This window comes from Streptomyces sp. NPDC050121, from assembly GCF_044460385.1.
Classification (GTDB): domain Bacteria; phylum Actinomycetota; class Actinomycetes; order Streptomycetales; family Streptomycetaceae; genus Streptomyces; species Streptomyces soliscabiei.
The window spans coordinates 1-57,671 of the sequence record NZ_JBITJV010000020.1; the positions used below are offsets into that span (position 1 = coordinate 1).

Here is a 57,671-nt window from a genome sequence, read left to right on the forward strand (position 1 = left end):
TCCACCCCCCCCCACCCCCCCCCCCCACACCCACCCCCCCCTCCCCACCCCCCCCCCCCCCCCCCGCCGCCGCCGCGGGGGCGGCGCCCCCCCCCCCCCCCCCCCCCCCCCCCCCCCCCCCCCCCGACTTTCTGGTGTGGCCGCCATACGACGAGGGGGCGGCCAGTGTCTATGAGCGTGCGCTCACCGGCGCCTCACCTCACGCGTCCTTGGCGGCGAGGCTCATGAGGTGCTCGCCGGTCAGACGGAGCACCTCGCGGGTGTTCTCGCTGTTACGGTCGGCCAGCCAGCACAGCGTGACACCATCCAGCACCGCGTTCAGGTAGCGGGCCAGAACGGGAAGGGACACCGTCCACGTGATGCCCGCACTCTCGGCAGATTCCGCGAGGAGCTGCTCGTGGACTTCCAGGTAATGCTCGTACTGCCGGCGGGCCAGATCCTCAAGGCCCTCCTGGCGCAACGCGTAGTGGGCGAGCTCGTACCCCACCTGATGCTCTCCCGGGCTGAGCTCGACCCCCTCCCAGAAGGCGAAGAGGCTCCTGGCGATGCGTGCGCCGAGGTCGCCCTCTCCCTCGAACACGTTCCGGGCCTTGGCCACGCTGCTGTCCGTGATGCGGGTGATGACTTCCTGGAGGAGTTCCTCACGTGAGTTGAAGCAGTAGTGGAAAACGCCCAGCGGCATCTTCGCCTCGTTGACGACAGCACGTGTCGTGGTCTTGACGACTCCGTCGCGGACCATGACACGGAACGCCGCGGCGATGAGTTCTTCCCGTCGATCCTTCGCTGCCATGCGAGACATGCGGTCCACCGTTTCATCAAGAGTGAAAAGCTCACTCCATGCTAACCGGCGTCTTGGACAATCGACCAACTGTGATTCGGGCGTCAGGTGACCCAATACGGCGGCGATGTCTCGCTGACGGGCCCCACAGGCTCGGTACCCGCTGTAGAGGAGGCAGCGGTGCGCGGCGCAGAGCTCCGCGTGTGACGGCGCCGACTGTTCTTCGGCTCCGACAGGCATCCGCTCGATCGGCGGCCAGGGCCCACGCAACGTGATCGCCAACATGGAGTCCGGACGCTGCTGAAAGTTCGTCCACCGACGGCAAGGTAGAGATCAGTTTCCGCGGCCAAGCGACCATTCCAGCGGCGAGATCGTCCAGCTCTGCAGACCCGGGTGCCCAGCTCGCTTTACCGCGCCGTAGTGGAGCCTTGCCTGCGTCGCACGGCGTCCTCATGGGTCCGGATCGTGCGGTCGGACACGGACGCCTCCCGGACGGCGAGGTCAGGCACCGGCTGAACCCTCGCTTCCCGCACGCCTTCCGGTCCGTCCGGGAAGGGGCACAGCCAAGGGGCATGGTCAAGCGGTCGCAGTGGTGGACGGGGTGCCGACGAGGTTGAGTACGGCGCCGGCGAGGTGAGCGAGGCTGCGGTCGGCCTGGTCGGCGTCGGGGTCCACCAGGTGGTCGAGCAGTACGCCATCGATGGCGCAGTAGATGAGGTGGGCCAGGTCGCGAGGCGGAATGTGGCTCATCTGCCCGGTGTGCTCCAGGGTCCGGCGGATGATCTGCTCGATGGCGGTGAGGTGGTGGTCGCGCAGAGCGCGACCCAGATGGGCCGCCTCGGGGGTGCGCAGCGCATAGAGGGTGAGTTCGTAGTCCACGCGCTGGGTGACCAGATCGCCGCACACGAGGCCCCAGGCGGTGCGCACCAGACGGTGGATCACCTCCGAGAGGGCGGGCGGGCCGGCTCCGGGTGGAGTGACCAGGTGCGCGGCGATCGTGGAGTTGTCCTGGCTCGCGTGGTCGATGAGTGACTCCAGGACCGCCGCGAGGATGTCGTCCTTGGTCTTGAAGACATAGTGCAGCGTGGCCAGGGACAGCCTGGCTTCTGCGGCGATGCGTCGCGTCGTGGCGCCGGCAACGCCGTCGCGCGCGATGACTGCGGCGGCGGCCTCGATGATCTGCGTGCGGCGCACTGCGGCCGGCACATGAGCCATGCGGTGAACTCCCTTGGTTTTCTTGGCCGATCGACCGACTAGATCACATGACCACATTGGGCACAAGAGGTCGGCCACGGTGATCCACAACACGGGCTTGTTCGTTTGACTAAGACGGTCGACCAACTCCATGATGCTGTCACCGCAAGGCGCAACCGAAGGCCAGGCGGCACTGCACCGCCATCGTCTGGCGCTCACACCTGCGCCTTCGCACCCCTCCGCTCCGCCTGCCCCTGCACGCCTCTTGTCACGGAACGCACCAGGAGAGACACCATGACCGACATGATCGCCGTCGCCTACCCCAGCCAGGACGTCGCCCAGCAAGCGCTCACCGAACTGCGCACCCTGCACACCGAGCACACTGTGCAGGTAGCCGACGCAGTGCTGCTCACCCGTGACCTCAACGGCGAGGTGGCCATCCACGGCAGGCCCCACCCCGCCGCCTCCGGCGCCCTCGGCGGGGCACTGTGGGGCGGCGTCATCGGACTGCTGCTGTTGCAGCCGCTGCTCGGTGCGGCCATCGGCGCGGCCGCCGGCGGGGTGGCCGGCGCGACGGTCGAGGACGACGACCGGACCCAGTTCATCAAGAGCCTCGGCGAGCGCCTGGCACCCGGGCACGCCGCAGTGATCGCGGTGATCGGCGAAGCGACCGCGGACAAGGCCCTGCCGCGCATCGCCCGGTACGGCGGCGAGATTCTGCACACCTCACTCAGCCGGCAGGACGAGGACGAGATCCGCTTCGCCCTGCACGCCCACGAGCCCGCCGGCCAGTGGCCCTGGGCACACGACGCCACGTTCACGAAGGCGGCCCCCCAGGGGGCCGACGCATCCCCGTCCACCCCGGCGCATCCGGACACGGCCGCCGAACACGCCGGCGGTTCGGGCCTGCGGGCTGCGGCTCTGGGCGCGGCCGGGGGGCTGGCCGGCGGAATGCTGCTCGGCTCCCTGCTCTCCGACGACGACAGCAGCGATGACGAGGACACCGAAGACGACGACTAGAACCGCCCAAGCTCGGAAACCGGACCGTTCCGGAGCACCGTGCGCCCTGGTCGAGCGTGAACTGGCCGCGCTCGGGGAGTCGTAGAGCCGACGCCGTGGCCGGGGTGGGATACGCCCGTACCCGCGTACCACCCTCGCCAGGAACATCCCGCCGAGCACGCACGCCCGACGCGTACGCAGAATACGAACGAGCGCCGCGGTATCCCGTGACGGACGAGGAGACCTGAGATGCAGACGGGAGAGAGCGCCGCGGTCGTGACCCCGCGCAGCCGGCCGTCGCTGCGCATGCGGCTCGTGTGCGCGTGGCTCACCTCGGCGAGGACCAAGCGGATTCTCGCTGACGAGGCATCCACCGAGGCCGACCGCCGCCGTAACCGCGCCGAGGGGCCCGCCGTCGTACCGAGGCGGCTGCTGCGCACTCACGACGTCACCGTGCACCACCGCGACGGGCTGCGGTGCGCGGCACCCGATCCGCAGGCCACGGCCACATCCGCTCACGCACTGGCTCGAAAACGAAGCAGCGCCTGACCCGACCCAAGTCGACTCAGGCGCTGCGTAGCAGGTCAGAGGCCGTTTCCCTCCCCCGCCACCCGTAGGCCCTGTGGGACTCGAACCCACAACCAATGGATTAAAAGTCCACTGCTCTGCCAATTGAGCTAAGGGCCCAGGCGATGTTGCCTCCCCGAGCATAGCCGGACCCGGCCGTGTCTCCGATCGGGTATCGGTGACACGGCCGGGTCGAGGCGTACGGAAGGGCGAAGATCGGTCATCGGGCCTGCCGGCTACGGGGTCTTCCCCGCCCTCGCCGCCTCCCTGGCCGCGGTCCGTTCGTGGTCGGGGTTGAGGAACCAGTGGCGGGCCGAGACCTGCCACCACACGCCCGCGAAGCCGAGGACGACGAGGACGGCGACCGGGGCGTAGTTGAAGGTCTCCCAGGTGACCGGGGAGACCTGCGGCAGCATGAACAGGACGGTGATCACGGCCACCCACGCCACCGACACCACTCCGACGGCCTTCGACCAACGGCCCAGGTGCCACGGCCCGCGCTGGAAGGCCTCGCCCTTGCGGATGCGCAGCAGCGTCGGGATGACGTACGCGATGTAGAGGCCGATGACGGCGATGGAGGTGACGGCCGCGTACGCGGTCACGTTGATCAGGTACGGCAGGCCCAGCAGCAGCGCGCCGCCGGCCGCGAGCCAGACCGCCGCGACGGGCGTACGGGTGCGCGGGCTGACCGTGTGCCACAGACGGGAGTACGGCAGCGCACCGTCCCGCGAGAACGCGTAGATCATGCGGCTGTTGGCCGTCACCGACGCCATCCCGCAGAACAGCTGGGCGCCGATCACGACCAGCAACAGCAGCTTGCCGGCGGTCGCGCCGAGCGCGTCGAGCAGGATCTGGGCGGGCGGCGCGCCGGTCGGCGAGGTGAGCGCGGCGTCGTAGGACTGGATGGCGTACGTGAAGCCGAGCAGCAGGACGAAGCCGGCGATCCACGACGTCCAGATGGAGCGCACGATGCCCTTCGGGCCCGCCGTCGACGCGTCGTGGGTCTCCTCCGTCATATGGGCGGACGCGTCGTAGCCGGTGAAGGTGTACTGGGCCATCAGCAGGCCCAGCAGCACGACGTAGACCCCGCTGCCCCAGCCGGTGTTGTTGACGAACTCCCCGAACACGAAGGACGTCGACTGGTGGGTGTCGGGGACGAACGCCAGCGCCCCGACGATGACGCCCACGCCCAGCACGTGCCACCACACGCTCACGCTGTTCAGCAACGCGACGATCCGCACCCCGAAGGTGTTGAGCAGGCCGTGCAGGACGAGGATCCCGGCGAAGAGCAGGACAGTCCGGCCCGGGGTCACCTCGAAGTCGAACTGGAGGTTGAGGTACGCGCCGAGGAAGGACGCCGCGCCGAAGTCGATGCCGGCGGTCACCGCGACCTGCCCCAGCACGTTGAACCAGCCCGTGAACCAGGCCCAGGCCGCCGCCGATCGCGGAGGCGCCAGCCGGTGCGCCCAGAAGTACAGGCCCGCCGAGGTCGGATACGCCGAGCAGATCTCGGCCATCGACAGACCCACGAACAGCGTCATCAGGCCGACGGCCACCCAGCCCCAGGTGATCACCGCCGGTCCGCCCGTGTTCATGCCGAACAGATACAGCGTCAGGCAGCCCGACAGGACCGAGATGATCGTGAAGGAGACCGCGTAGTTGGAGAACGCCGACATGCGGCGGGCAAGAACCTGTGTGTAACCGAGCTGGGCCAGCCGCTCTTCGTCCGACAGCCCACTCACCATGGCGTCATCTGTCATGCCCCCAGCAATTCCCTCACCGGGGGCGTGACACACGTCACAACTTGGCCGAAACCCGACCGTGATCCGGGCGACCCGTCCTCATTCGGCCTGACCCCTGATGGGCGGGAGATGCCCGTCCGAGACCGCACCTTCGTATACCCGCACGTCATCGACGGCGCCGCGCAGATGTCCGCCCCAGCCGCCGTCCGCCGTCAGCTCGCGGCCCACCTGCAGACCACCCGTGGCCGACCAGGTGGAGGTGTAAGGCACCCGGGCCGCCATCTCGCCGTCCGCATACAGCCTGACCTCGTTCGCCGCGTTGTCGTAGGCCAGGGCCAGATAGTGGTCGTTGCCAGGGAGGACGGGCAGCCGCTCCGCCGTCAGCGTCGTCGTCTCCGCGCCCACCGCGTCCCCGTGCGCGAGCACCGCCTGCCAGCGCTGCAGCTCGCCCGAATAGCGCAGGGACACCACCGAATTGTGCTCGCCGGGCAAGGACAACGCGGTCATGTTCCGGCCTTGGGCCGCCTCGTCGATCCGTACCCGCACACCGACCGTGAAGCTGTCCGTCGTGTCCGCCACGGCACCGCCAGTAGCCGCGAAGTCGCCGTCGCCGTCCAGCTGAAGGTGGCCGGCGCCTGCCATCGGCGGCTCGGCCGGCAGGCAGTTCGGGTCCAGGTCGTCGCAGCCGGGCTCCGCGTGGAAGATCGTCGCGTCACCGCCGAGCATCAGCGGACTCCCACCGCCGTCCTCAGGGCTGCTGTCGCCGGTCGCCTCGTCGAGCGCCCAGTACCCCTTCTTCACGAGCCGCCTGGCAGCAGCCTCCAGGGCTTCGTCGGCGACGACGATCCGGTCCCACAGACGCACCTCGGCGAGAGCGCCCCGCCAGTTGTCGCCGGTCGCTGCAGCCGCCCGGCCGATCTGCAGGTCCCCGGTGCCGGAGCCCACAGGCGTGGCCACGTCCTCGGCGGTCGCGGCAAGCCGCCCGTTCACGTACAGGCTCGCGGTTCTCCGGACCGGGTCGTGCACACCGACCAGATGTGTCCACTCCCCTGTGTCAGCCGCCCCGCCCGTCACCCGCGCCGCACCCAGCCCGAACGACCAGTTGCCCTCTGAGTCCGTACCGAGCCGGGCTGCGCCCTGGCTCACCGCCGTCCTGGCCACAGTCGGCCCATCCGTCGCCTCGGGCCGCACCCACGCGCTCACCGAAAAGGCCGCATCGATGTCCACAGCAGGTGCGCCGCTCGTCAGATAGGCCGCTGCCGAGCCGTCCAGCTCGGCGGCGCCCGCCACTGCCGTCCGCTCAGGTCCCGACGCACCGAATCCGACACCGGCGCCGGCGGTCGCGGGTCTGCCGCCTGCAGAGGGAGCGGCCTCCGTTGCACCTGCCACATCGGCCAGCGTCCAGGCGGCCGCAGGCGTACGGCCGCGCGCCACGCGGAATGTGTACGACTCCTCGCCACTCGATCGGCCCGCCCGGTCGGCCGCCCGTACGGTCAGCGTCACCGGCCCGGACCTCGTCGGCATCCAGCGCAGGGTGGCGGGCCCGCCGGGCTCGTCCGGCCGAACGGTTCCTTGTACGCCGTAGGAGGTCTCGTAGACGTACGACACCACGTCGTCGGACGGCGAGTCGAACGTGAACGCGCCGTACACACCCACCCCGCCATGCGCATTGTCGTCGGCCGGATAGTCCGCCGAACCGACCGACGGCTTCTCGGGCGATACGGCGTCGTACACGAACTCACACGCCGTGCCGGTGCCGTCGGAACTCCAAGGTCCCCATCCGGTCCCGTCCGAGGCGCGCACGCGCCAAGTCACCGCGGTGGCCGACGGCACGTCGCCCGGGACGGTCCACATGAAAGGAGAGCCACTGAGCTTCGCGCCAGTGGTGCCTGTCCGTATCTGCGCAGCACCAGAAGCGTCCGTCCACGATGCCTCGAACTCCGCGCTCACCTGGCCACCGTCCGGGTCGCGGAGCACCGCGGACAGCCTCGGCCGGGTGTCGACATACGGCCGGTCCACCCCTGCTGCGCACGCGTCGTTCCCCGTCTTCAGCTCGGACAGCCGCGGCTGGGACGGTAACCGGTTCTCGGCCGCCGCAGCCGTCCACGGCACGACAGCCACAGCCGACGACGCGAGCACGGCCGCAAGCACGGCGCACCTCCACACATGACGAGTCAACGGATCCCCTCCCCCTCGGCCCGGCTCCCCACCGGGCTGGTCCACTGTCCCGAAGGTAACAGCGGTCACTGACAACGCGTCACCTCAATACACGCCGAAGGGCCCGTACGACCGAGTCGTACGGGCCCTTCTTGCTACCTCAGTCCTGCTGGATCAGTCGGTGTCAGCCGTTGCGCTTCCAGCGCGGCTTGTCGTCGCGGCGGCCGGTCGTGCCGGAGCCGGTGCCGCGGTGGTCGTCACGGCGGCCGAACGGGCGGTCGTGGCCGCCGGAGCGGAAGCCCGGGCGGTCGTCGCGACGGTCACGGTTGAACGGACGGTCGCTGCCCCGGTGGGTGGACGGACGGTCGCCCTGACGGTCGCGGTTGAAGCCGCCCGACTGACGGTCGTCGCGGTTGAAACCGCTCGAGGGACGGTCGTCGCGGCGGAAGCCACCGGAGGGACGCTCGTCACGGCGGTCGCGGTTGAAACCGCCCGTGGGGCGCTCGTCACGGCGGAAGCCACCGGAGGGACGCTCGTCACGGCGGTCGTCACGGCGGTCGTCGCGACGGTCGCGGTTGAAGCCGCCCGCGGGGCGCTCGTCACGACGCTCGAAGGAACGGCCACCACGGTCGTCACGGCGGTCGCGGTTGAAGCCGCCACGGTCGTCACGGTTGAAACCGCCACGGTCGTTGTCGCGGCGCTCGAACGAACGGCCACCACGGTCGTCGCGACGGTCGTCACGACGGAACCCGCCGCGGTCGCCGTCACGGCGGTCGCGGTTGAAGCCGCCACGGTCGTCACGGTTGAAACCACCGCGGTCGTTGTCGCGGCGCTCGAACGAACGGCCACCACGGTCGTCGCGACGGTCGTCACGACGCTCGTAGTTGCCCCGCTCGTCACGACGCTGACGCGGCTGCTCGTACGCGGGACGCTCGACGGGCTGCTCGGAGACCACGGTCTCGACCGGCGCCTCCGCCACGGTGTTCTGCTCCACGGTGTTCTGCTCCACGACCGCCTCGGCGGCCGCGACGACAGCCGCCTCGGGGTCCTCGCCGCGCTCACGCGCCACGCGGGCCACCAGACGGTCGGCCTCCTCGCGCAGCTCGGTCGCCCGGCGCTGCGCGCGCTCCAGCTCCTTGGTGAGCTGGGAGACCTCACGCTCGGCCTGCTGCGCCGCGTTGCCCGCGGACTCGGCCTGGACCTCCGTCATCGACCGGGCGCCGGTGATCTCGGCGACCTCCGGGTCGAAGGCGGCGCCGCCCTGGATGATGTGACGCCCGGCGTCGACGCCCGCGTCCTCCATCAGCCGGAAGATCTGACGGCGCTGGTGCGGCAGCGAGAGCGACACGACCGTGCCGGTGCGGCCGGCCCGCGCCGTACGGCCCGCGCGGTGCAGGTAGTCCTTGTGGTCGCCGGCCGGGTCCACGTTCAGGACCAGGTCGATGCCGTCGACGTGGATGCCGCGGGCGGCGACGTCGGTCGCGACGAGCGCGTTGACGTAGCCGTCCTTGAAGTCGGCCAGCGTGCGGGTGCGCGCGCCCTGGGTCATGCCGCCGTGCAGCGCGTCCGCCTTCACACCGGAGTCGCGCAGCTGCTCGGCGATCCGGTCGGCGCCGAGCTGGGTGCGGACGAAGATGATCGTGCGGCCCTTGCGGGAGGCGATCGCGGCGGTGACCGGCGCCTTGTCCTTGGGCTTCACGATGAGGATGTGGTGCGACATGGTCGTGACGTTGCCCTGGGCGCTGTCGACCTCGTGCGTGACCGGGTTGCTCAGGTAGCGCTTGACCAGCGTGGAGATCTCGTTCTCCATCGTGGCCGAGAACAGCATGCGCTGGCCGCCGGCCGGAATCTGGTCGAGCAGCTCGGTGACCTCGGGCAGGAAGCCCAGGTCTGACATCTGGTCGGCCTCGTCGAGGACGGCGATCTGCACGTTCTCGAGGGAGCAGGCGCCGCGGTTGATGATGTCGCGCAGCCGGCCCGGGGTGGCGACGAGGATGTCGACGCCGCGCTCCAGGGCGTAGATCTGGTTGCTCATCGACGTACCGCCGCAGACGACCTTCATCTTCAGGCCGAGGACGTCGCCGTAGGGCTGCAGCGCGTCCGCGACCTGCATCGCCAGCTCACGCGTCGGCGTGAGGATGACGGCGCGCGGCTTGCGCTTCTCGGTGTGCCCGCCGGCCAGCGTGGCCAGGGTCGGCAGACCGAAGGAGAGGGTCTTGCCGGAGCCGGTGCGGCCACGGCCGAGGATGTCCTTGCCGGCCAGGGCGTCCGGGATGGTCGCGGCCTGGATCGGGAAGGGGGTGGTCACGCCGTTCTGCGCGAGCTTGCGCACGACGCCCTCGGGGAGCCCGAGGTCGGCGAAGGTCGGCTCAAAGGACGCGGCGGAGTCGTCGACGGAGGCCTCTGCGGCTTCGGTCTCGACGACCGCGGTCTCGGTGAGCTCGATCGCCTCGTCGTTGCTCTCGGGCACGACGGCGTGATCAGTACTGGAAATGGACATGCGAATGCGAAACCTTCCGGAGTCTCGTCGGCACGCGCCCGTCAACTCCGTGTTCGCATTGCATTACGACCGCCTCTATGCGGTCCGCCACGGCTGGGGAGAGTACGCGCCACACGGCGCGCTCTGCGGTGGCGCCGGGCAAATGGGATCAAACGATCTACTACCATACGCACCCTTGCCTCCGAAGGCAAACTGAGCTCCATCACCGCAGCTCAGCAGCCATCTAGGCCCTGCACCCTGCCGTTCCGAGGCCCCGCCCCGAGTCGGCCTAAGGTCCTGTCCCGGACCGGCCAAGGGTGCCCTCCTAGGTCGGCGAACCCGCCTCGGGAGCCGCTTCCGGCGCCGCCTCCGGCGCGGGCTCCCGCTCCGCCAGCTGCGGCGCCGGCCCCCCGCCTCCCTCGTGCGCCGAGGCCGAAGGCTCGGCCACCGTCGGCGACGGCGACGGCGGCGGCGGAGGAGGCGGAGGCTCCGGCGAGGGCACGGGCGGCTCCGGGTCCGGCGAACGCGTGGGCGCCGTCGGCTGCGCCTTGGTCGGCGTCGACGCCCCCGGCTTCTCACTCGGCCCCGGCCGCGCCGCCCCCGCCGAGGCCGGCGCGCTCGCACCCGCCGACGGCGCGGCCGAAGCGGACGCCGACGCACTCGCCGTGCCCTTGTCGCCCTTCCCGTGCCCGTGCCTGTCGCCACCGCCCGCAGCGCCCAGCCCGGACCCGCGGCCCGCCCCCGCCGAGCCCCCGTCCGGCGCCTCACCGCCGTGCTGCCCCGCCGAATGCGACGGCTTGGCCCGGCCGCCCTCCTCGTCCCCCACGCTCATACAGCCGGCGGCCGCGGCGACGGCCAGAGCCGTCACGGCCAGACGAACGGGTACGTACAAGGGGCGCACGGGGCCACCTCCGCGGCAGGCGTAAGAGTCGACGTGCCCAACTCCCGCCGCCCACAAGAAGACACGCGCGGGACACGCACCCCCTGCCGGACGGCTCAGCCGTAACCGAGAGCGTGCAGCCGCGCGTCGTCGATGCCGAAGTGATGGGCGATCTCGTGCACCACCGTCACCTCGGTCTCCGCGACGACCTCCTCCCGTGACGCGCACATCCGCAGCGTCGGCCCCCGGTAGATCGTGATCCGGTCCGGCAGCACCCCGGCGTACCACTCACCGCGATCCGTCAGCGGCGTCCCCTCGTACAGCCCGAGCAGCTCCGGATCCTCCGCCGGCGGCTCGTCCTCGACGAACACCGCGACGTTGTCCATCAGCCGCGTCAACTCCGGCGGAATCCGGTCCAGCGCCTCGGCGACCAGTTCCTCGAACTCCTCGCGCGTCATCTCCAGCACAGACCCCATTGTCCGGTACGACCCCGACGTACGGAGGGCATGAACCGTCCGCATACCAGCGCCCGGACCGGGGCATACGGCACCAATGGCCCGCGTCCGCGTCCCCGCCGCAGCCCTGAACCGCCTCAAGCCCACCCAGCGCAGGAACCGCAAGAACCGCAGGATCCCCGCTCTCGAACTCGCCGCCCGCCCCAACCCCTGGGCCCGCGCCCTCGGCATGACCGCCGTCGTCCTCCTCGGCGCCTGGCTCGGCCTGCTGATCGTCGGCGACGTCCGCGTCCCCGTCGGCCCCATGGACACGACCATGACCCTGCGCCCGTCCGTCACCGGCGGCACGAAGATCAACGTCTCCCCGCTCGGCGCGCTCTCCCTGGACAGCCACCACGCCCCCGTGCGCCTCGACGTGAACGTCGACCAACTCGACCCCGTCCGCTCCCAGGCCCTCGTCGACCACCCCGAGCGCCTCTCGGGCCTCCAGGACGAGGTCGCCCACGACGTCGAGCACGGCACCCTCGACCTCGCCGTCCGCTCCTGCGTCGCCGTCGTCTCCGGCGCCACCGCCCTCGGCCTCGCCGTCTACCGCCGCCCCCGCCGCGCCCTCGCCGCCGGCGGCCTCGCCTTCACCCTCCTGGCCGCCTCGGGCGCGACCGCGTACGCCACCTGGAACCCCAACTCGGTGCTGGAGCCGCGGTTCTCGGGCCTGCTGTCCTCCGCGCCCTCCCTCGTCGGCAACGCGCGCAACATCGTCACCGAGTTCGACGTCTACCAGCAGGAACTCGCCCGCCTGGTCACCAACGTGACCAAGCTCTACGACGTCACCTCCACGCTCCCCGCCTACCAGCCGGACCCGACGACCGTGCGCGTCCTGCACGTCTCCGACATCCACCTCAACCCCGCGAGCTGGAAGATCATCGCCTCGCTCGTCGAGCAGTACAAGGTCAACGTGATCGTCGACTCCGGCGACACCATGGACCACGGCACGGCCGCCGAGAACGGCTTCCTGGACCCCATCGCCACGCTGGGCGCGCCCTACGTCTGGGTCAGGGGCAACCACGACTCCCTCCTCACCCAGCGCTACCTGCAGCGCATGAAGAACGTGCACGTCCTCGACGACGGCCGCGCGGTCAACCTCGCCGGACTGCGCTTCGCCGGCATCGGCGACCCCCAGTTCACCCCCGACCGCTCCACCGTGCCGGGCGCCGACCAGACGCAGGAGGCGGCGGGCGCGCGCCTCGCCCAGGCTCTGCGCGCCCAGAAGGCCGTCGGCACCCCGGCCGACGTGGCCATCGCCCACGAGCCGTCCGCCGCCCGCGGCACGGACGGCGAGGTGCCACTCGTCCTGGCCGGCCACCTCCACCACGAGCAGACGGAGGTCATGAAGAAGGGCACCCGGCTGCGCGTCGAGGGCTCGACCGGCGGCAGCGGCCTCCGCGCCGTCGAGGGCAAGTACCCCGACCCCATCGAGGCGTCGATCCTCTACTTCGACCGCGACACCCGCCGCCTCCAGGCCTGGGACGAGATCAAGCTCGGCGGCCTGGGCCTGACGACGGCCGAGGTCAGCCGCCACCTCCCGAAGGAGAACCAGCCCGGCGCCGCCCCGTCCCCCAGCCCCTCACCCACTCCCTCGCCCGCCCCACCCCTCACCCCGTCCGGAACCGCCCCCGAATCCGCCCCCACAACACCCTCCCGGACCTCCGCCAGGACGGCCCCGTAAACCGTTTTGGCGATACCCGCCGCCATCCCATATGCTCATGACGTCCCCGACGCGCTGAGAAGCGCCCAGGCGGGCCGATAGCCCTCATCGTCTAGCGGCCTAGGACGCCGCCCTTTCAAGGCGGTAGCACGGGTTCGAATCCCGTTGGGGGCACGCAACACCGTGTGCGACACTGTCGTACGCAACAGCTTGGTCCTGTGGAGCAGTTTGGAGTGCTCGCCACCCTGTCAAGGTGGAGGCCGCGGGTTCAAATCCCGTCAGGACCGCTGAGGTTTCACGTGAAACCTCGTGGCTGGGTAGCTCAGTTGGTACGAGCGATCGCCTGAAAAGCGATAGGTCGCCGGTTCGACCCCGGCCCCAGCCACAAGAACGAGAACCCCCTCCGGGAAACTGGAGGGGGTTTTCGGCGCTCCGCGTCAGGCGAGGTGGCCCCAAAAGCGCTCGCCCAGTCTTTCGCCAAGATGAGATCCTGGATCGCGTATGTCTACGCACCCCGCCCCCGGCGCCCCCGCTCCGGGTACTCCCGCCCTCGGTACTCCCGCCCTCGGTACTCCCGCCCTCGGTACTCCCGCCCTCGGTACTCCCGCCCTCGGCGCTCTCGCTCCCCGCCTGGCCGAGCTGTCCCTGCGCGACGCGCATCGGCTCGGGCGCAGGCTCGAAGGCGCGCGCCGGATCCGCAAGCCGGAGGCCCGTGCCGCCGTCCTCGCCGAGATCGAGGCGGAGGTCGCGCAGGTCGAGGAGCGGATGGCGCTGCGGCGCGGCCGTGTGCCGACCGTGTCGTATCCCGAGCAGCTTCCGGTCAGCCAGAAGAAGGACGAGATCGCGGCCGCCATCCGTGATCACCAGGTCGTGATCGTCGCCGGTGAGACCGGGTCCGGCAAGACGACCCAGATTCCGAAGATCTGTCTCGAGCTGGGGCGCGGCGTCCGCGGCATGATCGGGCACACCCAGCCCCGTCGTATCGCCGCCCGTACGGTCGCCGAGCGGGTCGCGGAGGAGCTCAGGACGCCACTCGGGGAGGCCGTCGGCTGGAAGGTGCGGTTCACCGACCAGGTGAACCCGGACGCCACCTTCGTGAAGCTGATGACGGACGGCATCCTCCTCGCGGAGATCCAGACCGACCGTGAGCTGCGCGCCTACGACACGATCATCATCGATGAGGCCCACGAGCGGTCCCTCAACATCGACTTCCTGCTGGGCTACCTCGCCCAGCTGCTGCCCCGCCGTCCGGATCTCAAGGTCGTCATCACCTCCGCGACCATCGACCCGGAGCGTTTCTCCCGGCACTTCGGCGACGCCCCGATCGTCGAGGTCAGCGGGCGGACATACCCGGTGGAGGTCCGTTACCGGCCGCTCCTCGAAGAGGACTCCGACGACGCCGACCGCGACCAGATCACCGCCATCTGCGACGCGGTCGAGGAGCTCCAGGCCGAGGGGAAGGGCGACATCCTCGTCTTCCTCTCCGGTGAGCGGGAGATCCGCGACACCGCGGACGCGCTCGAGAAGAAGAAGTACCGGTTCACCGAAGTGCTGCCGCTCTACGCCCGGCTGTCGCACGCCGAGCAGCACCGGGTGTTCCAGCCGCACACAGGTCGCAGGATCGTTCTGGCCACGAACGTGGCCGAGACATCGCTGACCGTCCCGGGCATCAAGTACGTCATCGACCCCGGCTTCGCCCGCATCAGCCGCTACAGCCATCGCACCAAGGTCCAGCGGCTGCCGATCGAGCCCATCTCGCAGGCCAGCGCCAACCAGCGCAAGGGCCGCTGCGGCCGTACCAGCGACGGCATCTGCATCCGCCTGTACGACGAGGACGACTTCCTGGCCCGTCCGGAGTTCACGGACGCGGAGATCCTCCGTACGAACCTGGCGAGCGTCATCCTGCAGATGACCGCGGCCGGCCTCGGCGAGATCGAGAAGTTCCCGTTCATCGACCCGCCGGACCACCGCAACATCCGCGACGGCGTTCAGCTGCTCCAGGAGCTGGGGGCGCTCGACCCGGCCCAGAAGGATCCCCGCAAGCGACTGACGCAGACCGGCCGCAAGCTGGCCCAGCTGCCCGTCGACCCCCGCCTGGCCCGGATGGTCCTGGAAGCCGACAAGAACGGCTGTGTGCGCGAGGTCATGGTCATAGCCGCCGCGCTGTCCATCCAGGACCCGCGCGAGCGCCCTGCCGACAAGCAGACGCAGGCCGACCAGCAGCACGCCCGCTTCAAGGACGAGACCAGCGACTTCCTCGCCTACCTCAACCTGTGGCGGTACGTCCACGAGCAGCAGAAGGAGCGCGGCTCCTCCTCCTTCCGACGTATGTGCAAGCAGGAGTACCTGAACTTCCTGCGCATCCGTGAGTGGCAGGACATCTACACGCAGCTGCGCACGGTCGCCAAGCAGATGGGGATCCATCTGAACGAGGCTGTGTCCGATCAGGGGGCTCCGCCCCCGGGCGCGGCCGAGCAGAACGTCCACGTCTCCCTCCTCGCCGGTCTGCTCTCGCACATCGGCATGAAGGACGTGAAGGACGGCAACAAGAACGAGTACCTGGGCGCGCGCAGCGCCAAGTTCGCGATCTTCCCGGGTTCGGCCCTGTTCAAGAAGCAGCCGCGCTTCGTGATGTCCGCCGAGCTGGTGGAGACGAGCCGGCTGTGGGCCCGCGTCAACGCGAAGATCGAGCCGGAGTGGGTCGAGCCGCTCGCCGGGCATCTCCTGAAGCGGACGTACAGCGAGCCGCGCTGGGAGAAGGACCAGGCGGCCGTGATGGCGGACGAGAAGGTCACGCTGTACGGCGTGCCGATCATCGCCCAGCGGAAGGTCAACTACGGCCGGATCGACCCGGAGACCTCGCGCGAGCTGTTCATCCGCAACGCGCTGGTCGAGGGCGACTGGCGCACGCACCACAAGTTCTTCGCCGACAACCGCCGCCTCCTCAGCGAGGTCGAGGAGCTGGAGCACCGGGCCCGGCGCCGGGACATCGTCGTCGACGACGACACCCTGTTCGACTTCTACGAACAGCGGGTGCCCGAACACGTGGTGTCCGGCGCGCACTTCGACTCGTGGTGGAAGCACAAGCGGCATGAGCAGCCCGACTTCCTGGACTTCGAGCGGGAGATGCTCATCCGGGAGTCGGCGGAGGCGGTCACGAAGGCCGACTATCCGGACTCGTGGCGGCAGGGTCCGCTGAAGTTCCGGGTCACGTACCAGTTCGAACCGGGCGCGGACGCCGACGGCGTGACGGTCCACATCCCGCTCCAGGTCCTCAACCAGGTGACGGGCGACGGTTTCGACTGGCAGATCCCCGGCCTGCGCGCGGAGGTCGTCACGGAGCTGATCCGTTCCCTCCCGAAGCCGATCCGCCGCAACTACGTGCCGGCGCCGAACTTCGCGCAGCGTTTCCTGGACCAGGCGGTGCCTCTCCAGGAGCCGCTCACCACGGCGATGGCCCGCGACCTGAAGCGCATGGTCGGCGTCCCGTTCGAGGCGGAGGACTTCGACTGGTCGCGGCTCCCGGACCATCTGAAGATCACCTTCCGGATCGTCGACGAGCGGCGCCGCAAGCTGGCCGAGGACAAGGACCTGGAGTCGTTGAAGCTCCGGCTGAAGCCGAAGGCGAGGCAGGCGATCTCTCAGGCGGCCGCGGCCACCGCCGAACGGCAGGGCGGTGAGTCCCTGGAGCGTTCGGGCCTGACGGACTGGACGATCGGCGCACTCACCCGCGTCTTCGAGACCCGTCGCGCCGGCCAGCCGGTGAAGGCGTACCCGGCGCTGGTCGACGACGGCGACACGGTCTCCGTACGCCTTTTCGACACGGAGGCGGAGCAGGCGGAGGCGATGTGGAAGGGCACGCGTCGGCTGATCCTGCGCAACATCCCGGTCAACCCGGCAAAGTTCGCATCCGAGAAGTTGACGAACGCCCAGAAGCTCGCGCTGTCCGCGAATCCGCACGGTTCCATCCAGGCGCTGTTCGACGACTGCGCGATGGCGGCTGCGGACCGGCTGATCGCCGACTTCGGCGGGCCGGCGTGGGACGAGGAGTCGTACCGAAAGCTGTACGACAAGGTGCGCGCGGAGATCGTCGACATGACGGTGCGGACGGTCGGACAGGTGCAGCAGGTCCTGGCCGCCTGGCAGGCCTGTGAGCGCCGCCTGAAGGGCGTACGCAGCCCCGTGCTGCTGGCAAACCTGACGGACGTGCGGGGGCAGCTGGACGGCCTCGTGAAGCCGGGCTTCGTGACCTGGGCGGGCCTGCGCCGGCTCCCCGACCTGATGCGCTACCTGGTGGCTGTGGACCGGCGGCTGCAGCAGATGCCGACCGGCGTGCAGCGGGACACCAGCCGCATGGAGAAGGTCCACGAGATGCAGGACGAGTACGCCTGGCTGCTGGAACAACTCCCGCAGGGCCGGCCGGTCCCCTCCTCGGTGCTGGACATCCGCTGGATGATCGAGGAGCTCCGGGTCAGCTACTTCGCCCACGCCCTGGGCACGGCGTACCCCGTCTCCGACAAGCGGATCGTGAAGGCGATCGACGCGGCGGCGCCGTGACGGCTGCTGTACTCAGCGTGAGTTCGACCAGCGGGCTCACCCTCCTGTACAGTCCTTCTCGCAGCGCAACGCAACATCAAGTGCCGCAAAACCTGGTCCTGTGGAGCAGTTTGGAGTGCTCGCCACCCTGTCAAGGTGGAGGCCGCGGGTTCAAATCCCGTCAGGACCGCAGTGAACGAACGAGGCCCGCATCCCGCACCGGGAAGCGGGCCTTCTTCATACCCACACCCCGCATCAACCCGCTCACCACCCTGCCAAGGCGGAGGCCGCGCCCGCGGCGCAGCCGCAATCGGGCACAGCAAATCCCGTCAGGACCGCAGTGAACGAACGAGGGCCCGCATCCCACACCGGGAAGCGGGCCTTCTTCGTGCAGCAGAGCCCGGATCTTCGGATTCGGGCTCTGCTGTGTCCTGGGTCGCGCCCTTGACGGCGTCACATTGGGCCGGTACCCAGATCTCAGGGCCCGTTCCCGCGTGGCCCCCATGGAGGTGGGGTATGGCGGCATCGGTCAGGCACGAGACGCGGGCGCTGCTCCGCGCGCATCTGTCGGCCGCGTCGTCCTACGGGCATCTGACCCGCCACTGCCCGATCTGCCACCGCTTACAGCGGCTGGCGATGGACGGCGCCACACGGGGCGCCCAGGCCCCCGAGGGAGCCGTCGAGGGGGAGAGTCCGTCCACGGCGTGACCGGCACCGCGTGACCCGCCGCTCCGGTCCCGGCCTCGGCCCCGCCCAACCTCCTTTAGCGCACATGAGTCAGAGGCAACAAGGCCCCTGACATGTGACGGGTGTCACCGCATGAGTTTTGAAAACATGGGTTCTTACCCCTCTCCTACAACTGGTCAATTTTATATGTGCAATTGCACCACTCGGGAGGATGTCCGGAGGAAGTCCGATGGATGCCCCCAGGAACCCTCCCAGAGCCTCCCCAGAGTCCGACAAGGTCGATCACAGAGCCACCTGATACGACCCGACGAGGGGGCTCGAGTCGCCTCAAGCGCACAAAAAAGATCGCGCTGGACCCGGCGGAGTCCAGCGCGATCGACGACGTTCCCAGTGGGCGAGGGGCCTGTTGGGGCAGGACCCACGTCGCTTGGAGCTGCGTTTCGGGCGTCCGAACAGGTTGGGGGACCTGACGTGTTGCCCGGTTATTCAGTTGTTCAGGCCTCGCTGCGCTGCTGCGGGATGCCCGCAAGCAGTGCGCGGACCTCGGCCTCGCGATAACGGCGGTGTCCGCCGAGCGTACGAATCGACGTGAGCTTGCCGGCCTTCGCCCACCGCGTGACCGTCTTCGGGTCCACGCGGAACATGGTGGCGACCTCAGCCGGGGTCAGCAGCGGCTCAGCATCAGGGGTGCGAGCGGTCATGAGCGGCCTCCTCGGGAGAACCGAACCTTCTCGGTTCTTTCCTCTAAATTCTGCACCTTGACCCGCGTTGCCCGAAATGGCGGACGCGAGTCGAGTCGGTTATAGGACGAACGGCTTGTCCTCGGCACTACAACTACACCATCTGTCCAGCCGCGTCGGCCAAACCGATGGAATTGCCCCCCAGGTGTTCATCGGCGACGGAAGCCGATGGACCATGCCATAGCGGACAGTCACGCCACTGTGACGATCAGTCACAGTGGCGATCAGGAGACACGAGACCCCCCAAAGCGTGCAATACCGAGATTTCCCCCCACAGTGGAGCATAAGTAGGCGGAGGAGCCCTCCCCGGACTCCTTGTCCTATTTTGGCACGAGGAGGGGCAAGCGGCGCAAGGGCCGTGTACGTGCGGTCCGTCACCCTTGCGACAAAAGCCCGGATCGGGACCTACGTCCCGTCAGTTCCGTGAAGTGCGGTTGACGGTACGCTGTCCGACCGCTCCATGGCCGTGACGTACGTCACTTATGAAAGCGCTGTCGCACCTGTCACATCGTCAGTTCACAGCGGCCGAAGGTCAAAGCGGAGGCCCAGCCCGGTTCGCGGGGCCGGCTGGCGGGGTCGACTCAGTTCGCGGAGCGTCGGTCCCGTACGGACCGCCACCGCTCCACGAGCCGCGCGTACGCCTCGCCGGCCGCCGCACCGTCCCCGAGCCGCAGTGCCTCGATGCCCTCGGCCACGTCCTTCGCCGAGTGGTCGTCCTCCAGCTCGCCGGCCGGCAGCACGTGCACCAGGCCGCCGTAATCCAGTTCCACCAGCGAACGCGGGTGGAACTCCTCCAGCCAGCGCCCGACGTCCAGCAGGCCGTCGATCAGCGGCCCCTCGTCCATGGCGTCCTTCAGCGTGCGCAGCGACCGGGCCACCCTGCGGCGCGCCTGCACCATCGGCGTGCGGTAGCGCAGCACAGGGGCCACCTCCGCCGTCCCCTTGCCGTACTCCCGCTCCTCGTCGGAGACGAGGACGAACCAGTTGAGGGGCACCTGCCAGGCGGCCGTACGGATCCACGGGCGGGCGTCGGGGTTGCGTGCCAGCCACCGCTCGCGGTCCTTGGCCGCCTGCAGACGGACGACCTCGGGGAGCGCGGCCTCCAGGACCGGCCGGGGCAGCTCCTCGGCCAGCTCGCCCAGCGCCAGCCAGCCGCGCAGCCGGGTGCGCCAGGGGCAGACGCAGAGCACGCCGTCCACCTCGGTCACGAACGCGTCGCCGCTCTCCTGCACCGGCACCGCGACCGGCGGGGTGGGCAGCAGGTCGGCCAGCGCGCGACGCAGCTCGTCCTGGTAGGAGGGGAGCTCGGGGCGGCGGGCGTAGTTCGCCCAGTGGGTGCGTTCGGGCTCGGGGAAGGCGGCCAGCGGCTCGTACACGCGCAGATAGACCGCGTACGGAACGATCACCGAGGACACCTTGGGCACGCCTGCTCCCTCCCCCTTCGGCCGACAAGAAAACCCTTCAAATCGTCGCACGGCGGTACTTCGCGAGAAGGTGATCCCCGACACTGCGAGATCGGCGGGCCACGCAGGCTCTACGCTCGGACCACAGGCCCCGCCACCCTTACGGTGCCTTCGCCCCGACCGCCGCTAGTTACCCGGGAGTCACTACCGTGACCGACGTATCCGGCGCACCTGCTGACGTACTGCACACCCTGTTCCACTCGGATCAGGGGGGCCATGAGCAGGTCGTGCTCTGCCAGGACCGCGCCAGTGGCCTCAAGGCCGTCATCGCGCTCCACTCCACCGCTCTGGGCGCTGCCCTCGGCGGCACCCGTTTCTATCCGTACGCGACCGAGGCGGAGGCCGTCGCCGACGCCCTGAACCTCGCGCGCGGGATGTCGTACAAGAACGCCATGGCCGGTCTGGACCACGGCGGCGGCAAGGCCGTGATCATCGGCGATCCCGGCACGATCAAGACCGAAGCGCTGCTGCTCGCGTACGGCCGTTTCGTGGCCTCGCTCGGCGGGCGGTACGTGACCGCCTGCGACGTCGGCACATACGTGGCCGACATGGACGTCGTGGCGCGCGAGTGCCGCTGGACGACCGGCCGCTCGCCGGAGAACGGCGGCGCCGGCGACTCGTCCGTGCTGACGGCCTTCGGCGTCTACCAGGGCATGCGGGCCTCCGCTCAGCACCTGTGGGGCGACCCGTCGCTGCGGGACCGCAGGGTCGGCATCGCGGGCGTCGGCAAGGTCGGCCACCACCTCGTGGAGCACCTGCGCGGCGAGGGCGCGGAGGTCGTGATCACGGACGTCCGCGAGGACGCCGTGCGCCGGATCCTCGACCGGCACCCGCAGGGGGTGACGGCGGTGGCCGACACCGCGGCACTGATCCGCGTCGACGGGCTCGACATCTACGCGCCCTGCGCGCTCGGCGGGGCACTCGACGACGTCTCGGTGCCGGTGCTGACCGCCCGGATCGTCTGCGGTGCGGCCAACAACCAGCTCGCCCACCCGGGCGTGGAGAAGGACCTCGCCGACCGCGGGATCCTCTACGCGCCGGACTACGTGGTGAACGCCGGCGGGGTCATCCAGGTCGCCGACGAGCTGCACGGGTTCGACTTCGAGCGGTGCAGGGCGAAGGCCGCGAAGATCTTCGATACGACGCTGGACATCTTCGCACGTGCGAAGGAGGACGGGATTCCGCCGGCCGCGGCGGCCGACCGGATCGCCGAGCAGCGGATGCACGAGGCGGCCCAGGCGCGCGGCTGGTGACGTTCCGGTAAGGGCTCCAGGAGGACCCGTCCGAGGGTTTCGGCGGTACCGGCTGGTGGAAAGTTAGAGAGAACTCTCACTCTTCCCGGCGGGTCGGCCGCCGATAAGTGGTTAAAATCGCCACTGACCAGCGAGGACGGGTCGCCTGAAAGGTGCTGTGCAGACGCGCGTGCTACGGGCGACGTACCGTACGGGCGTGGGCTCAGGTACCGTGGGAGCCCTACGACGGGCTCTCTATGGAGAGACCGTCCTGGATCATGAACGCGTGTCAACCTGGGGCCGTCGAGCCCCGTCGTTGAGGGGGTCGAGCCATGGGGCGCGGCCGGGCCAAGGCCAAGCAAGCGAAGGTCGCCCGCCAGCTGAAGTACAACAGCGGCGGGACGGATCTCTCACGCCTGGCCGAAGAGCTGGGCGCATCGCCATCGAATATTCCGCCGAACGGTCAACCGTTCGAGGACGATGACGATGACGATGAGCAGGACGACCCGTACGCACGGTACGCCGAGCTGTACGGGGCGGACGACGACGAGGATGACGGCGAGGACTCCTCGCAACACCGTCGCGGCGCTTGACCTTGTACTGAGCACCCACCCGGTCGGTGACTTCGGTCACCGACCGGGCCTTGTGCTGCCTACTCGGTCCACCCGGCCCGGCCGGTCGGCTCAGCTCGCGTAGTCGCCGACCAGTTCGGCTCCCGTGGTGTGCGCCCCGCGCTCGGTGATCTCGCCGGCGATCCAGGCGTCGACCCCGCGGTCGGCCAGTGTCGCCAGGGCCACGTCCGCCGACTCCTCGGGCACGATCGCCATCATGCCGACGCCCATGTTCAGGGTCTTCTCCAGCTCCAGGCGTTCCACGGAGCCGGTCCTGCCGACGAGGTCGAAGATCGGGTCCGGGGTCCAGGTGGAGCGGTCCACGGTCGCGTGCAGCGCGTCCGGGATCACACGGGCCAGGTTGGCCGCGAGGCCGCCGCCGGTGATGTGCGAGAAGGCGTGCACGTCCGTCGTGCGGGTGAGGGCCAGACAGTCCAGGGAGTAGATCTTGGTGGGCTCCAGGAGCTCCTCGCCGAGGGTGCGGCCCAGCTCGTCGATCCGCGCGTCGAGGGAGAGGCCCGCCTGGTTCAGCAGGACGTGCCGGACCAGGGAGTACCCGTTCGAGTGGAGACCGGAGGACGCCATGGCGATCACCGCGTCACCCGTGCGGATGCGATCCGGGCCGAGCAGCCGGTCGGCCTCCACGACGCCCGTACCGGCGCCGGCGACGTCGAAGTCGTCCTCACCCAGGAGGCCGGGGTGCTCGGCCGTCTCGCCGCCGACCAGGGCGCAGCCGGCCAGCACACAGCCCTCGGCGATGCCCTTGACGATGGCGGCGACCCGCTCGGGGTGGACCTTGCCGACGCAGATGTAGTCGGTCATGAACAGCGGCTCCGCGCCGCACACCACGATGTCGTCCATGACCATGGCGACCAGGTCGTGGCCGATCGTGTCGTACACGCCGAGCCGGCGCGCGATGTCGACCTTGGTGCCGACGCCGTCGGTGGCGGAGGCGAGGAGCGGGCGTTCGAAGCGCTTGAGGGCGGAGGCGTCGAAGAGGCCGGCGAAGCCGCCGAGGCCGCCGAGGACCTCGGGGCGCTGCGTCTTCTTCACCCACTCCTTCATCAGCTCCACGGCGCGGTCGCCCGCTTCGATGTCGACGCCGGCAGCCGCGTAGGAAGTACCGGAAGGAGTGCCCGTCGGCGGAACCGACTGATCAGAAGCAGCAGACATTGCCTGGGATCTTTCGGGTTGGTGATACGTACGAGGCTTACGGGCGACGGATCGCGTCGGCCGCGGCCGTGGCTGCGGGACCGGCCGCCAGCTCGGTCTCCAGCAGCTGCTTGCCGAGCAGCTCCGGGTCCGGGAGCTCCATCGGGTACTCGCCGTCGAAGCAGGCGCGGCACAGGTTCGGCTTGGCGATGGTGGTCGCCTCGATCATGCCGTCGATGGAGATGTAGGCGAGGGAGTCGGCGCCGAGCGAGGTGCCGATCTCGTCGATCGTCATGCCGTTGGCGATGAGCTCCGCGCGGGTGGCGAAGTCGATGCCGAAGAAGCACGGCCACTTCACGGGCGGCGAGGAGATCCGGATGTGGACCTCGGCCGCGCCCGCCTCGCGAAGCATCCGCACCAGGGCCCGCTGGGTGTTGCCGCGAACGATCGAGTCGTCCACGACCACCAGGCGCTTGCCCTTGATGACTTCCTTCAGCGGGTTCAGCTTGAGGCGGATGCCGAGCTGGCGGATGGTCTGCGAGGGCTGGATGAACGTCCGGCCGACGTAGGCGTTCTTCACCAGGCCGGCGCCGAAGGGGATGCCGGAGGCCTCCGCGTAGCCGATGGCGGCCGGGGTGCCGGACTCCGGGGTCGCTATGACCAGGTCGGCCTCGACGGGCGCTTCCTTGGCGAGCTTGCGGCCCATCTCCACGCGGGAGAGGTACACGTTCCGGCCGGCGATGTCGGTGTCCGGGCGGGCCAGGTACACATACTCGAAGACACAGCCCTTGGGCTTCGCGTCCGCGAAGCGGGAGGTGCGCAGGCCGTTCTCGTCGATGGCGATGAACTCGCCGGGCTCGATCTCACGGACGTAGGCGGCGCCGCAGATGTCGAGGGCGGCGGACTCGGAGGCGACGACCCAGCCGCGCTCCAGGCGGCCGAGGACCAGCGGACGGATGCCCTGCGGGTCACGGGCGGCGTAGAGGGTGTGCTCGTCCATGAAGACGAGGGAGAAGGCGCCCTTGACCTGCGGGAGGATCTGGTGGGCGGCTTCCTCGATGGTCAGCGGCTTGCCGTCCGCGTCCTCCTGGGCGGCCAGCAGGGCCGTCAGCAGGTCGGTGTCGTTGGTGGCCGCCACGCGAGGCGTACGGCCGCCTTCCTTCTTCGGGAGGCCGGCGACCATCTCGGCGAGCTGCGCCGTGTTGACCAGGTTGCCGTTGTGGCCGAGCGCGATCGAACCGTGCGCGGTGGCGCGGAACGTCGGCTGCGCGTTCTCCCACACGGAGGCTCCGGTGGTCGAGTAGCGGGCGTGTCCGACCGCGATATGGCCCTGGAGCGAACCGAGCGAGGTCTCGTCGAAGACCTGCGAAACGAGCCCCATGTCCTTGAAGACGAGGATCTGGGAGCCGTTGCTGACCGCGATTCCCGCGGATTCCTGGCCTCGATGCTGGAGGGCGTAGAGCCCGAAGTAAGTGAGCTTGGCGACCTCTTCACCGGGAGCCCAGACTCCGAAGACGCCACAAGCGTCCTGGGGGCCTTTCTCGCCGGGGAGCAGATCATGACTGAGTCGACCGTCACCACGTGGCACGCCTCCGAGTGTAGGCGAGGTCGACCACTGGTCCGAATTGGGGAATGCGACTGTGACATGCGGGCACAGTGCGGCCGTGTACTGCGCTAAGGGGTCAGCCAGCCGCGGTCGCGTCCCAGGTGGTCCCGTTTTCGCTGGTCAGAGACAGGGAGCGCTGATTGATCTCCTACGTGACCTTGCCGGCGAAGAGCTTCAGGAACTCCTCCTCCGCCTTCATGAGTGAGCCGTCGCACATCCTCCGGGTGGTCGCCGCGCTGCCCAAAGTGATAGTGCCGTCGCTGGCTGTCCCCTCAGCAGAAACGTTGTTGCAACCGGCCTTGCCGTGGACGGTTCCTTGCTTCTCGTCGAAGACGAGAAGCAAGGAACCGTCGGGCAGCGGGGGAGGCTGCGGCGCTCCCGGAGTCGGTTTCGGTGTCGCCGTCGCTGCTGGTACTGGTACTGGTGCTGGTCTCGGTGAGGCCGAGTGCGTTAAACGTCCATCTGGTGCTGAAGAGGGGGGCGGCCTTCTCCTAGGAGAGGTGGATGGTGTCGCCGGACTTGGTGGTGATTGTGAGAGCGCTCCCACCCTTGGCGCCGGTGTCGGTCTTGGCGATGAGGGTGCCGGAGGCGAGCGCCTTGGAGAGGGCGGTCTCGAAGGTCATCCGATCGCCGACACACCCCTTCTCGGTCGGCTGGACCTCGGAGAGGTCGATGGCATCGCCGTCGATCTTGGCGGTGGCCCCGAAGCCGTTGCAGCCGTAGTTGCCGCTGACTTTGCCACTCTTGTCGATCTTCAGGAACGCGCCGGCGGGGGCGGTGCTCTTCTTGCCGTCGACGGTGAGGTCGTCGACGACCCAGTGAACACCGGTGACCCCGGCGCCGGCGGAGGTTCCCGCCCCCGTCCCCGTCCCGGCCCCAACGGTCTGGCTGCCGCCACCACTCTTCTCACTGCCGCAGGCGGCGGCGAGGGGGAGGAGGCTCAGGGTCAGGACGGCGAGGCTCACGCTGGTCAGTCGCTGCTTGTTCATGATCCTGTGACGGAGGGGGTGGGTGGGCGGTTCCTGTCCGGCTGCGTTTTTGGGGTACGAATTTTCGAGCCGCGGTTTGTGTGCGTGGAGGCGGGTTCCCGGACCGAGGTGCCGTCAGGCCATGAGGGGCAGGAGCCCTCCGAGGTCGGCGCGTTCGCCGCTCGCGCTGACCTGGGCCTTGTCGAGGGCGTCGGCCCACTGGACCCGGCCTGTGGCCAGCCGGATCCAGGTCAGCGGGTCGGTCTCCACGACGTTGGGCGGGGTACCACGGGTGTGCCTCGGCCCCTCGACGCACTGCACCACGGCGTACGGCGGGATCCGGACCTCGGTCGAACCTCCGGGCGCCTTGGCGGCGAGGGCGTCGGCGAGGAGGCGGGTGCAGGTGGCCAGCGCCTGCTTGTCGTACGGGATGTCGAGGCCCGGGACGGCGTCGTTCAGGTCGTCGGTGTGGACGACGAGTTCGACGGTGCGGGTGACGAGGTAGTCGGCGAGGGTGATGGCACCGGTGCGGGCGGCGAGGAGGCGGTCGCCGGGGGCGGCGGCGAGGGCCTCGGTGAGCCGTTCCTCGGTGCGGGCGTAGAGGGCCTTCAGGGCGTTCCGGTCGGGGTGGGCGGCCGCGAGGTCCAGGGTGTCGTCGGAGATCCCGGCGGCTCGGACGGCGGTGGCGAACGGCCAGTCCAGGAGGGCGAGCTCGGCCTTCGGGGGTTCGGGCCGGTCGAGGTTGCGGCTGACGGTCTCCACCGCCATGGTGACGTGCGCGGCCAGGTCCCGGACGGTCCAGCCCGCCAGCCGCGTGGGCAGGGCGAGTTGCTCGGGGGTGAGCGTGCTCACGGCTTCCCGTACGTTCCCGAACTGGGTGAGGACCGCGGCGCGGATCTTGGCGGGGTCGTACGTGCGGGCACGCTTCTTGGCCGGAGGCATGGCTGGGAGCCTAGGGCCTGTCCGGCGCAGCCGTCAGCCTGCACCGGACCGTCACGCCTTGCGGGCGTAGTCCCCCAGCCCCTGCTCCACCAGCGCGAAGGCGCGGGCTGCCCGTTCGGGGGCGTCGGCGGCGATCGCCTCCAGGCTCTCGCCGGCGTCGTGGCGGGCGTGATGCTCCTCGATCAGGGCGTTGCGGGCGGCGCTCAGCATGGCCGCGGCGACCGTGGCGAGCATCGGATCGCCGGTCTCCTCGGCTAGCAGGGCGGCCAGCGCACGGGTGCCCTTCTGGGCGGCGAGGAAGGCACGCTCCATCAACACCGGGGTTTCCATGACTAGTTGGCGCACCTGGCGGGCGAAGGGCTCGCTGTGCAGACCGACGGCCGGATCGCGGGCCTCGACCATCTCGAGGAAGTGCCGACGCACGGCTTCCACCGCCGACTCCCCGGGACCCCGCTCGCGTACGGCCCGCGCCGCGTCCCAGAAGTGGTCCTCGACGGGCCGGAAGACCAGGTCGTCCTTGGTCCCGAAGTAGTTGAAGACGGTCATCTTGGAGACCTCGGCCGCGTCGGCGATCTCCTGCACCGAGACGTTGTCGAAGCCCTTCTCGGCGAACAGGGCGACCGCGGTGCGGTAGATCCGTTTCCCCGTCTCGAGCTTCTTCCGCTCGCGCAGCCCCATCGTCTCACCAGCCATGGAAGCACTGTACCAAGCCCAATTTTTGGTTCGGCTGAAACTTAATCCTGGATGAAATATTGACTCGGTACATGAACACGGCCATGGTGGTCCCCATGACCGAGACCCAGCGCAAAATCGGCTTCCTCGTCTGCCTCGTCACGATCGTCCTGGCCATCCTGGACATGCAGATCGTGTCCGCGGCCACCGTCCCGATCGTCCGGGACCTCGATCCCGCCCACGGCATCGACAAGATCCCCTGGCTGGTCAGCGCCTACGCGCTGGCTTCGGCCGCGCTGCTGCCGCTGTACGGCAAGCTGTGCGACGTCCTCGGCCCGAAGCCTGTCTTCACGGGCGCGATCGCCACCTTCCTGCTCGGCTCCGCGCTGTGTGGTGCCGCCCGGTCGATGGACCAGCTCATCGCGGCCCGCGGACTGCAGGGCCTGGGCGGCGGCGGGCTGATGAGCGTGACGATGGTGGTGATCGCCCACCTCAAGGGCCCGCAGGAGAAGGGCGCCGGAAAGGGCGCCAACGTGGGTGGGCTGGTCGCGGGCGCCGCGATGGCGGTCGGCCCGTGGATCGGCGGTCTGCTGGCGGACCACGCGAGCTGGCGCTGGATCTTCTACGTCAACCTGCCCGTCGGCCTCGCGGTCCTCACCGCCTCCGCCTTCGCCCTGAAGCTGCCCGAACACCATGTGCGCCGCCCGCTCGACTACGTCGGCGCCGCGCTCGCCGCCGCGTTCTCCAGCGCGCTGCTCCTGGTCACCGACTGGGGCGGCAAGGAGTACGCCTGGTCGTCACCGGCCGTCCTCGGCCTGATCGCAGTGGCCGTCGCCGCGCTCGCCCTGTTCCTCTGGCGGCAACTGAGGGCGGCCGACCCCGTCCTCCCTCTCGCTCTGTTCCGCATCCGCGAACTTCGCCTCGGCTTCGCCATCCAGGCGATCATGGGCGCCGCGATGATGGGCGCCATCTTCTACGTGCTCATCTACCTGCAGGTCGTCCGCGGCATCACCAGCTCCTCCGCGGGCCTCTATCTGATCCCGATGGCCGTAGGCCTGTCGGCGACCGGACTGCTGTCCGGCCCGCTCACCGGCCGCGGCTGGACAGCACGGACCTTCACGATCAGCGGTACGGCCACCACCGCCCTGACCTTCGTGCTGCTCGCCACGACCATCGGCCCCGACACCTCGCTCTGGCTGATCCGCGCCGAACTCCTGCTGGCCGGCGCCGGGTTCGGGCAGCTGCTCGGCCAGCTGATCCTGCTGGTCCAGGACGCGGCCCCGCGCCACCGGCTCGGCGTCGCGACCACGTCCGTCCGCTACTTCCAGACCCTCGGCAACGCCCTGGGCACCGCCCTCTTCGGCACGGTCCTGGCCCGGATGTATGCGTCCCACGGCCCCGGCGGCGACGTCAGCGCGCTGGCCCGCCTGACAGGGACGGCCCACACGGACGGCGTGCACGCCTTCACCGACGCGACGAGCGTGGTGTTCTGGAGCGGCGCCTGCCTGATGACACTGGCCGCACTCATGGCGTTGCGGCTGCCCAAGTCCACGCCCCCGTCGGCCACTTGGGAGCCGACGAAGGAACCGGTCGCCGTATGAGGACATGCCGAAGGCCCCGCCGGTCGGGAACCGGCGGGGCCTTCGGCGTCGTACGACCGACTACTTGAGCAGCGCCGGGATGGTCTCCTCGTGGGCCGTGCGCAGTTCCTCGAGCGACAGCTCGAACTCGCCCTGGAGCTCGACCGTGTCACCGTCCACGACGCCGATGCGGGTCACGGGCAGGCCGCGCGCCTCGCACATGTCGTTGAAGCGGAGCTCCTCGGAGCGCGGCACGGCGACGACGGCGCGGCCGGCCGACTCGGAGAACAGGAGGGTGAAGGCGTCGAGCCCGTCCGGCACGACCAGGCGGGCGCCCCTGCCGCCGAGCAGCGCCGACTCCACGACCGCCTGGATCAGACCGCCGTCGGACAGGTCGTGCGCGGAGTCGATCATGCCGTCGCGGGAGGCGGAGATCAGGATCTCGCCGAGCAGCCGCTCCCGCTCCAGGTCGACCTTGGGAGGCAGACCGCCGAGGTGGTCGTGGACGACCTGCGACCAGGCCGAGCCGCCGAACTCCTCACGCGTGTCACCGAGGAGGTAGAGCAGCTGACCCTCCTCCTGGAAGGCGACGGGCGTGCGGCGCGCGACGTCGTCGATGACTCCCAGCACCGCGACCACGGGGGTCGGGTGGATGGCGACCTCGCCGGTCTGGTTGTAGAGCGAGACGTTGCCGCCGGTCACCGGGGTGCCGAGCTGCTGGCAGGCGTCGGCGAGTCCACGGATGGCCTCCGCGAACTGCCACATCACCGCCGGGTCCTCCGGCGAGCCGAAGTTCAGGCAGTCGGAGACGGCGAGGGGCTTGGCGCCGGTCGTCGCCACGTTCCGATACGCCTCGGAGAGGGCCAGCTGCGCGCCCGCGTACGGGTCGAGCTTGGCGTACCGGCCGTTGCCGTCGGTCGCGATGGCGACGCCGAGGCCGGTCTTCTCGTCGATCCGGATCATGCCGGAGTCCTCGGGCTGGGCGAGGACGGTGTTGCCCTGCACGAAGTGGTCGTACTGGGACGTGATCCACTTCTTGGAGGCCTGGTTGGGCGAGCTCACGAGCTTGAGGACCTGGTCCTTCAGCTCCTCGCCCGTCTGCGGCCGGGGCAGCTTGTTCGCGTCGTCGGCCTGCAGGGCGTCCTGCCAGTCCGGGCGGGCGTACGGCCGCTCGTAGACCGGGCCGTCGTGGGCGACGGTGCGCGGGTCCACGTCGACGATCTTGCCGCCGTGCCAGAAGATCTCCAGGCGGTCGCCGTCGGTCACCTCACCGATGACGGTCGCGATGACGTCCCACTTGTCGCAGATCTCGAGGAAGCGGTCGACCTTCTCCGGCTCGACGACCGCGCACATGCGTTCCTGCGACTCGCTCATGAGGATTTCCTCGGGCGAGAGCGTCGAGTCGCGCAGCGGTACGTCGTCCAGGGTGACGCGCATGCCGCCGGAGCCGTTCGAGGCGAGCTCGGACGTGGCGCAGGACAGACCGGCCGCGCCGAGGTCCTGGATGCCGACGACCAGCTTCTCGGCGAAGGCCTCCAGGGTGCACTCGATGAGGAGCTTCTCCTGGAAGGGGTCGCCGACCTGCACGGCCGGACGCTTCGAGGGCTTGGCGTCGTCGAAGGTCTCACTCGCCAGGATCGACGCGCCGCCGATGCCGTCGCCGCCGGTCCGGGCGCCGTACAGGATGACCTTGTTGCCCGCGCCAGAGGCCTTCGCCAGGTGGATGTCCTCGTGCCGCATCACACCGATGGCACCCGCGTTGACCAGCGGGTTTCCCTGGTAGCAGGCGTCGAAGACGACCTCGCCGCCGATGTTCGGCAGGCCCAGGCAGTTGCCGTAGCCGCCGATGCCGGCGACGACGCCCGGGAGGACGCGCTTGGTGTCGGGGTGGTCGGCCGCGCCGAAGCGCAGCGGGTCGACGACGGCGACCGGCCGCGCGCCCATCGCGATGATGTCGCGGACGATGCCGCCGACGCCGGTGGCCGCGCCCTGGTAGGGCTCCACGTACGACGGGTGGTTGTGCGACTCGACCTTGAAGGTGACCGCATAGCCCTGGCCGACGTCGACGACGCCCGCGTTCTCGCCGATGCCCACGAGCAGTGCGTCGGACTGGGGGGCCTTCTCGCCGAACTGGCGGAGGTGGACCTTGGAGGACTTGTAGCTGCAGTGCTCGGACCACATGACGGAGTACATGGCGAGCTCGGCGCCGGTGGGCCGGCGGCCGAGGATCTCCACGACCCGCTCGTACTCGTCCTTCTTCAGGCCGAGTTCGGCCCAGGGCAGCTCGACGTCGGGGGTCTCGGCCGCGTGCTCGACCGTGTCCAGAGGCGTCCGGCTCATGCGTTGACCAGCTTCTTGAGGATCGAGGTGAAGAAGGGGAGACCGTCGGTGCGGCCCGACCCGACGAGCGGCTCCACGGCGTGCTCCGGGTGCGGCATGAGGCCTACGACGTTGCCGGCCTCGTTGGTGATGCCGGCGATGTCGCGGAGGCTGCCGTTGGGGTTACCCCGCTCATTGGCGACTCCGTCGCGGGCCAGGTACCGGAAGGCGACGCGGCCCTCGGCCTCGAGCTTGTCGAGGGTGTACTCGTCGGCGACGTACCGGCCGTCCATGTTCTTCAGCGGGATGTGGATCTCCTGGCCCGCCTCGTAGTCGACGGTCCAGGCGGTGTCCGCGTTCTCCACCCGCAGCTTCTGGTCACGGCAGATGAAGTGGAGGTGGTCGTTGCCGAGCATCCCGCCGGGAAGCAGGTGGGCCTCGGTGAGGATCTGGAAGCCGTTGCAGATGCCCAGGACCGGGAGGCCGGCCTTCGCCTGCTCGATGACGGTCTCCATCACCGGCGAGAAGCGGGAGATGGCTCCGGCGCGCAGATAGTCGCCGTAGGAGAAACCGCCGGGCAGCACCACGGCATCGACCTGGTGGAGGTTCTTGTCCTTGTGCCAGAGCGCGACGGGTTCGGCGCCCGCGAGGCGGATCGCCCGCTGGGTGTCCCGGTCGTCGAGGCTTCCCGGGAAAGTGACGACGCCAATACGAGCGGTCACTTCGCGGCTCCCGCGACTGCTTCTTCCGACTCGACCTTGACCGTGAAGTCCTCGATCACGGTGTTGGCGAGGAAGGATTCCGCAAGATCGTGGATGCGGGCGAGGGCGGCCTCGTCGACGGGTCCGTCAACTTCCAGTTCGAATCGCTTTCCCTGACGTACGTCGGAGATGCCTTCGAAACCCAGCCGCGGCAGTGCGCGCTGCACCGCCTGGCCCTGGGGGTCGAGGATCTCCGGCTTGAGCATGACGTCGACTACGACGCGTGCCACTGGCACTCCCGGTGGTGTGGTGCTGAGCAGGTTCCTGCGGGTGTCTCCAACAGGTGTCTTCAGACTACCCGCACAAAATTTCTACGCGAGTAGAGTTGTAGGAAGCTACGTGACGGCCATCACGATCCCGCATCGGAGGGGGACGTTCACGAAAAGTTACTGGAAAGATCCCCGAACAGTCCCGGATACCTATTGCGCTCGGACACGCGGACAGATTTAGTCGGGCTTCACAATGCATTCCGCGCACTGTACAAATGAATTGGAAATAGCCGAGACTCGGCACTTCGCCGCAGCTGAGCTGTATGCGGTGCCGGACGAAGGGACCGATATTCGTGGCGCAGAAGGTCGTGGTCACTCTCTTTGACGACATCGACGGCTCGGAAGCGGCGGAAACGATCGCCTTCGGACTCGACGGCAAGTCGTACGAGATCGACCTGAATGAAGCCAATGCCAAGAAACTGCGTAAGGCGCTTGCGCCCTACGTGGAGGCCGGCCGCAAGCGGTCGAGGTCGGGCAGGGCGTACAAGCAGACGGAGGTCGCCCCCGACCCCGCGGCGGTCCGTGCCTGGGCCCAGGCCAACAAGATGGAGGTGCCGGCCCGCGGCCGTATCCCCAAGAAGGTCTACGAGGCGTTCGCCGACGCGCAGTGACGCCAGGCGAGTCGCATCGCTGAACGGCACCCGCACAGCCGTGGGCCGACGGCCGGTCACCCGCCCCTCGAACGAACCGACTTGCGCTGCACCCCTCCCGGTCGGCTAGAGTCTGGAGCACGCCGAGGGGCGAGGCCGAAAAGGCCCAGCTCACGGAGTACATGCGGGTGTAGTTCAGTAGCAGAACATCCCCCTTCCAGGGGGAAGGCGCAGTGTGCAATTCCTGTCACCCGCTCTGCATCGCCGTCCGAACCACTGTCGTGGATCGGGTAGGCTGGTGCTCGCGCCGATCAGTGAAAGCTGGTCGGAGGCAATGCGGACGTAGCTCAGTTGGTAGAGCGCAACCTTGCCAAGGTTGAGGTCGCGAGTTCGAGCCTCGTCGTCCGCTCTGAATCAAGCCCCCCGGCTTCCACCGGGGGGCTTTTTCGTGCGTGCGTGCGGCGCGAGCGATCCGCGGCGCGAGCGACCGACTGACATTTGTCATACGGAGTGGTGACACCTCGCACTGCTGACGGCCTCCGACCGCGGGGACGCTGGAGGCATGAACACGAATGAACACGTGATTGAGGTCACGGGCCTCCGGCGTGTCTACGGGGGCGGGTTCGAAGCGGTCCGTGGGATCTCCTTCCATGTCGACCGCGGTGAGATCTTTGCGCTGCTGGGCACCAACGGCGCCGGAAAGACATCGACCGTGGAGTTGTTGGAGGGCCTCGCGCGGCCCGACGGCGGGCGCATCTCCGTGCTCGGCCACGACCCGTACCTCGGGCGGGCCGCCGTACGACCCCGCACCGGCGTGATGCTCCAGGAGGGTGGTTTCCCCTCCGAGCTGACCGTCGCCGAGACCGCGCGGATGTGGGCCGGCTGCGTGAGCGGCGCCCGCCCGGTCGAGGAGGCGCTGGCACTGGTCGGGCTCGCCGGGCGGGCCGGCGTCCGGGTCAAGCAGCTGTCCGGGGGCGAGCGCCGACGCCTCGACCTCGCGCTCGCCGTCCTCGGCGAGCCCGAGGTGCTGTTCCTGGACGAGCCGACGACCGGCCTGGACGCCGAGGGCCGCCGCGACACCTGGGACCTGGTACGCGCCCTGCGCGACACCGGTACGACAGTGCTGCTGACCACCCACTACCTGGAGGAGGCCGAGAACCTCGCCGACCGGCTGGCCATCCTGCACCAGGGCCGCATCGCCGCCGCGGGGACACCCGCCGAGGTGACCGGCGCCCAGCCGTCCCGGATCACCTTCGAACTGCCCGACGGGTACTTCATGGGCGACCTGCCGCCACTGGGCGAGCTGGGCGTGTGCGGTCACGAGAGCGAGGGCCGCGTCGTACGGCTGCGCACGCGGGAACTGCAGCGCGCGGCGACCGGCCTGCTGGTTTGGGCCGAACGGGCCGGCGTCGAACTACGGCGGCTGGACGTGCGGTCGGCCTCGCTGGAGGAGGCGTTCCTGGGTATCGCCCGGGAGGCGTCGCACCGCGACGAGACCGGTGCGACCGGCGAGGCCAAGGAGGTCGCTGCATGAGCGGGGCGACGGTGAAGGACTCCGAGGGCAGGGGCGCGACCGCCACCGGTACGGACGGGCGTGAGGCCACGACTCCCGCGAGCCGGATGGCCGCCCTCGCGCGGGCCGAACTGACGCTGCTCGGGCGCAGCAAGAGCACGATCATCGCGGCCGTGTTCGTGCCGCTGGTGCTGCCGGTCAGCCTGGCGTCGGTCGTCGACGACATGGGCGTGGAGGATGCCGGGCTCAGCGTCGGGCTGGTGCTGCTGCCCGCCGCGATCGGGTTCTCGCTGCTGTTCGGGGTGTATTCGGCGCTGGCCGCCATCTACACCGCCCGGCGCGAGGAGCTGGTGCTGAAGCGGCTGCGGACCGGTGAGCTGCGGGACGCCGAGATCCTCGGCGGGGCGGCGCTGCCGGTCCTCGCCACCGGGTTGGTGCAGTCCCTGGTGCTGGTGGCCGGCTCCACGGTCCTGCTCGACGTACCGGCTCCGAAAGCTCCCCATCTCGCGGTGCTGGGGCTGCTGTTGGGCCTGGTGATGTGCGCGGCGCTCGCGGCTGTCACGGCGACGGTGACCCGGACCGTGGAGAGCGCACAGGTCACCACGATGCCGATGGTGCTCGTGTCGATGACCGGCTCCGGGGTGACCGTTCCGCTGGAACTGCTGCCCGACCGGCTCGCCTCCGTCTGCGAACTGCTGCCGCTGTCCCCGGTGATCACCCTGGTCCGCGGCGGCTGGACCGGAAACCTGTCCGCGTACGAGGCCCTGGGCGCCCTGGCGACCGCGCTGGCCTGGACGGTGCCGGCGGTGTTTGCTGTACAGCGGTGGTTCCGGTGGGAGCCGAGGCGCTAGGCCGACAAGGCCTGAGGGGGCGGGGAACGGTGTTCGGCTGGATACGGGGGTGGCAGCGGCGCCACTGGCGGGAACGCAGCAAGGCGGAGCGGGTCGAGTTGCAGACCGTGATCACCATGTATGCCTCGACCTGGCTCTTCTCCGCGTCCTGGCTGGCGCTGCCGCTGGTGGGCGGGCTCGACCGCCGGCCCGTGCCGCTGGTCGTCGGCGGGTTGCTGCTGCTCGTGGGCGTCCTGCAGTGCGTGGAGGCGAACCGGCTCACCCGGTCGGTGCTCGACCACTACCTGGGCCGCACCGAACTCCCGGCCCGCGCCCTGCGGCCCGCCGCCGTCCTGCTCGCCCTGGAACTGGCGCTGATCCTGGCGCTCGCCGGGCAGGGCGGCACTGATCCGATGGCGATCAGGCTGTTCATCGGCGCGGCGCTGGTGCCGTTCGGGCTGCTGTACGGGCTCGTCACCCCCGTGCGGGTGTGCCTGCGCGGGTCCGCCGTCCTCGCCGTGGTGCTCATGGCCGCGTTCGCCTGGACCGACCCCGACCCCGCAGGGATCGTGATGGTCGGGGCGCTGACCGCGTTCGGAACGCTCTTCTCACTGTTCGCCTGCCGCTGCGGCGCCTGGACCCTGTCCGTGCTCTGGGAGGCGGAGCGGGCCCGGGAGACCGAGGCCCGGCTCGCCGTCGCCGAGGAACGGCTGCGGTTCGGGCGGGATCTGCACGACGTGCTGGGCCGGAATCTGGCGGTGATCGCGCTGAAGAGCGAGCTGGCCGTGCAGCTGGCCCGGCGCGGACGGCCGGACGCCGTGGAGCAGATGATCGAGGTGCAGCGCATCGCGCAGGAGTCGCAGCGGGAGGTGCGCGCGGTCGTACGGGGCTACCGGGAGGCCGACCTCGGCGTCGAACTCGCGGGAGCGCAGGGCGTGTTGACGGCGGCCGGGATCGCGTGCGAGGTGTGCGGGGAGGCCGACGGGCTGCCCGCCGAGGTTCAGTCCGCGCTCGGCTGGGTGGTGCGGGAGACCACCACCAACGTGCTGCGGCACGGAGACGCCGGGCGCTGCTCGGTGGCGTTGCGCAGGACGGAGGGACATGTGGTGCTGACGGTGGAGAACGACGGCGCCGGGTCCCCCGCCGAAGGCGGCGGCGGGTCGGGACTCGCCGGACTGCGGGAACGGTTGCAGGGGGTCGACGGGACGCTGGAGTCCGGGCTCGTCGGGGCGGGCGTGTTCCGGGTGGTCGCCGAGATACCGCTGAGCGGAAAGGCCGCTGTGAGAGAGGTCACTTCATGACGGTGCGGGTATTGCTCGCCGACGACGAGCACCTCATCCGGGGCGCCATGGCCGCGCTGCTCTCCCTGGAGGACGACCTGGTGATCGTCGCCGAGGCGGCCACCGGACCGGAGGCGCTGGCGATGGCGCGGGCGCACCGGCCCGACGTGGCCGTCCTGGATCTTCAGATGCCGGGCGCGGACGGTGTGAAGGTCGCCACATCCCTGCGCACCGAACTGCCCGACTGCCAGACACTGATCGTCACCAGCCACGGCCGGCCGGGACACCTCAAGCGGGCGCTTGCGGCGGGTGTACGCGGGTTCGTCCCGAAGACGGTGAGCGCGCAGCGGCTCGCGGAGATCATCCGTACCGTGCACGCCGGGAACCGTTACGTCGACCCGGAGTTGGCGGCCGACGCGATCGCCGCCGGGGACTCGCCGCTGACCTCGCGCGAGACGGAGGTGCTCGAACTCGCGGCCGACGGGGCACCCGTCGCGGAGATCGCCGAGCGGGCCGCGCTGTCGCAGGGGACGGTCCGCAACTATCTGTCGTCGGCCGTGTCCAAGCTCGGGGCGGAGAACCGGCACGCAGCGGTGCGGGTCGCCCGGGAGCGGGGTTGGGTATAGTTGGCCTCGCGCCACGGCACCTTCACCACGGCGCAGTGCGGACGTAGCTCAGTTGGTAGAGCGCAACCTTGCCAAGGTTGAGGTCGCGAGTTCGAGCCTCGTCGTCCGCTCCAGCGCAAAGGCCCCGGTCATCGACCGGGGCCTTTGTCATGGGCCGTCTGTCGGGGGCCTTGCCGTGCGGTCAGCTCCAGCGGGTGCCCGTCAGGCGCTCGTAGGCCTCGATGTACTTCGCGCGGGTCGCGTCCACGATCTGCTGGGGAAGCGGCGGCGGGGGCTGCTCGCCGGCGCGGTCCCAGCCGGACTCGGCCGAGGTCAGCCAGTCGCGCACGAACTGCTTGTCGTACGAGGGCTGGGCGCGGCCGGGCTGCCACCGGTCGGCGGGCCAGAAGCGGGAGGAGTCCGGGGTGAGGACCTCGTCGGCGATGACCAGGGTCTCGCCCTCGTAGCCGAACTCGAACTTGGTGTCGGCGAGGATGATGCCCCGGTCGCGGGCGATGTCGCGGGCGCGGCCGTAGACGGCGAGGGTCGCCTGGCGGAGCTCGGTGGCGGTGTCGGCGCCGACCTGGCGGGCGACCTCCTCGTAGGACACGTTCTCGTCGTGCTCGCCGACGGCGGCCTTGGTGGCGGGGGTGAAGATCGGCGCGGGCAGTTCGCTGCCGTCGACCAGGCCCTCGGGCAGGGCGAGGCCGCAGACCGTGCGGGACTCCTTGTACTCGGCGAGACCGGAGCCGGTGAGATAGCCGCGGGCCACGCACTCGACCGGGACCATCCGCAGCGACTTGCAGATCAGGGTGCGGCCGGCCCAGTCGGCGGGCGCGCCGGCCGGCAGCTCCGTGCTCAGGACGTGGTTCGGGACCAGGTCGGCGAACTGGTCGAACCACCACAGGGAGAGCTGCGTGAGGACGCGGCCCTTGTCGGGGATCTCGGTCGGCAGCACCCAGTCGAAGGCGGAGGTGCGGTCGCTGGCCACCATCACTAGATCGCCCGCCTCGTTCTGGTACAGCTCGCGCACCTTGCCGGTGTGCAGATGCACCAGGCCCGGCACCTGAAGGGGCTCGGGCTTTTCTACGAATCCGGACACGGTTCCTCCCCGTGGTTGAAACAAAGGGGTGCCCGCAGGGCTCGAGCAGGGTGGTGGTGGGAGACGGGCGGGCCTAGTGGGTCGATTGTCCCGTACATCGGGATCGATCAGGGACAGCGGGTGGGGCGAGCGGCGTACGGGCGTCAGTCACGTTTGCAGATGCGGTCCAGGAGGTTGGCGGTGGCGCGCTGGACACGGGCGTCCACATGGCCGGGGCGGTCCAGGGCCGGGGACCAGGCGAAGGTTCCGGAAGCGAAGACCAGGGCGCCGGAGGGGGCGCGGTAGAGGGAGGTCTCCTGGTGACGCTGGGCGCCCTCGGCGTCGGTGTACGGGGAGTGGGCGAGCAGGATGCGTTCCTCGTGGGGCGGGAGAGGCGTGCGCGGGAAGTAGCGGTCGGCCTCGCCCGCCACCAGGTCCTCGATGCCGTCGCCCTCGCCCGCGCCGGTCGCCTCCCACAGCCAGTGGTTCGCGTTGCGCACGATCAGCGGGTGCGGATCGGGCACCCGGCCCGCGTACTGGATGCCGACCAGCTGCTGCTCGGCGCGGTCGATCTCACGCCACAGGACAGGCTTGCCGGGCCCCTTGCGCTTGCGGCAGGTGAGCAGACGGCCGGGCATGCCGGACGGCGACGCCCCCAACTCCACCTGCCAGTACACGGAGTTCGCGGACAGGAACACCAGTGAGGTGCCGCTGTCGCGGGCCAGTTCCACGGTGCGGCGCATGGGCGTCGACCAGTACTCGTCGTGGCCGGGGAAGACGAGGCCCCGGTAACGGCCGGGGTCGAGATGACCGGCGTGCAGATCACGGGCGTCGGCGTAGGCGAGGTCGTAGCCGTAGCGCTCGGCCCAGCGGATGAAGTCGTAGGCGTGGCCGACGTGGAGGGGAAGGCCGGCGCCCGCGTAGGGCCGGTCGAAGGAGACCGTGGTCGCGGCGTCGGCCTCACCGAGGAGACGGCCCTTCTCGTCCCAGGCGTGATAGAGGCTGGCGCCGGTGCGACCGTCCTCCGGGTAGAGGTTGTAGGCCTGCCAGGTGACGTCGGGGAGGACCAGGAGCAGGTCGGCGGGGCGGTTGTCGCGGACCGTGAAGGGGACGTGGGAGCGGTAGCCGTCGACGGTGGTGAGGACGGCGACGTACGCGCCGACGTTCCAGTACGACGGCACCTGCAGGCGCCAGGAGAGCCACCAGTGGTGGCAGGAGACCGTGCGGTCCGCGGTCAGGGGCGGGGGCTGGACTATGCCGGACAGGCGCGGGCTGGTGGTGATCTTGGCTGCGCCGTCGCCGTCGTAGTGGCCTATGCGGTAGATGTCGACGCTGAATTCCTGCGGCGGGTCGACCGTGATGTGGAAGTCGACGGCGTCGCCGGGGGCGACCGCGCCGGTGGAGATGAAGCCCTTGATCTGCCGTCGGACGTCGTCGGCGGAGCGGGGGCCGCCGGCGGCGTCCGCGCCGCGGGGGGCGGGGACGCGGGGTGCCCCGCTGCGGGTGGGGGCGGCGGGGGCGGGGGTCTGGTCCACGTACCAGGGGACGACGTTTCCGGTGTCGTCGAAGTACGTCTCGCTGCCGCGCAGCCACGGGACGGGGCCCTGCCCGAAGGGGTCCGTCACGGCGTGGGCCAGCGCTCCCGACTCCCATCGGCGGATGCGCTCCGGTCCTGGTCCGGGTCCCATGGTGCTCCCCTCCCTTGTGCCCCCGTGATGGTTCGTGCGTATGCGGCGGCCGTGCGCGTTCGTCGGATGTCGGATGTCCTATGTCGCAAGCCCTTGCCATGGGCGCTATCGGTCCCAGCACATCACATAACGCGCGCAGACAGTCACTATTCGTCGCGAATTGGCCGAAAGTGGAATCCGGTGCTCCGATAGGTATCCGGCGGCTGACGGGTGAGGGCCGAGGGGTGGGGGTTGGCGGGTGGCGGGGGTAGGTGGCAGGCGGCGGCGGGAGTCCGGGGCCGGCCCTCGCGCCCGCACCGGTGACCGCGCCCGGATGCGCTCAGCCGAGCCGCACCGGCTTCTCCGGTCGTATGCCCAGCTCCACGAGCCAGGTGCGCAGGGGGGCCGCGTCGCCGTCCTCGACGAGGCTGAGGACGCGGGGGGTCAGGTCGGCGACGCGCTGGCCGTCGACCAGGAGGGTCGGGCCGTCGAGCCAGTCGAGGCCCGGCGTCGCGCCGACGGTGTCCATCGCGGCGCAGCAGACCATCGCCGTGACGTGGTCGGCGAGCAACTCGCGGTCGGTGCGCGGGGGCTGGAGCGGGAACAGGGGGAGCGCGTCGTCCTCCCACAGGGCCATGTCCGGGCCCTGCCCGGGCAACGGGGAGCCGACCGGAGCGGCCACTGCGGCGACCGCCTCCTCCCGCCCGACCTCGACCCCGAGCCGAGCGGCCAGAGCGGCGCTACGGGGGTTGGGGGGCGGGGGGTCCTCACTGTCGGGGGTGGGGATGGGGTGAGGAGCGGGGGCAGGGGCAGGGGCGGTGGGAGATTCGGCGGAGGCAGACCGGGAGGACATCCGTCCGAATTCCGATTCCGGAGCCGGGGGCCTGCCCGGCACCTCGGGCAGCGGCGTCGTGTCCGCTCGGCCGGAACCACCCGCCGACTCGGGTCGGCCAACCGAGCCGGGGTGGTCCACCGAGCCGGGGTGGTCAACCGACGCGGTGCTGCCCGCCGAGTCTGGGCGGTCGGCCGACTCGGGGCGGTCAACCTGCTCAGAGTGGTTCGGCGACTGGAGCCGGTCCTCCGGCCGGGGCGGGTTCGCCGGCCGAGGGCGGCCAGCCTGGCGGAGCGGGTCCGTCGGGGCGACCGGGTCCGGGGGGACAACCGTGTCCCTCGGACGCGGAGTGTCCGTCGGGTAACAGGTGTCCGTGGGAGGGGTCGCGCCCAGCGGATGGGCTGTGTCCGCGACGTGGGAGTTGTCCGACGGGCGGGAGTCGTCGGCGATCCGAGAGGTACCGGTGAACTGGGAGTTTTCCGGCAGGTGGATCCCGTCCGGCACCTGGACCCCGTCGGGCATATAGGACGCGTCCGCCGCGCGGGGGTCATCCGCCGCGCGGGGGTCATCCGCCGCACAGGGCCCGTCTGCCGCATAGGGCCCGTGCACCTTGTGGGGCCCGTGCACCTTGTGGGGCCCGTGCACCTTGTGGGGCCCATCCGCCATGCGCGACCCATCCGCCGCACGGGGCCCATCCGCGCGGGCACCGTCCGCCGCACGGGCACCGTCCGCCATTGGGGGCCCGGCCTCGGGATGGGGGCTGGTCTCCGGGTGGGGGCTGGTCTCCGGGTGGGGGCTGGTCTCCGGGTGGGGGCTGGTCTCCGGGTGGGGGCTGGTCTCCGGGTGGGGGCTGGTCTCCGGGTGGGGGTGGGGTTGTTGCTGGGAGGTGGTTGTCAGGTGGTCCAGGATGCGGGACAGGGTGGGGCCGTGGGGGTGGGTGGCGGGGTCGGGGGTGCGGCGGACGCCGAGGGCGTCCAGGACGCGGTGGAGGCGGGCCGCGTCGGTGCGCCACTTGCGGTCGACGACCTCGTCCGGGTAGTCGTCCCAGGCCACCGGCGACCACTCCGGGCCGGAGTCCGCGGACCCGCCGTGGAAGAGGCGGGCGGCGAGCAGCGAGGCCGCCTCGTCGATGGTGCCGGGCTCTTCGAGCAGGTCGCAGGCGGGGCGCTCACCGAGCCGGGAGGCGAAGCCCTCGGCCAGGCGGTCGCGCCGGGACAGTTCGGTGAGGGCGGCGACGACCCCGGCGTCCAGCCGGGAGGGCCAGCGGCCCATCCGCCAGGCGGGCAGCGCCACGCGTGTCAGGAGCCGGTCCCAGCCCGCGTACGCCAGCCCCACCTGCTCCTGGGCGACGATCCGCAGCCCGTAATCCACAGCCTGTGCACGCTCGGCCGCCGCGGCGGCCACGCCCCGCTCCATCTCACCGGCGTGGACCTGGCAGCCGCGCAGCATCAGCCGCGCGACCCAGCCGATGCCGGAGCAGGCCGGCCGCAGGACGGGATACCGGTTGCCGCTGGATGCACAGCCTGCCACCGCGGCGTCCAGCCCGCGCACGAAGCGCCGGGCCGCGGCTATGTCGGGGTGCGCGGACGGTCCCGTACCGGCGACGACGGGGGCGAGGACGGCGCGCAGCTCGCCGACGCGCATCCACCACAGGAACGGCGAGCCGATGACGAGGACGGGCGCCGCCGTCGTACGACGGTGGAGGGGGCTGTGGGGGCCTCCCGCGCCGGCTATCTCGTCGCCGTCGCGGCGCCGGGGCGGGCCGTGGGCCGGGTGGGTGCGGTCCTCCAGCCAGCTGTCGCAGTCCGGCGTGAGCGCTATCGCGGAGGGCGCCGGGACGTCGAGGCGGTCGGCGAGGTCACGCACCAGCCGGTACAGGTCGGGGGCCGACTCCTCGGCGATCGCGACCGTGGGACTGACGGCGGGCCGGGCCCGGGCCACGACCAGGGCGATGACACCGGCGGCCAGCAGCACGACGACCGCGACGACGACCACGGCCCAGCGTGCGGTGTCCCACCCCTGGCCCACGAGGTGCCCGGTGGAACCGCCCGCGAGCAGGATCACGGCGGCTGCCGCGGGCAGCAGCGCGACAGCGAGTGCCCGGCTGCGGATACGCAGCACGGCGAGCGCCCGGGCACGCGCGGCCTGCGCGCCCACCTCCACACCCATACCGGTCACGACCGGACCTCACCCCCTCCCTGCAGTCCTGTTTCCCCCGGCTGTCTTCGCAGTGCTCACTCCCCCACTGTGGCACCGCCCACTGACATCGCAATGCCGGTGGGCCAAGTGCCGGAACCTGTGCCGGGACGCTTGCGCCGCACCCTAGTTGGCACTCCGGCCCACGTCAGCCGGATAGCTCAGCGCTCACTCGATGGAATGGCTTTGGGGAAAGGTGGATGACGGTGGGCAATGATCAGGCCCCGGGTTTCAGGGGTCCTCCGTGGGGAGTTCCCTGAGGCCCGGGGCCTGGGACGTACCTGCTGAGACGCGCGTCACACGCCCGCCGGTCCGTGCGCTCGGAACACGTGTTACGCGTCCGCAGCCGCCTTCGCTGCGATGTCCGTACGGTGCTGGGAGCCGTCGAGACCGATGCGCGCGACCGCCTTGTACGCGCGCTCGCGGGCCTCGGTGAGGTCGGCGCCGGTCGCGGTGACGGACAGCACACGGCCACCGGCGCTGACGACCGTCCCGTTGTCGTCCTTCGTCCCGGCGTGCAGGACGTACGCGTGCGGGGCGTCCTCGGCGGCCACCTCGGCGAGGCCGGTGATCGGGTCGCCGGTGCGCGGGCTGCCGGGGTAGTTGTGCGAGGCGATGACGACAGTGACGGCCGCGTCGTCCCTCCAGCGCAGGGGCGGCAGGTCGGCGAGGTCGCCGGTGGCGGCGGCCTTCAGGACTCCGGCCAGCGGCGTCTTCAGGCGGGCCAGGACGACCTGTGTCTCCGGGTCGCCGAAGCGGGCGTTGAACTCGATGACACGGACACCGCGGCCGGTGATCGCGAGGCCGGCGTAGAGCAGACCGGAGAAGGGAGTGCCCCGGCGGCGCATCTCGTCGACGGTCGGCTGGAGAACGGTCTGAAGGACCTCCTCCACCAGCTTCGGGTCGGCCCAGGGCAGCGGCGAGTAGGCGCCCATGCCGCCCGTGTTCGGGCCCTCGTCGCCGTCGAGCGCGCGCTTGAAGTCCTGGGCGGGCTGCAGCGGGACGACGCTCTCGCCGTCGGTGATCGCGAAGAGGGAGACCTCCGGGCCGTCGAGGAACTCCTCGATCACGACCCTCCCCCGCTGCCTGGACGGCGCGGGAGGTACCCCCATGCAGGCGGCCGCGTGCGCCGCGGCGGCCTCCAGGTCGTCGGTGACGACGACGCCCTTGCCGGCGGCCAGACCGTCGTCCTTGACGACGTACGGCGCGCCGAAGGCGTCGAGGGCCTCGGCGACCTCCTCGGGGGTCGTACAGACGTAGGAGCGGGCGGTCGGCACACCGGCGCCGGCCATCACGTCCTTGGCGAACGCCTTGGAGCCCTCCAGCTGGGCGGCCTCCTTCGAGGGGCCGAACACCGGGATGCCCGCCTCGCGCACGGCGTCGGCGACCCCGGCCACCAGGGGGGCCTCCGGGCCTACGACGACCAGCTCGGCGCCGAGCTCGACGGCCAGCGCGGACACGGCCTCGCCGTCCAGGGCGTCGACCTGGTGCAGCTCGGCGACCTCGGCGATGCCGGCGTTGCCGGGGGCGCAGTGCAGCGCGGTGACGGCGGGGTCGAGGGACAGTGAGCGGCACAGGGCGTGTTCGCGGGCGCCGCTGCCGATGACGAGGACGTTCACGGGGTCAGCCTAACCGGCCGGGGCCGGGGTGTTTGTGCGGGCTTCCGAAGGCCGGGGCGCGACGGCACTGTGCGTTCCTACAAACAACCCGCCGTGCTCCCCGCCTCGCGCGTCTCTCCGCGCCCGCGCACCTCTTTGCCCGCGCACCTCTTCGCCCGCGCATCTCTTCGCCCGCGCATCTCTTCGCGCTCTTCGCGCTATTCGTTGGTGAACTCCTCCACCACCGTCGCTCCCAGCTCCCGGACGATCAGTTCGTAGCCGGAGAGGGCCGACTCGTTGAGATCCGGGTCGTCGTCCTCAGGGGTGTCGTCCTCGGGAGCCACCGGTTCGGGGGCGGGGGCCGCGGGGGCGGGCGCCGAAGCGGGTGCGTGCTGGGCGGTGCCGGCGGAAGCGGTCGGTGCCTGTGCCTGCGCGTGTGCCTGGGCTTGGGGTGCCGGCGTGTTCATGGCCGACGGGGCCGATGGGGCGGACGTACCGCCACCGCCGTAGCCGCCGGGACTGCCGTAGCCACCGGCGTTGCCGGGACTGCCGTAGCCGCTCGGAGCGCCGCCGACACCACCACCGGCGCCACTGCCTCCGCCGCCGAAACCGCCGGTCGGCGGGGGCGCCGAGCCGCCCGACGGGTCAACGATCGCATCGATCTTCCACTGGACGCTGAACTGCTCGGTCAGCGCCTGGCGCAGCACGTCCTCGCTGCCGCTGCTCGCGAAGTTGTCGCGGGCACCGGCGCTGGCGAAGCCGAGCTGAAGGGTCGTGCCGTCGAAACCGGCGACGTGGGCGTTCTGGCTGAGCAGGATCCAGGTGAAGCGTCGACGGTTCTTGACCGCCTCCAGGATGTTCGGCCAGAGCATGCGGGGGTCGAGGCCGCCGGACGGAGGCGCAGTCGCGGCAGCGGGCGCGGGGGCGGACGCGGGCGCGGGGGGTGCCGTCGGGGCGGCGGCCGGGGGCCCGGCGGGGGCGGGTGTCTGCGGGCGTCCACCACCACCCGCGGGGGCGGCCGTCGGCCAGCCGCCGGGACGACGGCCACTGCCCGCCGCTGTGGGGGTGGGCCAGGTGCCGGGGGCGGGCTGGGCGGGAGGCTCGTCAACGGGAGGGGCGGCAGGAGCGGGAGCGGGCATGGGACTGGGAGCCGGAGCGGGCGTCGGCGGGGCCGCAGGCGCGGCGGCCTGGGGCTGGACCGGCGAGGGCCCGGCGGCAGGCGCAGCCGCCTGCCCCGGAGCCTGTCCCTGTCCCTGCCCGGGCCCCTGCCCTCGTACCGCCGCGCGGGCCGCCGCGGCCCCGCCGCCGGGCGGGATGGACGCGCCCTCGCCCATGGCGGAGCCGCCGTGTGCCTCGGGGCCGGGCACGTATCCCATGGCGGGCATGGCGGGGGCCATCGTGGGGGCGCCCTGCATACCCATACCGCCACCGCCGCCCGGCGAGAAGTTCACGCCGCGCTCGATGCGGTCGAGGCGGGCCATGACGGACCGCTCGTCTCCATAGGCGGCGGGCAGCATCACGCGCGCGCAGATCAGTTCGAGCTGGAGGCGGGGCGACGTGGCGCCGCGCATCTCGGTGAGGCCCTCGTTGACCAGGTCGGCGGCACGGCTGAGCTCGGCGGCGCCGAAGACGCCGGCCTGGGCCTGCATGCGCTCGATGACGTCCGCCGGGGCGTCGATCAGCCCCTTCTCCGCCGCATCCGGAACGGCGGCGAGGATCACGAGGTCGCGCAGCCGCTCCAGCAGGTCGGCGACGAACCGGCGCGGGTCGTTGCCCCCCTCGATGATCCGGTCGACGACCTCGAAGGCGGCGGCGCCGTCACCGGTGGCGAAGGCCTCCACGACGGAGTCGAGCAGGGAGCCCTCCGTGTAGCCGAGCAGGGAGGTGGCCATGGCGTATGTCACACCCGCGTCACCCGCACCGGCGAGGAGCTGGTCCATCACGGACATGGAGTCACGCACGGATCCCGCGCCGGAACGCACGACGAGCGGCAGCACGCCGTCCTCGATGGGAATGCCTTCCTTCTGGCACACCTCGCCGAGGTACTCCCGCAGCGTCCCCGGCGGCACGAGCCGGAACGGGTAGTGGTGGGTCCGTGACCGGATGGTGCCGATGACCTTCTCGGGCTCCGTGGTGGCGAAGATGAACTTCAGATGCTCCGGCGGCTCCTCGACGACCTTGAGGAGCGCGTTGAAACCGGCCGACGTGACCATGTGGGCCTCGTCGATGATGTAGATCTTGTAGCGGCTTCCGGCGGGCCCGAAGAAGGCCTTCTCCCGCAGGTCACGGGCGTCGTCCACACCACCGTGGGAGGCGGCGTCGATCTCGATGACGTCGATGGAGCCGGGCCCGTTGCGCGCGAGGTCACGGCAGGACTGACACTCCCCGCACGGAGTCGGCGTGGGTCCCTGCTCGCAGTTCAGACACCTGGCCAGGATGCGCGCGCTGGTGGTCTTCCCGCACCCACGCGGCCCGCTGAACAGGTACGCGTGATTGACCCGGTTGTTCCGCAGCGCCTGCTGCAGCGGGTCGGTGACATGCTCCTGCCCGATGACCTCGGCGAACGACTCCGGGCGATAGCGGCGGTACAGCGCGAGAGACGACACGCATACGAGGTTATAGGCGACCACTGACATCGGGCCCCACGCACGATCCCGGGCGCCCTGGGCATCGCCGAGCCGGAGAAACGCAAGCGCCCCCCACGCACCCGCCAGAGCCAACCTACCCTTGCTGCCTTCCGGCCCTGGGGGAGTTCAGTCAGATAGCGCCGCGTGAGGGGCTTCGCACAGGCTACAGGATCTGAGCGGGGGGAACGAGTTCGCGAGCACTCCTCAACGTCTTGTATTGTTTGCGGCGGAGGATTCGCCTAGAGGCCTAGGGCGCACGCTTGGAAAGCGTGTTGGGGGCAACCCCTCACGAGTTCGAATCTCGTATCCTCCGCCAGTGCCTCACCGGGCACGATGTCGAAGGGCCCCGCTGCTTGCAGCGGGGCCCTTCGTCGTTGTCCGTCTCACTTTCCGTCTCAGTTCGTTTTCGGGATCTCCCAGAGCGCGTCGCCGACTTGCTGCGCGACCTTGCAAAGCATGGTCCCGGTCACGTGCATGTACCGGGCGCGCATCCGAGCCGCTCCGCCGGGCTCCCAACCCATGATCGAGTCGATCACGACGTCCGGGACTTCGAGGATCAGCGGGACGGTGGCGGCGGTGTGTCGAGCGTCATGGAGACGGCCGTTCCGGACACCGGCGTCCCGGAGCAACCGCTTCCAGGTGTGGAAGTCGGTGTTCGGGCTCAACGCTCCGCCGATCGGCGAGGCGAAGACGTACCCCTTGCCCTCCCAGTCGGCACCGGCCGCGATCCGCAAACCACGGGGAATGGTGGGGAGCGCGCTCCCGACCGGCCCGGCCCCGCGAGCGATTCCGCCACTGGTCAGCGCAGGAATCGCCTGTGGACGACCCGAGCTTCCCAAGCTGAGAGCGCGAGTTCGATTCTCGTCACCCGCTCCAGAGAGTAACCCCCAGGTCGAGCACCCGGGGGTTCTTTGTTGTCTAGACCGGTGCGAAGGGCGCGCACAACCGCACCATTAGCTCTCGTCAGCCTCATCGTTGTGGTGCGCGGGTCGGCGTGGAGGGTCGTCGTTGTGGTGCTTCGCACGCTGCGCGCGCAGGTCGTCGAGACCGGCGGCGACCTCCCGTTGCCGTTCGTCGTCGGAGTGCTGATAGATCAGCGCGGACTTCTCGCACCGACGAGAGCGAGGCCGCCGGCTGATACCCGGCCAGCTCTCGCGGCTCTCGGTCCACACCATCCGGCACTGCCTGGCCGCCACTCGCCTCGATGCCCGCCGCCCTGTGGAGAACCGTCCTGATCTACGAGTTATGGCGTCGGCTCTACCAGACCCGCGCCCTGGCCAGTCATGACCGACGCCGCGGAGGCCCGCTCCCGGACCTCCTCCGACTCTGGTCCCACCACCGGCCGGTCCCGCCCGAAGCGGAAATCACCATGTTGCCGACTCCGCGACCTTTGGCACTGCGAATCACCTGTCCGTGTCGTCGTCACCGCTCCGCCCGGCCTCAGGTTCCCTGGTGAGCCGGGTCGCAAGGTAGTAGGCGACGGTGACGTCCTGGTATTCCTGACCGGGGATGACCAGGTCCGGTAGGTGGGTCCGGTCGCTGTGGCTCGTCGACTCTCGCTTCCCGGTGCCGGGGAAGCGAACGACTGTCTGGGGTTCCTGCGTGAAGCGGAGCCGTTCGGCGTGGACCGTCGACCGGAACAAGATGTCCCCCACTGGGCTCCCGGCTCCCGCCCCTCGCGTTCAGGGCGGCTCCGCCGGCTCCCTGGCGGTACGTAGGCGACTGGATCTTGGCGGCAGCTTCCCGTCCTCTCCGCGCACCCGGCGCGTGCGGGTGCCGCCTTGACTCCGGCCGGCCCGGCCCCGCTCTCCCTCCGCGCCCTTGCGCGCCGCACGCGGCTCGGCCGGCTCGGTCCGTTCAGCGGTGGCGTTCGCCGTCTCAGCGGCGTCCGCAACGGCGTGGCCGCCGCCCTGTACCGTGTCGGCTGCCGCTTCCGTCACACCCGCGGCCTGTCCGGCCACGCTCCCGGCGGTGCTGTCCACCGCCTCGCCGGCGCTTCCGACCGTCCGGCTCGTCTCATGGCCGACATCCTCCACCGCGCGCCCGGCACCAACCCCCACTTCCTGAACGGCCCTCCCGGCTCCCTGACCGACATCCTGCGCCACGGAGCCGACGCCCCGGCCCACGTCCTGGACAGCAGCCCTGGCGCCCTGCCCCACGTCCTGAACGGCCTTCCCGGCTCCCTGACCGACATCCTGTACGGCGGCTCCGGCCCCCCGGCCGACCTCCTGGACGGCCCTTCCGGCACCCGTACCCAGCTCCCCCACGGCCTGACGGGCTCCGCCGCCGACATCTTGTACGGCGGACCCGATTCCACGCGCCAGCTCGTGCAGGATCTCCGGGTTGCGGTCGAGAGTGGTGAGCACTCGGTCGATGATCTTCGCGACGTGGTGGAGACGCACCTTGAGCTGGGCCTGTGCCTCGACACCCGAGATGCCCAGGTGCACCCGGCCGAGCGAGACGTCGGCGCCCACATTCAGTTTGAGCAGATCCAGCACCTCGGCCTGCAGCGAGACATGCGCCCGCAGATCCTCGACGTCCAGGTCGATCTCGTCGACCTTCAGGATCGGAACGTCGAGGAAGACGTCAGGGCTCGCACCGGCTGCGTCCTCCTCGTCGTAGAACGCCGGCTCCTCTTCGAACGATGCCGACTCCTCGTCGTAAGCCTCGGGATTGGCGTACTCGTCACTGTCCTCGGCGTCGAGTTCGTCACCGTGTTCGTCGTCGTAGTCCTCGACGGAGCCCTCGTCGTTCTCGGCGTTGCCGCGCATCGCCACGCCTCCGCGGTTTTGGCGTATGTTTCGACCATTTTCATCCATTGTGGTCATTGATGCGCGGTAGGTACCGTCCGTCCAAGCGAGGGCGATGGCCGCCAGGCGTGCTTGGATGGGTTCGTCAGACTCAGCAGAGTTGGGCTGACGCGCAGGTCAGATGGGTTAAAGGACTGGGCTGGCAGGCACGCGGAGCGGCAAACGGGCGCTCCGAACGAGACGTGATGATTTCGCCGCGCAGCTGACCGGACAGGACGCGGAGTACCGGCAGCTCAGGCGCACCACATCGCCACGTTGAGCGTCGGCACGAAGGTCCTCGCCAACCGGTGTCCGGCGAACCCTCCCTCGACTGGAACATCCTTACCGTCGGCACTGAGAGGGCTTCTCGAAACCGAGTAGAGCTGGCCGCACCTCACGGCACCATGAAAGACGAGGGCTCCGGCCACGCAGCCGTTCACGGCCCCGGGTGCTACCGACTGCTCCACCGGCCCCGCCGCGCTCGGACAAGGACGTACGGACCGACCTTCCGTCCCCGGCGTTCCGGTCCTGGGCGTCGACTACACGGCCCATCACGGGTTGGCCTGCGGCGACCCTGGTCTCGGCGGATCCACGCGGATCTGTCCATGGCCCCAGGACGATGTCGCGGTCATAGCCCGATCATCCGGACCTTGCTGCCGCACAGCCGGGTCATGTCATCGACATCCGACGTGAGGATGGCGACCGGGCCAGGCTGACGCAAGGCCGCTTCCGCGACTGTGGCGTCGATCGCGTATTTATGTCCGTGCAGACCGGTTCCCTTGAGCAGTTGGGCCGCCGCCTTGGCCGCTGCCTCCGTGATCGGCTCCACCTTGACCCGGGAGAGCGCCCATTGCAGTCGGGGCAGGTTCGCCCTGGCGTGGCTCGCCTCCACGATGGTGTTGGCGCTGACGACAAGGTCCGCTCCCATGTCGTGGAACACCTGAAATATCGCCAGAACCTTCCGGTCCTGTGCCACCCAGGCCGACAGCCCCTCGCTGTCCAGGACGACGGTCTCAATGTGCCCGCTCACTCGGCGCTCGCGCCGCCGGCGGCCGACGTCGTACCGAAGATCCGCGCCCGCGCCTCGGCCAGCTCTTCCTCGCTGAAGGCCCCGTGCTCGTCTGTGTGGCTGCGCAGATCGGCCCCCAGGAGCTGGTGCCGGATCTGCCTGGCGACCGCTTCGGCCACGTAGCCGGAGATGTTGTCCGTGATCTTCTTCAGCTCCGCCACCTGCTCGGTGGGGAGTGTCACCGTGATGCGTGTGGTGTCAGCCATAGCCGCAAGCATACTGCGGTATGCGCGCTACGTGCTGTCCATTCCCCGCAGTCGGCCCCGTCAGCGGCAGCCGGGGCAACTGTCCGGTCGAGCAGGAGCTCAGCTGGGCAGTTGTGCGACGCGCCAGTTCAGCAGGCCCAGTAGCGGTATGCCTCGATCCATTGCCAGCCCTCGGGGGCGGGTTCCGGCAGCGGCAGGTCCAGAATTCCGATGTCCTGTCGGACCGAACCCCGGGCGCAGCGTGCGACCACGCGTCCGTCCTCGGCCAGATCGACACCGACCACGCTCACCTCGACGCCGAGAACAGTCGTGGTGAACGGCACGGCAAGGCTCTCCTCGATCATCGTGAAGAAACCGGTGAGCTGCTCATCCTCGCCGTAGGCGTCGGCGGTGGCCTCTTCGATCAACGCCTCCAGCGCGGCCGGGGCCCAGGTGCTCATGACCTCACCGTAGCGCTGCACCGCACGGTTGAGGGGCCCGTGTGTTCAGCAGCGGCATATCCGTCGTGGCGCCGTCGCCGGCAGTCAAGCCAAGGCTCGCGGTTGCCAACATGTGCCGTTGCCTGGTGGGGTTCGGTAGTGAGCGCCCCCAGGGGAGGGTCGGCAAGCGACAGGGCGGAAGAGAGTGGCACGAGTCGTCGTACGAGAGCCGAGTACGGGCGCGAGGAGCGTACCGCCGCTGGCCCGGCAGGAAACATCCGCCTTCGTGAGGGAGCTGCTCGGCGCCGGCTGGGCGGCGGTGTTCCTGCCCGGTGAGCCCGCCCGCCTTGGGCGGCTGCTGCTGTGGAAGCCGACCGGGGCAGCAGCCGGCGACAGTATGGCGCCCGCCGGCCTTGAGACCGAGGCGGTGGAGCTGGTCCTGCCGCACGGCCGCTCGGTCAGGCGGCGCAGGGTCGAGGGTTACGCGCTGCCTGTCGTCGTCGCCGTCTCCGCCCTGGTCACTGCGCAGCCGACGCATCCCTCCGGCGCCGCCTGGCAGGCCGCCACTCGCTTCGCGCTGCGGCTGCTCGCCGACGGCCGCCTCCACCCGGCCCTCACCCCCGCCGGTTACGACACCTGGCAGGCGGGTCCCTTCACCGCCGCCCAGCGCCAGACGCTGGACGCCCTGGCCGCCGCCTTCCCGCCACACGCCCACTGCCTGCCCGAGCCTGGCCCTGCTCCGATACGGATCGCCGAACCAGCTGCGCTGGTACGACAGTTCTGCGACGCGGTCGCCGATGATCTGGTCCGTACGCCGGCCGCGCCGCTCGCCATGGGAGCGCTGCCGTACGCCTGGCGCGAGGCCCGCGCCGTGCCCGCCTTGCGTGAATGGGCCGAGGAAACCCAGGCGGCGCTCACCGCCGAGGTCAGCGTCTCCCTGCGCGTCGACGTACCCGATGCACGCCGACGGCAGTTCCGGGCCGTCCTGCAACTGCACACCGCGGCGGACCCGGCGCTCGTCACCGAGGCCGCACGACTCTGGAGCGAGCCGACCGAAGTGGAGCGGCTGCTCGGCCCCCGCGCCGAGACCGAGACCCTGCTCGCCCTACGCCGCGGCGCCCGCGCCTGGCCCCCGCTGCGGAGGCTGCTCGACGATGCCGCTCCCGATCAGCTCCGGTTGACCGACGACGAAGCCTTCGATCTCCTCGGGGACGCCACAGACGCGCTGCGCGCGGCCGGTGTCGACGTGCACTGGCCGCGCGAACTGGTCAAGGCGCTCACCGCGACCGCGGAGATCGGGCAGCGCACCGCCCCCGGTTCCACCGCGGGCGGCCTGCTGGACACCGAGGCCCTCCTCGACTTCCGCTGGCAGATCTCCCTCGGCGGCGAGCCGCTCACCGAGGCCGAGATGGATGCCCTCGCAGAGTCACGCCGTCCCCTCGTCCGGCTTCGCGACCAGTGGGTGGTCGCCGACCCGAAGCTGGTGGCCCGCGCCAAGCGCCGCCGGATGGAACCGCTCACCCCCATGGAGGCGTTGAGCGCCGCGCTGACCGGCGAGGCCGAGCGAAGCGAGATGGGGGTCCCCCCGGCCGGAGGCTGGGGGAGGGACGGTGACCGGGTCCCCTGTGCGGCGGTCGGTGCGCTCGGCGACCTGGTCGCTCGTATCCGCGATCCCGAGTCCCGCATCCCCGTGCCCCAGCCCGCCGCCCTCAGGGCCACGTTGCGCGAGTACCAGAAGCGGGGCCTGGCCTGGCTGGCCGAGATGTGCGCACTCGGCCTCGGCGGCTGCCTCGCCGACGACATGGGCCTGGGCAAGACCATCACCCTGCTCGCTCTGCACCTGCACCGCCAGACCGACCCCACCACCGCCGGCCCCACGCTCGTCGTCTGCCCCACCTCTCTGCTCGGCAACTGGCAGCGCGAGGCCGCCAGGTTCGCGCCTTCCGTCCCCGTGCGCCGCTACCACGGCGGCGACCGCCACCTGAAGGACCTCGCCGATGACGAGATCGTCCTGGTCACCTACGGCGTCCTGCGCCGCGACCGGGAGACCCTCACCGAGCACGCATGGTCGCTGATCGCCGCCGACGAGGCCCAGCACGTCAAGAACCCCTACGCCGTCACCGCCCGTGAGCTGCGCGCCCTGCCCGCCCGCGCCCGCGTCGCCCTCACCGGCACCCCCGTGGAGAACAACCTCTCCGAACTGTGGGCGCTCCTCGACTGGACCACCCCCGGACTCCTCGGCCCACTCACGGCCTTCCGCGACCGCCACGCCCGAGCGATCGAGTCGGGCCAGGACCCACAGGCTGCCGACCGGCTGTCCCGTCTTGTCCGCCCGTTCCTGCTGCGCCGCAGGAAGTCCGACCCGGGCATCGCACCCGAACTGCCCGCCAAGACCGAAACCGACCGCGTCGTACCACTGACCGCCGAGCAGGCAAGCCTGTACGAGGCAGTGGTCCGCGAAGCCATGACGAAGATCGCCGAAGCCGAGGGCATCGCCCGCCGCGGTCTGGTTCTGAAGCTCCTCACCGCGCTGAAGCAGATCTGCAACCACCCCGCCCAGTACCTGCGCCAGTCGACACCGCTGCGCGGCCGGTCCGGCAAGCTCGACCTGCTCGACGAACTGATCGACACCATCACCGCCGAGGGCGAGTCGGTGCTGGTCTTCACCCAGTACAAGCAGATGGCGACCCTGCTGGAGAAGCACCTCGCAGAGCGAGGGGTCCCCACCCTCTTCCTGCACGGCGGTATCCCCGTCACCGCGCGCGAGGAGATGGTGGACCGCTTCCAGCGCGGCGAGGTGCCGGTGTTCCTGCTCTCCCTCAAGGCCGCGGGCACCGGCCTCAACCTCACCCGCGCCACCCACGTCGTGCACTACGACCGCTGGTGGAACCCGGCCGTCGAGGACCAGGCCACCGACCGCGCCTACCGCATCGGCCAGGACAAGCCTGTACAGGTCCACAAACTCCTCGCGGAGGGCACCGTGGAGGACAAGGTGGCGAAGCTTCTCGAGTCCAAGCGCGCGCTCGCCGACGCCGTCGTCGGCTCCGGTGAGGCCGCCCTGACCGAACTGTCCGATGCCGACCTCGCCGAACTCGTCGCCCTGGGGAGGCAGACATGAGCCCTTCGTTTCCCGGCCAGCGCCGCGCGCCCGCCCGCGGCAGGCGTGCCTTCGCCGCGACCTGGTGGGGCCAGGCATGGGTGACGGCCCTGGAGGACTCCACCTTGGACTCGGGGCGCCTGTCCCGCGGACGCACCTACGCCCGCCGGGGCATGGTCGGCGCCGTCACCATCGCCCCCGGCCAGGTCAAAGCCGCCGTCCAGGGCAGCAGGCCCCGCCCCTACCGCTCCGCCGTCCACCTGCCCGTCCTCACCGACACACAGTGGGACACCCTGCTCGACGCGATCGCGTCCCGCGCCGGACACCTCGCGGCGCTTCTCGACGACGAGATGCCCGCCGAACTCGTGGACGACGCCCACCAAGCCGGCGTTCCCCTGCTCCCGCAGCCCACCGAACTCGATCCCGAATGCTCCTGCCCCGACTGGGGACACCCCTGCAAGCACGCCGCCGCGCTCTGCTACGCCATCGCCGCCACCATCGACACCGACCCGTTCGTTCTCTTCACGCTGCGCGGCCGCGGTCGCGAGGAGGTCTTCGCCCAACTGCGCGCACTCCGTACGGCAGCAGAGAAGACGGCCGCCCCACCGGCACCGGCCGGCATCCCGGCCGCCGCCGCGTACGCCCGGTGGGCCGAAGAGTCCCCCGAACTGCCCGAACTCCCGGAACCCGCCGCCCACACCACAGCACTGCCCGTCGCCCCACCACCCGGCACCGGCCTGGCCGCCGCGGACCTGGAACGCCTCATGGCCGACACCACTGCGCGCGCCGCCCGGCTCCTCGCGGGCGACACCGCCGACCTGCACCTGACCCAGCACCAGGACGCCGTCCGCATCGCCGCAAGCAACCCCGGGCCCGAGTGGTTCCACCACCTGATCCAGAACACCGGCACCAGACCCACTGCCTTCGCACGCCTCACCCGCGCCTGGCGCTATGGCGGCCCCACGGGCATCACCGTCGCCGAACAGTCCTACGCCCCCGACCCGACGGTGATGAAGGCCGCCCGCACCGCCCTGGACGCGGCCCTCGCCGAGATGACCGACTCCCCCACCCACCTCCGAACCTGGCGCAACCGCCTCACCCTCATCCACCACGGCATCCAGCTGCGTCTGGGCCCCGACGCCCGCTGGTACCCCTACCTCCAGGACGACGACGGCGAATGGTGGCCCGCGGCACCAGCCGACAGTGACCCGGTCACCGCGCTCACCGCGGTCTGGTCGCAGAACGGGGAGTAACAAGGCGAATCCCCGCTGACCAGGCACCACGAGCAGAAGCTGGACACACTCCCGCTGCTCCACGTCCTTGGTCGCAGTTCTGGTTGCAGTTCGTGTGGCGGGCGTAGCCGGCGGAGTGGGTGCGCTCGGTGTACCGGGTTCCCGGTACGAGTTCGTGGCCGCCCTGCGCCGGCCTGGCGGCCACTGACCTGCGGGGTGGCTCAGCCGCGCCGGAACCAGGGGGTGTTCGGGCGGGAGCCGCGGTCGCCGACCAGGGTGTCCTGGTGGCCGAAGCCGTCGGCGATCGAGATGGTGCGGTACTGACCGCCGTCGTGCTGGACCCAGCACCAGGTCTTGCCGCCGACCTGGTACTTGCCGAGGACGAACCCGATGGAGTCCACGTGGGTGACGCCATTCAGGGACTGCCACTGGGTCAGATCACGGTCGTCCCGGTCGAGCCTGTCCGTGTGGGACGGCTCCTCGGCGACGGAAACGAGCCGATAGCGCTGGCCCTCGGCGGTGGTGTGGAAGAGCCAGTACTGCGACCTGCCGTTGACGTGCTGCATGTCGGGCACCGGGAGGACCGCGTCGACGTGGGTGACTCGGGTGCCTCCGCCCAAGGCCGTCCTCCAGTTCGTGAGCGGCATGTCGCGGCCGCTGGTACGGCTGGTGTGGCGGCTGTTGAGGGCGATCCAGATCCGCCGGTAGACCTGGGTGCCGTTCACGGTGTGGAAGAGCCAGTAGCTGCTCTCGCCGTTCAGGCTCTGCTCGTCCGGCACCGGCCAGATCGCGTCGACCCGCTCCACGCCCTGGAGCGCGTTCCAGGCGGACAGGTCCGCGGGCTCACCGAGGACGATCCCGGTGGCGTCGTCCTTGCCGGTGGTGAGCTGGTCCACTTCCTCGGCACCGGTGCCGACGACCTGGACTTTGTTGCCGGAGAAGACCCAGTACCGGCCCTCGACGTCCAGCCAGGGCAGGATCTCGTCGATCGGGCCGGGCTTGACCTGCGGCTGCGGCCGCTGTCCGCCGTTGGTGGTCTGGCCGCCCGTCACCTCCGCGCCGTCCAGTCGGCCCTCGCCGAGCTTGCGCAGGGTGGAGAGCGAGGGGGTGAAGGCGTAGAGGGAGCCCTCGGTGTGCACGAAGGGCCGGAAGTGCAGCGTGGTGATCGTGGGTTGGCTGCCGCCGGTGTCGGTCTCGAAGGAGACGTCGCCGTCCCCGATCTTGCTCAGGGCGCCGCTGATCATCGGGTCCGGGCCGGGCTTGGGTGTGCGGCCGGGCGGGAAGTTGGGGGTGTTGACCCAGTTCCGCTGCATGAACTCGAACTGGTCGACCAGGTCGGCCTGGTAGCAGATGAAGACCAGGCCGCGCTCCTCGTCGGGGCCGCCTCCCGGGGAGGTGGGGTCGAACGGGGCACCGTAAGGGATGCCGCGGCGGATGATGCGGCGCCGGTCGAGGAGCTCCTCCTCCACCGGCTCGCCGTCGATCAGACCGTCACGCGGATTGGTCTTGCGCAGATGGGAGAAGAGCGGGGTGATCACGCCATTGG

General features: G+C 70.4%; 44 protein-coding genes, 9 tRNA genes, 1 other RNA gene and 2 pseudogenes (1 of these 56 running past the window's edge). 23 read left to right on the forward strand and 33 right to left on the reverse strand.

Features of this window, described 5'->3' with window-relative positions; translation table 11 throughout:
- Window positions 1-199: 199 nt before the first annotated feature.
- Together ACIBTS_RS27535 and ACIBTS_RS27540 are read right to left on the reverse strand one after the other, a co-directional pair.
- Entirely contained in the window at window positions 200-790 is a 591-nt protein-coding gene (locus tag ACIBTS_RS27535; RefSeq protein ID WP_399322895.1) for a TetR/AcrR family transcriptional regulator, read from the reverse strand.
- Between the two features lie 564 nt (window positions 791-1,354).
- On the reverse strand, window positions 1,355-1,993 hold the full coding sequence (locus ACIBTS_RS27540; protein WP_399322896.1) for a TetR/AcrR family transcriptional regulator: 639 nt from the start codon (window positions 1,991-1,993) through the stop codon (window positions 1,355-1,357).
- Between the two features lie 273 nt (window positions 1,994-2,266).
- On the opposite strand from ACIBTS_RS27540, the gene ACIBTS_RS27545 reads away from it, so the two are divergent.
- Entirely contained in the window at window positions 2,267-2,992 is a 726-nt protein-coding gene (locus ACIBTS_RS27545; RefSeq protein WP_399322897.1) for a DUF1269 domain-containing protein, read from the forward strand.
- A gap of 228 nt (window positions 2,993-3,220) precedes the next feature.
- Window positions 3,221-3,520, forward strand: coding sequence for a hypothetical protein (locus ACIBTS_RS27550; RefSeq protein WP_399322898.1), 300 nt, complete (start codon window positions 3,221-3,223; stop codon window positions 3,518-3,520).
- 65 nt (window positions 3,521-3,585) lie between these two features.
- Here ACIBTS_RS27550 and ACIBTS_RS27555 read toward each other — a convergent pair.
- From ACIBTS_RS27555 to ACIBTS_RS27580, 6 genes are all read right to left on the reverse strand, one after another.
- Window positions 3,586-3,658 (reverse strand) — tRNA-Lys (locus ACIBTS_RS27555).
- Between the two features lie 116 nt (window positions 3,659-3,774).
- Window positions 3,775-5,298: an amino acid permease gene (locus tag ACIBTS_RS27560; RefSeq protein WP_399322899.1), complete on the reverse strand. Its 1,524-nt coding sequence runs from the start codon at window positions 5,296-5,298 to the stop codon at window positions 3,775-3,777.
- Between the two features lie 81 nt (window positions 5,299-5,379).
- Window positions 5,380-7,431: a LamG-like jellyroll fold domain-containing protein gene (locus tag ACIBTS_RS27565; RefSeq protein WP_399322901.1), complete on the reverse strand. Its 2,052-nt coding sequence runs from the start codon at window positions 7,429-7,431 to the stop codon at window positions 5,380-5,382.
- Window positions 7,432-7,621: 190 nt separating this feature from the next.
- Window positions 7,622-9,937 carry a DEAD/DEAH box helicase gene (locus ACIBTS_RS27570; RefSeq protein WP_399322902.1) on the reverse strand — a complete coding sequence of 772 codons (2,316 nt, stop codon included), beginning with the start codon at window positions 9,935-9,937 and terminating at the stop codon, window positions 7,622-7,624.
- Window positions 9,938-10,241: 304 nt separating this feature from the next.
- Entirely contained in the window at window positions 10,242-10,817 is a 576-nt protein-coding gene (locus tag ACIBTS_RS27575) for a hypothetical protein (protein WP_399322904.1), read from the reverse strand.
- A 95-nt stretch (window positions 10,818-10,912) separates the two neighbouring features.
- Window positions 10,913-11,263: a metallopeptidase family protein gene (locus ACIBTS_RS27580; protein WP_319344080.1), complete on the reverse strand. Its 351-nt coding sequence runs from the start codon at window positions 11,261-11,263 to the stop codon at window positions 10,913-10,915.
- 85 nt (window positions 11,264-11,348) lie between these two features.
- On the opposite strand from ACIBTS_RS27580, the gene ACIBTS_RS27585 reads away from it, so the two are divergent.
- From ACIBTS_RS27585 to ACIBTS_RS27615, 7 genes are all read left to right on the forward strand, one after another.
- Window positions 11,349-12,977 (forward strand): metallophosphoesterase, encoded by a 1,629-nt coding sequence (locus ACIBTS_RS27585; protein ID WP_399322906.1) that lies wholly within the window; start codon window positions 11,349-11,351, stop codon window positions 12,975-12,977.
- Between the two features lie 80 nt (window positions 12,978-13,057).
- Window positions 13,058-13,130: transfer RNA gene (locus ACIBTS_RS27590), tRNA-Glu, on the forward strand.
- A 38-nt stretch (window positions 13,131-13,168) separates the two neighbouring features.
- Window positions 13,169-13,243, forward strand: a tRNA-Asp gene (locus ACIBTS_RS27595).
- A 24-nt stretch (window positions 13,244-13,267) separates the two neighbouring features.
- A tRNA-Phe gene (locus ACIBTS_RS27600) sits at window positions 13,268-13,341 on the forward strand.
- 116 nt (window positions 13,342-13,457) lie between these two features.
- On the forward strand, window positions 13,458-17,513 hold the full coding sequence (gene hrpA / locus ACIBTS_RS27605; protein WP_399322907.1) for an ATP-dependent RNA helicase HrpA: 4,056 nt from the start codon (window positions 13,458-13,460) through the stop codon (window positions 17,511-17,513).
- A 94-nt stretch (window positions 17,514-17,607) separates the two neighbouring features.
- Window positions 17,608-17,682 (forward strand) — tRNA-Asp (locus tag ACIBTS_RS27610).
- 326 nt (window positions 17,683-18,008) lie between these two features.
- A complete protein-coding gene (locus tag ACIBTS_RS27615; protein ID WP_319673691.1) occupies window positions 18,009-18,200 on the forward strand; it encodes a DUF6274 family protein in 192 nt (63 codons plus the stop codon).
- Window positions 18,201-18,673: 473 nt separating this feature from the next.
- Here ACIBTS_RS27615 and bldC read toward each other — a convergent pair whose 3' ends face one another.
- Both bldC and ACIBTS_RS27625 read right to left on the reverse strand, forming a co-directional pair.
- Window positions 18,674-18,880 (reverse strand): developmental transcriptional regulator BldC, encoded by a 207-nt coding sequence (gene bldC, locus ACIBTS_RS27620; RefSeq protein WP_003949541.1) that lies wholly within the window; start codon window positions 18,878-18,880, stop codon window positions 18,674-18,676.
- Between the two features lie 620 nt (window positions 18,881-19,500).
- A complete protein-coding gene (locus ACIBTS_RS27625; RefSeq protein WP_399322909.1) occupies window positions 19,501-20,343 on the reverse strand; it encodes a hypothetical protein in 843 nt (280 codons plus the stop codon).
- A 188-nt stretch (window positions 20,344-20,531) separates the two neighbouring features.
- On the opposite strand from ACIBTS_RS27625, the gene ACIBTS_RS27630 reads away from it, so the two are divergent.
- Window positions 20,532-21,635 (forward strand): Leu/Phe/Val dehydrogenase, encoded by a 1,104-nt coding sequence (locus tag ACIBTS_RS27630; protein WP_399322911.1) that lies wholly within the window; start codon window positions 20,532-20,534, stop codon window positions 21,633-21,635.
- Window positions 21,636-21,946: 311 nt separating this feature from the next.
- On the forward strand, window positions 21,947-22,207 hold the full coding sequence (locus tag ACIBTS_RS27635) for a DUF3073 domain-containing protein (protein WP_079661331.1): 261 nt from the start codon (window positions 21,947-21,949) through the stop codon (window positions 22,205-22,207).
- A gap of 90 nt (window positions 22,208-22,297) precedes the next feature.
- Here the strand turns inward: ACIBTS_RS27635 and purM are convergent, their stop codons facing one another.
- The 6 genes from purM to ACIBTS_RS27665 form a co-directional block, all read right to left on the reverse strand.
- Complete coding sequence (gene purM / locus ACIBTS_RS27640; RefSeq protein WP_079661330.1) at window positions 22,298-23,398, reverse strand: phosphoribosylformylglycinamidine cyclo-ligase; 1,101 nt, start codon at window positions 23,396-23,398, stop codon at window positions 22,298-22,300.
- Between the two features lie 37 nt (window positions 23,399-23,435).
- A complete protein-coding gene (gene purF, locus ACIBTS_RS27645) occupies window positions 23,436-24,965 on the reverse strand; it encodes an amidophosphoribosyltransferase (protein ID WP_319673694.1) in 1,530 nt (509 codons plus the stop codon).
- A gap of 166 nt (window positions 24,966-25,131) precedes the next feature.
- A complete protein-coding gene (locus ACIBTS_RS27650) occupies window positions 25,132-25,326 on the reverse strand; it encodes an META domain-containing protein (protein WP_399322913.1) in 195 nt (64 codons plus the stop codon).
- Window positions 25,327-25,474: 148 nt separating this feature from the next.
- Window positions 25,475-25,972, reverse strand: a complete 498-nt coding sequence (locus ACIBTS_RS27655) for an META domain-containing protein (RefSeq protein WP_399322915.1) — start codon at window positions 25,970-25,972, stop codon at window positions 25,475-25,477.
- 114 nt (window positions 25,973-26,086) lie between these two features.
- Window positions 26,087-26,893 (reverse strand): sterol carrier family protein, encoded by an 807-nt coding sequence (locus ACIBTS_RS27660; RefSeq protein ID WP_399322917.1) that lies wholly within the window; start codon window positions 26,891-26,893, stop codon window positions 26,087-26,089.
- A gap of 51 nt (window positions 26,894-26,944) precedes the next feature.
- Window positions 26,945-27,586 carry a TetR/AcrR family transcriptional regulator gene (locus ACIBTS_RS27665; protein ID WP_399322918.1) on the reverse strand — a complete coding sequence of 214 codons (642 nt, stop codon included), beginning with the start codon at window positions 27,584-27,586 and terminating at the stop codon, window positions 26,945-26,947.
- Window positions 27,587-27,681: 95 nt separating this feature from the next.
- On the opposite strand from ACIBTS_RS27665, the gene ACIBTS_RS27670 reads away from it, so the two are divergent.
- Window positions 27,682-29,166 (forward strand): MFS transporter, encoded by a 1,485-nt coding sequence (locus tag ACIBTS_RS27670; protein ID WP_399322920.1) that lies wholly within the window; start codon window positions 27,682-27,684, stop codon window positions 29,164-29,166.
- A gap of 60 nt (window positions 29,167-29,226) precedes the next feature.
- On the opposite strand, the gene purL is transcribed toward ACIBTS_RS27670, so the two are convergent.
- Genes purL through purS form a run of 3 tightly spaced genes read right to left on the reverse strand, consistent with a single transcriptional unit; the run spans window position 29,227 to window position 32,455 of the window.
- Window positions 29,227-31,485 carry a phosphoribosylformylglycinamidine synthase subunit PurL gene (purL, locus tag ACIBTS_RS27675; protein WP_399322921.1) on the reverse strand — a complete coding sequence of 753 codons (2,259 nt, stop codon included), beginning with the start codon at window positions 31,483-31,485 and terminating at the stop codon, window positions 29,227-29,229.
- Window positions 31,482-32,186 carry a phosphoribosylformylglycinamidine synthase subunit PurQ gene (purQ, locus tag ACIBTS_RS27680; RefSeq protein ID WP_079661325.1) on the reverse strand — a complete coding sequence of 235 codons (705 nt, stop codon included), beginning with the start codon at window positions 32,184-32,186 and terminating at the stop codon, window positions 31,482-31,484. Before purQ ends, purL begins: the two co-directional genes overlap by 4 nt.
- Window positions 32,183-32,455 carry a phosphoribosylformylglycinamidine synthase subunit PurS gene (gene purS / locus ACIBTS_RS27685; RefSeq protein WP_020131278.1) on the reverse strand — a complete coding sequence of 91 codons (273 nt, stop codon included), beginning with the start codon at window positions 32,453-32,455 and terminating at the stop codon, window positions 32,183-32,185. Before purS ends, purQ begins: the two co-directional genes overlap by 4 nt.
- Window positions 32,456-32,787: 332 nt before the next feature.
- On the opposite strand from purS, the gene ACIBTS_RS27690 reads away from it, so the two are divergent.
- From ACIBTS_RS27690 to ACIBTS_RS27725, 8 genes are all read left to right on the forward strand, one after another.
- Window positions 32,788-33,105 (forward strand): Lsr2 family protein, encoded by a 318-nt coding sequence (locus tag ACIBTS_RS27690; protein WP_319344059.1) that lies wholly within the window; start codon window positions 32,788-32,790, stop codon window positions 33,103-33,105.
- 163 nt (window positions 33,106-33,268) lie between these two features.
- A tRNA-Gly gene (locus ACIBTS_RS27695) sits at window positions 33,269-33,340 on the forward strand.
- Between the two features lie 80 nt (window positions 33,341-33,420).
- A tRNA-Gly gene (locus ACIBTS_RS27700) sits at window positions 33,421-33,493 on the forward strand.
- A 153-nt stretch (window positions 33,494-33,646) separates the two neighbouring features.
- Entirely contained in the window at window positions 33,647-34,618 is a 972-nt protein-coding gene (locus ACIBTS_RS27705) for an ABC transporter ATP-binding protein (protein WP_399322924.1), read from the forward strand.
- Window positions 34,619-34,704: 86 nt separating this feature from the next.
- A complete protein-coding gene (locus ACIBTS_RS27710; RefSeq protein ID WP_399323072.1) occupies window positions 34,705-35,448 on the forward strand; it encodes an ABC transporter permease in 744 nt (247 codons plus the stop codon).
- A 29-nt stretch (window positions 35,449-35,477) separates the two neighbouring features.
- Window positions 35,478-36,728 (forward strand): sensor histidine kinase, encoded by a 1,251-nt coding sequence (locus tag ACIBTS_RS27715; RefSeq protein ID WP_399322925.1) that lies wholly within the window; start codon window positions 35,478-35,480, stop codon window positions 36,726-36,728.
- A complete protein-coding gene (locus ACIBTS_RS27720) occupies window positions 36,725-37,333 on the forward strand; it encodes a response regulator transcription factor (protein WP_319673703.1) in 609 nt (202 codons plus the stop codon). Before ACIBTS_RS27715 ends, ACIBTS_RS27720 begins: the two co-directional genes overlap by 4 nt.
- Window positions 37,334-37,370: 37 nt before the next feature.
- Window positions 37,371-37,446 (forward strand) — tRNA-Gly (locus ACIBTS_RS27725).
- 68 nt (window positions 37,447-37,514) lie between these two features.
- Here the strand turns inward: ACIBTS_RS27725 and ACIBTS_RS27730 are convergent.
- The 6 genes and pseudogenes from ACIBTS_RS27730 to ffs all read right to left on the reverse strand — a co-directional run bounded on the left by ACIBTS_RS27730 (window position 37,515) and on the right by ffs (window position 47,470).
- The gene (locus tag ACIBTS_RS27730) at window positions 37,515-38,414 is read right to left on the reverse strand and encodes a phosphoribosylaminoimidazolesuccinocarboxamide synthase (RefSeq protein ID WP_399322927.1); all 900 of its coding nucleotides are present in this window, start codon (window positions 38,412-38,414) and stop codon (window positions 37,515-37,517) included.
- A 143-nt stretch (window positions 38,415-38,557) separates the two neighbouring features.
- On the reverse strand, window positions 38,558-40,081 hold the full coding sequence (locus tag ACIBTS_RS27735; protein ID WP_399322929.1) for a N,N-dimethylformamidase beta subunit family domain-containing protein: 1,524 nt from the start codon (window positions 40,079-40,081) through the stop codon (window positions 38,558-38,560).
- A gap of 1,695 nt (window positions 40,082-41,776) precedes the next feature.
- Window positions 41,777-43,061 (reverse strand): annotated as a pseudogene (locus tag ACIBTS_RS27740) (hypothetical protein); the annotation flags it as partial.
- 359 nt (window positions 43,062-43,420) lie between these two features.
- Window positions 43,421-44,707 (reverse strand): phosphoribosylamine--glycine ligase, encoded by a 1,287-nt coding sequence (gene purD, locus ACIBTS_RS27745; protein WP_399322930.1) that lies wholly within the window; start codon window positions 44,705-44,707, stop codon window positions 43,421-43,423.
- A gap of 197 nt (window positions 44,708-44,904) precedes the next feature.
- Entirely contained in the window at window positions 44,905-47,292 is a 2,388-nt protein-coding gene (locus ACIBTS_RS27750) for a DNA polymerase III subunit gamma and tau (protein WP_399322932.1), read from the reverse strand.
- A gap of 79 nt (window positions 47,293-47,371) precedes the next feature.
- Window positions 47,372-47,470, reverse strand: an RNA gene (gene ffs / locus ACIBTS_RS27755) — signal recognition particle sRNA small type.
- A 71-nt stretch (window positions 47,471-47,541) separates the two neighbouring features.
- Between ffs and ACIBTS_RS27760 the strand changes: the two genes are divergently transcribed.
- A tRNA-Ser gene (locus ACIBTS_RS27760) sits at window positions 47,542-47,629 on the forward strand.
- 79 nt (window positions 47,630-47,708) lie between these two features.
- Here ACIBTS_RS27760 and ACIBTS_RS27765 read toward each other — a convergent pair.
- The 7 genes and pseudogenes from ACIBTS_RS27765 to ACIBTS_RS27795 all read right to left on the reverse strand — a co-directional run.
- Window positions 47,709-48,044, reverse strand: a pseudogene (locus ACIBTS_RS27765) (site-specific integrase); the annotation flags it as partial.
- Between the two features lie 222 nt (window positions 48,045-48,266).
- The gene (locus tag ACIBTS_RS27770) at window positions 48,267-48,488 is read right to left on the reverse strand and encodes a hypothetical protein (protein WP_399322934.1); all 222 of its coding nucleotides are present in this window, start codon (window positions 48,486-48,488) and stop codon (window positions 48,267-48,269) included.
- Window positions 48,489-48,716: 228 nt separating this feature from the next.
- Entirely contained in the window at window positions 48,717-48,968 is a 252-nt protein-coding gene (locus tag ACIBTS_RS27775) for a hypothetical protein (RefSeq protein WP_399322936.1), read from the reverse strand.
- Between the two features lie 27 nt (window positions 48,969-48,995).
- A complete protein-coding gene (locus tag ACIBTS_RS27780; protein ID WP_399322937.1) occupies window positions 48,996-50,084 on the reverse strand; it encodes a hypothetical protein in 1,089 nt (362 codons plus the stop codon).
- 646 nt (window positions 50,085-50,730) lie between these two features.
- Entirely contained in the window at window positions 50,731-51,132 is a 402-nt protein-coding gene (locus ACIBTS_RS27785) for a DNA-binding protein (RefSeq protein ID WP_399322939.1), read from the reverse strand.
- Window positions 51,129-51,377 carry a hypothetical protein gene (locus ACIBTS_RS27790; protein WP_399322941.1) on the reverse strand — a complete coding sequence of 83 codons (249 nt, stop codon included), beginning with the start codon at window positions 51,375-51,377 and terminating at the stop codon, window positions 51,129-51,131. The genes ACIBTS_RS27785 and ACIBTS_RS27790 overlap by 4 nt, the downstream gene beginning before the upstream one ends.
- Before the next feature lie 128 nt (window positions 51,378-51,505).
- The gene (locus ACIBTS_RS27795; protein WP_399322942.1) at window positions 51,506-51,817 is read right to left on the reverse strand and encodes a hypothetical protein; all 312 of its coding nucleotides are present in this window, start codon (window positions 51,815-51,817) and stop codon (window positions 51,506-51,508) included.
- Between the two features lie 265 nt (window positions 51,818-52,082).
- Between ACIBTS_RS27795 and ACIBTS_RS27800 the strand changes: the two genes are divergently transcribed.
- Together ACIBTS_RS27800 and ACIBTS_RS27805 are read left to right on the forward strand one after the other, a co-directional pair.
- Window positions 52,083-54,914 (forward strand): SNF2-related protein, encoded by a 2,832-nt coding sequence (locus ACIBTS_RS27800; protein WP_399322943.1) that lies wholly within the window; start codon window positions 52,083-52,085, stop codon window positions 54,912-54,914.
- A complete protein-coding gene (locus ACIBTS_RS27805; protein ID WP_399322945.1) occupies window positions 54,911-56,146 on the forward strand; it encodes an SWIM zinc finger family protein in 1,236 nt (411 codons plus the stop codon). The genes ACIBTS_RS27800 and ACIBTS_RS27805 overlap by 4 nt, the downstream gene beginning before the upstream one ends.
- A 200-nt stretch (window positions 56,147-56,346) precedes the next feature.
- Here ACIBTS_RS27805 and ACIBTS_RS27810 read toward each other — a convergent pair whose 3' ends face one another.
- Window positions 56,347-57,671 carry the 3' portion of a Dyp-type peroxidase gene (locus ACIBTS_RS27810; protein WP_399322946.1) on the reverse strand. 982 nt of this gene lie beyond the right edge of the window, so only the last 1,325 of its 2,307 coding nucleotides appear in the window; its start codon lies off the right edge, out of view; it ends in the stop codon at window positions 56,347-56,349.

Coding starts and splice junctions, on each gene's coding strand:
- ACIBTS_RS27735 (WP_399322929.1), bottom strand. CDS start 40,081: ATGGGACCCGGACCAGGACCGGAGCGCATCCGCCGATGGGAGTCGGGA.
- ACIBTS_RS27655 (WP_399322915.1), bottom strand. CDS start 25,972: ATGAACAAGCAGCGACTGACCAGCGTGAGCCTCGCCGTCCTGACCCTG.
- ACIBTS_RS27710 (WP_399323072.1), top strand. CDS start 34,705: ATGGCCGCCCTCGCGCGGGCCGAACTGACGCTGCTCGGGCGCAGCAAG.
- ACIBTS_RS27705 (WP_399322924.1), top strand. CDS start 33,647: ATGAACACGAATGAACACGTGATTGAGGTCACGGGCCTCCGGCGTGTC.
- ACIBTS_RS27795 (WP_399322942.1), bottom strand. CDS start 51,817: ATGAGCACCTGGGCCCCGGCCGCGCTGGAGGCGTTGATCGAAGAGGCC.
- bldC (WP_003949541.1), bottom strand. CDS start 18,880: ATGACCGCTCGCACCCCTGATGCTGAGCCGCTGCTGACCCCGGCTGAG.
- ACIBTS_RS27535 (WP_399322895.1), bottom strand. CDS start 790: ATGGCAGCGAAGGATCGACGGGAAGAACTCATCGCCGCGGCGTTCCGT.
- hrpA (WP_399322907.1), top strand. CDS start 13,458: ATGTCTACGCACCCCGCCCCCGGCGCCCCCGCTCCGGGTACTCCCGCC.
- ACIBTS_RS27805 (WP_399322945.1), top strand. CDS start 54,911: ATGAGCCCTTCGTTTCCCGGCCAGCGCCGCGCGCCCGCCCGCGGCAGG.
- ACIBTS_RS27570 (WP_399322902.1), bottom strand. CDS start 9,937: ATGTCCATTTCCAGTACTGATCACGCCGTCGTGCCCGAGAGCAACGAC.
- ACIBTS_RS27545 (WP_399322897.1), top strand. CDS start 2,267: ATGACCGACATGATCGCCGTCGCCTACCCCAGCCAGGACGTCGCCCAG.
- purL (WP_399322921.1), bottom strand. CDS start 31,485: ATGAGCCGGACGCCTCTGGACACGGTCGAGCACGCGGCCGAGACCCCC.
- ACIBTS_RS27720 (WP_319673703.1), top strand. CDS start 36,725: ATGACGGTGCGGGTATTGCTCGCCGACGACGAGCACCTCATCCGGGGC.
- ACIBTS_RS27635 (WP_079661331.1), top strand. CDS start 21,947: ATGGGGCGCGGCCGGGCCAAGGCCAAGCAAGCGAAGGTCGCCCGCCAG.
- ACIBTS_RS27615 (WP_319673691.1), top strand. CDS start 18,009: ATGGCGGCATCGGTCAGGCACGAGACGCGGGCGCTGCTCCGCGCGCAT.
- ACIBTS_RS27665 (WP_399322918.1), bottom strand. CDS start 27,586: ATGGCTGGTGAGACGATGGGGCTGCGCGAGCGGAAGAAGCTCGAGACG.
- ACIBTS_RS27560 (WP_399322899.1), bottom strand. CDS start 5,298: ATGACAGATGACGCCATGGTGAGTGGGCTGTCGGACGAAGAGCGGCTG.
- ACIBTS_RS27670 (WP_399322920.1), top strand. CDS start 27,682: ATGACCGAGACCCAGCGCAAAATCGGCTTCCTCGTCTGCCTCGTCACG.
- ACIBTS_RS27540 (WP_399322896.1), bottom strand. CDS start 1,993: ATGGCTCATGTGCCGGCCGCAGTGCGCCGCACGCAGATCATCGAGGCC.
- ACIBTS_RS27660 (WP_399322917.1), bottom strand. CDS start 26,893: ATGCCTCCGGCCAAGAAGCGTGCCCGCACGTACGACCCCGCCAAGATC.
- ACIBTS_RS27550 (WP_399322898.1), top strand. CDS start 3,221: ATGCAGACGGGAGAGAGCGCCGCGGTCGTGACCCCGCGCAGCCGGCCG.
- ACIBTS_RS27585 (WP_399322906.1), top strand. CDS start 11,349: ATGGCCCGCGTCCGCGTCCCCGCCGCAGCCCTGAACCGCCTCAAGCCC.
- ACIBTS_RS27770 (WP_399322934.1), bottom strand. CDS start 48,488: ATGGTGTGGACCGAGAGCCGCGAGAGCTGGCCGGGTATCAGCCGGCGG.
- ACIBTS_RS27780 (WP_399322937.1), bottom strand. CDS start 50,084: ATGCGCGGCAACGCCGAGAACGACGAGGGCTCCGTCGAGGACTACGAC.
- purM (WP_079661330.1), bottom strand. CDS start 23,398: ATGTCTGCTGCTTCTGATCAGTCGGTTCCGCCGACGGGCACTCCTTCC.
- ACIBTS_RS27790 (WP_399322941.1), bottom strand. CDS start 51,377: ATGGCTGACACCACACGCATCACGGTGACACTCCCCACCGAGCAGGTG.